The organism is Actinomadura scrupuli, assembly GCF_050971785.1.
Lineage (GTDB): Bacteria > Actinomycetota > Actinomycetes > Streptosporangiales > Streptosporangiaceae > Actinomadura_E > Actinomadura_E scrupuli.
Map to the genome: position 1 here is coordinate 57,672 of NZ_JBPCCU010000015.1, position 56,093 is coordinate 113,764.

Consider the following 56,093-nt stretch of genomic DNA (forward strand, 5'->3'; position numbering starts at 1 on the left):
GAGATCACCGGGCATTGACTCTAACAAGCGCTTGGTACATTCTGAACCCCCAGCCCGGGGGCGGGCGAACAGCTGTGTTCCAGGAGGACTGCGTTGAGAGTGTTCGGGATGTCGATGGTCGTGTCCGCCGCCCTTTTGGTGGCGGCGTGCGGTAACGGCGGCGGAGATGGAGGGGGCGAGTCGAAGGGGCTCGACGGCCCGATCAAGCTGGTCGGCCTGTGGGAGATCAAGGGCGAGAGCGCGGCGGCCATCAACGACTACCAGAACGGTGCCCAGCTCGCGATCGAGCAGATCACGGCGGCGGGCGGCATCGGCGGGCAGAAGGTCACGCTGGACCGGGTGCCGCTGTCGGTGGCCGATCCCCAGAAGGCGACCTCGCAGTTCCTCCAGGGCGTGGACAAGAAGCCGGCGATGATGCTCGGCATCCCCTCCGCGAGCGCGGTGCTGGCGGCCAAGTCCCAGATCGACCGGGCCGGCATCCCGATGCTGGCCACCTCCAGCTCGACCTCCTCGATCCGCTTCGGCTCGCCCGGCGGCAGCAAGTGGCTCTGGCTGCTGCAGCCCTTCGACGGCTACAAGGACCAGGCGGCCGTCAAGTACGCGACCGAGACGCTCAAGGCCTCCAAGGTCGCGTTGACCGGCACCAGCGAGTCGTACGGCACGACGAACATCGCCGACCTGACCACCGCGCTGCAGGCCAAGTCGCTCCAGCCGTTCGCGGTCAGCAAGTACGACCCGACCGCCACCGACGTCACGCCGACGGTGCTGAAGATGAAGGGCGCGGACGCGGTCATCACCTTCGCGTTCCCGAACCCGCTGGCCGTTCAGATCAAGCAGATGGCGCAGAACGGCCTGACCGTGCCGCTGATCGGCTCCTCCTCGACCAACATCGCGGTGCAGTACAAGCTGGTCCCCGGAAACCTGCTGAAGAACGTCTACTCGGTCGTGTCCTGCGACCCGACCAGCGGATCCAAACGCCAGGTCGCCAAGGACTTCGGCGCGCTCTACCAGCAGAAGTACGGGACCGTTCCCACGGACCTGGCGGCGGACTCCTACGACGCGGTCTGGGTGGCCAAGGCGGCCATCGAGAAGGCGGGCAGCACCGACCCGGCGGCCGTCAACGCGGCGATGGCCCAGGTGTCGGTCACCGAGAAGGTCGTCTGCTCCGACACCTACAAGGCCGACGGCGCCCACATCATGAGCCACGAGGTGTCCATCGACAAGTTCTCCACGGCCGGGACCACCCAGGAGATCGAGACCTACACCTTCCCGGCCCAGAACGCCGCCACGAGCTGACCGGACGGGGTCTCGCCGAGGGGGTGACACGACCATCGACAAGTTCATCGCGCTGACGGCCAGCGGCATCGCCTACGGCGCCGTGCTGGCGGTCGTCGCGCTCGGGTTCCTGGTCCTCTACAAGGCCACCGGAGTGGTCAACTTCGCACACGGAGACCTGATCACGCTGAGCGCCTACCTGGGCGTCTGGGCGATCTCCACGCTCGGGCTGCCCACGGTGGCGGGCTACCTGGTGGCGATCGCGGTGATGGGCCTGGTGGGAGTGCTGATCGAACGGGTCGCCTACGCACCGCTGCGGGACCGGCCGCCGATGGTGGTCGTCATCGCGACGCTCGCCGCGGCCATCGTGATCCGCGGGGTCATCGCGGTGTGGCAGGGCTCGGAGCCCAAGACGCTGGCGACCCCGGTGGGCAGCCGGGTGCTGCACGTCGGGGGAGCCGCGATCGCCTACCAGCGAGTCCTCATCGTGGTCGTCTGCGCGCTGGCCGTCGTGCTGCTGCTGTACGTCTTCCAGCGCACGCCCTTCGGCCGCCAGGTCCGGGCGCTGGCGGCCGACCCGGAGATGGCACGGCTCACCGGCATCCGCACGAGGACCGTCGCGATGGGAGCGTTCGCGCTGTCGTCGATGCTCGCCGCGCTCGCCGGGATCCTGGTCGCCCCGCTGGGCGCCGTCGATCTCAACTTCGGCTTCGGCCTGATGGTCACCGCGTTCGCCGCGGCCGTGCTCGGTGGGTTCGGCAGCCTGGGCGGCGTGGTCATCGGGGCACTGGTGATCGGGCTCATCCAGCAGCTCGTGGGCGGATACCTGCTGCCCGACTACGCGGCCACCTTCCCCGCCGTCGTGCTGTTCGTGGTCATCGCGATCCGCCCCGAAGGCCTGGTCAACCTCACCCGGAGCCGCCTGTGAACGCCACCGGATGGACCAGCGTGATCGGCCGCCCGGCGGGCGGGCCGGGCGGCGGCACGGCGGCCGTGCGGCCGCCGGACTACCGGAGCAGGCACTTCCCCGCCATCGTGGTCTTCGTGGCCGTCGTCGCGCTGGCGGGTCCGGCGGTCGCCACCTCACGGTCCAACCAGTTCCTGCTCAACCTGTGGCTGGTCTACGCGATCGCCGGGCTCGGCTTCTACCTGGTGTTCGGGCTGGCCGGGCGGTTCGCCTTCTGCCAGACCTTCATGATGGCGCTCGGCGGCTACACCTCGGCCTGGGTGACCCGTACCGGCGGGGGTCATTCGTTCCTGCTGGGCGTGACGACCGCGGTCGTGGTCACGGCGCTCACCGCGGCGGTCGTGGGAATGCTCGTGCGCAAGGCACAGCACTTCTACTTCGCCATCGCGACGTTCGCGGTCACCCAGGTCGGCACGATCGTGTTCCAGCAGGCCACCGGGTTCACCGGGGCCAACGGCCAGGCGGTGGGCATCCCGCCGGCCTCGCTGTTCGGCATCGAGTTCGTCCGGGACGACGAGGTCTTCTGGCTGTTCCTCGGCGTCCTGACCGCCTGCCTGGTGCTCACCGCGTTCATCGAGCGGTCCCCGCTCCGCAGGGAGGCCATCGCCGCCCGGGAGAACGGGCTGGTGGCCTCGCTCGCGGGAGTGGGCGTGCAGCGCGTCCAGCTGGTGCTGTTCGTGCTGGGCTCGGCGCTGGGCGGGCTGTCCGGCTCGCTCATCGGGCACTGGCAGGGTGTCATCGGCACCGACTCCTTCGGCATCGACCTGTCCATCGGCATCTTCCTGATGCTGCTGCTCGGCGGGATCGACTCGATCTGGGGCGCGCTGATCGGCGCGGCGGTGTACGTGGCGCTGCCCCGGCTGCTGTCCGGGATCGAGCAGTACAGCGCGATCGCCTACGGCGTGCTGCTGCTGATCGTCGTGCTGGCCGTGCCCGGCGGCATCGCGGCGGCCGTCCGGCGGCCGATCCGGGCCCTGTCGGCCCGTTCGGCGCAGCGGTTCGGGCAGCGGTTCAGGCGTCCCCCCGACCCGGCCGTGCCCGACCCGGCCGTGCCCGACCCGGCCGTGCCCGACGCGACCGCACCGGAGCCGGGCGCGCCTGAGGCGGCCGCACCCGGGCCGGCGGCACCGGAGGTGACCGATGATCGGAGGTGACCGATGCTGAAAGCCGACGACATCACCGTCGCCTTCGGCGGTGTGCGCGCCGTCGACGGGGTGAGCCTCGAGGTGGCCGAGGGGGAACTGCTCGGCCTGGTCGGTCCCAACGGCAGCGGGAAGACGACGTTCCTCAACGCCGTCTGCGGGATCGTGCCCGCCCGCGGCTCGCTGACCGTGGCGGGCTCGGCGGTCCGGCTGGGCCGTCCCACGGCGGCCCGCCGGGCCGGCGTCGCCCGGGTCTTCCAGGCTCCGCAGGTCTACGGCGAGCTGTCCTGCCTGGACAACGTGCTGCTGTCCACCTCCGACCGGCGGTGGCGCGGGCTCGCCGGGGCCTGGCCGGTCCGCCCGCTGATGTGGCGGCACGAACGGCTGCGCTGGGCGAAGGCGATGGCGGCGCTCGAGACCGTCGGCATCGCCGGCCAGGCGACCGAGCCCGCCGCGCGGCTCAGCTACGGCGGGCAGCGGCTGCTGGAGCTGGCCAGAGCACTCGCCGGCGACCCCGTGGTCCTGCTGCTCGACGAGCCGAGCGCGGGCTTGAACGACGGCGAGACCGCGGAGCTGGCGGCGCTCCTGAGCGAGGTACGCGCCGCGGGCAACACGCTCGTGATCGTGGACCACAAGATCGATTTCCTGGACGCGCTGTGCGATCGCCTCGTGGTGCTCGAACTCGGCCAGGTGATCGCGCGGGGCAGGCCGGACGAGGTATGGCGGGACGAACGGGTCATCAGCGCCTATCTGGGCAAATCTTTGGAGGAGCCTGCAGATGCTGCGGATTGAGGGCCTGGACGTCCGTTACGGCACCACGCACGCCGTACGCGGGATCGACCTGACGGTCGGCGAGGGCGAGGCCGTCGCGCTGCTCGGCCCCAACGGCGCCGGCAAGACCTCCACGCTGCGGGCGGTCAGCCGGCTGGCCGCCTGCACCGGTTCGGTGCTCTTCGAGGGACGGGACCTCGCCAAGGTGGCGCCGGAGGACGTCGCCCGGCTGGGGCTCATCCACGTGCCGGAGGGGCGGCACGTGTTCCCCGACCTGACCGTCCACGAGAACCTCCAGATCGGGACCACCCCCCGGCGCGGGCGCGCGGAGGGGTTCGGCTTCGACGACGTCTACGACCTGTTCCCCGCGCTGGTCCCGCTGCGCGACCGGCTCGGCTTCGCGTTGTCGGGCGGTGAGCAGCAGATGGTCGCCATCGGCCGGGCCCTGGTGGCCGCCCCGAAGCTGCTGCTCATCGACGAGCCCTCGCTCGGGCTCGCCCCGGTCGTAGCCGAGGCCGTCGCCGGGGCGCTCGTGGCCGTACGGGCGCGTACCGCCCTGCTGGTCATCGAGCAGAACGTCCACCTGGCGATCCGGGTCTGCCAGCGCGCCGCGGTGATGAGCGGCGGGCGGATCGTCCTGGAGGCGCCCGCCGACAGGCTGCACGACCGGGACGAGCTGCTCGCCTCCTACCTCGGCCAGACCAAGACCGGGTCGGGCGCCTGACCGGCCGGCCGGGACCGGCTCGCCGTCATTTGATCGCCATGGGGTTGAGGGGGGAGCCGGCTCCGCCGACGATGGGCAGCGGCTGGGCGACGAACATGAACTCGTGGACGCCGTCGAGGGCGCAGTCCTCGGCGAGGTCGTCCAGCCACAGCAGCTCGGCGAGCAGCAGGCCGAGATCGCGCAGCGCGGAGATGTGGAAGGGGATCCGCCAGGACCCCGCCGAGGCGTCCAGGGCCTCGACCGCGGAGTTGTCGGCGCCGACCAGCATGAGGTCGCGCTCGGCGACCCAGCCGGCGGCCTCGGCGGACAGTCCCGCCTGCGGGGCGAGACCGAGGCTGCCGCGCACGCCGTCCCAGCCGCCGAGCACGCCCGTCCGCACCAGCAGGACGTCACCGGGCGCGGTCGTCAGGCCCGTCGCGGACAGCACCGCCTCCAGCAGATCCGGGCCGATCTCGGTGTCCGCGGGGACCCGGTCGAGCCCGAGGTGGCGGGCGACGTCCAGCAGCACCCCCCGGCCGATCACGCCCTGCCTGAGGTGGTGGATGCCCAGCCGCCTGGCCCCGCGTCCTGCCGTGACCAGCCCCGCCCAGTAGCCGTTGTACATGGTGTCGTCCTGGGCGACGTGCGCCAGCCCGTCGAGCTGGGTGTAGGTCTGGGTCCCCATCACCAGGACCTCGTCGGAGTAGGGCGGATGGGCCTGGGGCGGATCCAGCACGGCGTCGCCGGTGGCCGAGGAGCGCAGTACCAGGGGAGTGGGCACGGCGCCTGTCGTGGGGCCCCCGATCGGCAGCCCGAGCGAGAACGACCTGCCCGTCCGCACCATCGCGGCGCCCGCCCGTACGGTCCGCGGCGTCATCAGGTTGGCGCAGCCGATCTGGTCGTCCGGGCCCCAGCGTCCCCAGTTGTGCGGGGTGCCCGGCGCGGCTCCGACGACCTTGCCGTGCTCGTCGACCCGGTAGGCGGGTGGCTCCCAGGCGTGCACCGGCTCCTCCGGCACGTCCTGGACCCGCGCCTTCGGGCGGGTCACGGCAGGGGCTCCCACCGGCGGCGGCCGTCCCGCTCGTCGACCAGGCCGAAGCGCAGGCCGGGGAAGTGCGCGCCGACCACGGGGGTCCCGCCGCGGACGAGCTCGGCGACGACGGCCCGCTGGGTACGGCGGGCGGCGGCCTCGTCCACGTCGACGACCCGCTCCCAGGCGTCGTCCAGGAGCTGGACCGGATGATGGACGACGTCGCCGAGCAGCACGGCACGCTGCCCCTCCGAGGTCAGCACGACCGTGGCGGAGCCCGGTGTGTGACCGGCCGCAGGGACGACGTCCAGGCCCGGCGCCAGGGTGCTCTCCCCGTCCCAGGTCTCGAAACGGTCCTCGATCGGGCCCAGGGTCGAGGCGGCGAACCGGTGGAAGGCCGTGTCGCCGGTGCCGGCCGCGAAGTACGCCCAGTCGGCCGCGGCGCACCGGTAGGTGGCGTTGCGGAAGGTCGGCACGCCGTCGACCGCGCACCAGCCGATGTGGTCGGTGTGCAGGTGGGTCAGGATCACGTCGGTGACGTCCTCCCGGCCCACGCCGGCGGCCGCGAGGTTCTCCGGCAGCCGCGGCCCGGAGACGGTCGCGGGGGCCTGCGGGCCGTATCCCGCGTCGACCAGCACGACCCGCTCGCCGGTACGGATCAGGAACGTCCCGACCGGCATCTCCAGTTGCCCGGCGCCGGACAGGAACCCGGGGTGCTCGGCCCAGTCCTCGTCGTGCGCGCCCTTGCCGGGCCGCTCCTTGCCGCCGGCCGCGTACAGCTGGGCCGGGGTGACGTGCCCGACGCCGTCGTCGACGGGAGTGACGTCCAGGGCCCCGACCTTCATTCGAGCGCTCCTTTCGCGGGGAACACCTGCCGGTAGACCTGGACGTGCGCCCGTACGGCGTCGCCCAGCCGTTCCCGGCGCGGAGTGGCACTGCCGGCGGCGCGGAAGGCGGCCGTGTCGACGACGCCGGTGTCCGCGAGCTCGTACACCGCGAGGAAGTCCAGGCCGGCCTCCGACTCGTGCCGGCCGAAGCCGGCGCCGTCGTCGGCCGTCTGGAAGCGGCGGGCGCCCAGCACCCCGGGGACGCCCAGCAGCGCGGGCAGGTGCTCCTCGTCGTACCAGCCGTGGAAGTCCTCCAGCACCGAGGGTTCCGCGGACATCATCACGTGCAGCAGCGCGGAGCCGGTCTCCCGCCTCTCCCCGGCCACGTCCTGCTCTCCAGGTCCGGGTACCTCTCCGTGGCCGGGTAGGGGACCGAGCCGCCGGTAGACCGTCCGGGCCAGTTCCAGGTCGAAGGCGACCCTGCGGGTCCACGGGCTGGGCGCCTCCACCAGGCGCTGGAACTCCGGCCGCCGCATCGGCTCCAGATCGGCCAGCTCGTAGAGCGTCACGAACCCGAACTCGGTGGGGCTGGAGAAGCCGGTGGCCACCCTCGCGAAGCGCCGTCCGCCGAGGATGCCGGGGACCGCGACCATGTCGGCCAGGTGTTCCTCGTCGTACCACGCCTCGAAGTCCGCCACCTTCGGCTGCGGCACGTTCCAGCGGAGTTGCAGCAGGTTGGACCCGACGTGCTGGGCCGGCACCGGTGCCCCTCAGCCCTGGTCGAAGACGATGACGGAGCGGGCGACGGCACCCGAGCGGACGTGCTCGACCGCCTCGTTGACCTTCTCCAGCGGTACCCGCTCGCTGACCAGTCCCTCCAGGTTGATCCGGCCGCGCCGGTAGAGGTCGACGAGCAACGGCAGGTCCCGGGCGGGCATCGCGTCGCCGCCCTGGGTGCCCATGAGCCTGCGCGAACCGAACAGGGTGGCCGCCGGGATCTCCAGGTCCTTGCCCGGAGGCGGGCTGCCCACCATCACCGTGGTGCCGCCCGGCTGGGTGGCGCCGAACGCCGCGGCGAGCACGGCGGGGCTGCCGGTGACGTCGAAGGCGTAGTCGGTCCCGCCGCGGACGATCTCACCGACCTGCTTGGGCAGGTCGTCGGAGAGGAGCGTGTGCGTCGCGCCGAACTCCTCGGCCAGCCTCAGCTTGGAGTCGAGCACGTCCGCCGCGATGATCGTGGTGGCTCCGGCCAGCACCGCGCCCTGGACGACGTTGAGGCCCACGCCGCCGCACCCCACGACCAGCACGCTGGCGCCCGGCTCCACCCGGGCGACGTTGAGCACGGCGCCGATCCCGGTGACCACACCGCAGGCGGTGAGGGAGAGCAGGTCGAGCGGGGTGTCCTGGGCCACCTTGACGCACATGGCCTCGGCCACCACGGTGTACTCCGCGAACGACCCGATGCCGATGTACGGGCGTACGGTCTCGCCCCCGATGCTCAGCCGGGTGCCGCCGTCGGCCATCAGGCCCATGATGGCCGCCATCCGCGACTTGGCGCTGCACAGGTGGGCCCGGCCGCGCGCGCAGTTGCGGCACCGGCCGCACGGGCCGTTCATGGCGACGATGACGTGGTCGCCCGGCTTGACGGAGGTGACCCCGGGGCCCGTCGCGGTGACCACCCCGGCGCTCTCGTGGCCGGGGATGACCGGAAGCTGCCGGGCCACCGGGCTCTTGCCGTCGAGGGTCTTGAGGTCGGATCCGCAGATGCCGGAGGCGGCGATCTTCACCAGTACCTCGCCCGCGCGGGGGTCCTCGACCTCCACGTCCATGATCTCCAGGGGGGAGCCGAACTCCCGCAGCACCGCGGCCCGCATCGTGGTCATCCCGAGCTCCTCCAGCGTAGATCGTGCGCCCACGCTAGCACCAAGCACTTGCTTGGTCGAGATGCGAGCCCGGCCGAAGGCATGGTCACGCGGCGGGCGCCCGGCGGCCGTCTCCCGCCCGGCCGGAATGCCGTACGGCCTGCGCACGCGCCGCCCGGGCCGCCCGGGCCACGGCTGATCAGCCGGGCTGTCCGGGATCCGGTCTCCGGGGCACGTCTCGCCCGGCCTCGTCCTCGGGTTCGGCTTCGGCTCGGGGCTCGGCCTCCCCCTGGGGCTCGGCCCCGGGCCCTGCCTGCGGCTGGGGTTCGGGCTGGGCCGGGGCGGGCCGCGGCTCGTGCTCGAGGCCCTGCCCGGCCTCCGATCCCTGCCCCTCTCCGGGGGCCTGGCCGGGAAGTGGTCCCTGCTCCGGAGCTTGCCCCGGGTGCGGGGGCTGTCCTGGGTACGGCGGCTGCCCTGGATAGGGAGCCTGCCCTGGATAAGGGGCCTGTCCCGGGTACGGGGGTTGACCTGGGTACGGGGCCTGGCCCGGGTACGTGGCCTGTCCTGGATAAGGGGGCTGTCCTGGGTACGGGGCTTGCCCTGGGTACGGGGCCTGGCCCGGGTAGGGGGCTGGACCTGGGTGAGGGGGCTGGCCGGGCGGTGGAGCGTAGCCGGGGTGAGGAGACCGGCCCGGAGCGGGCGGCTTGCCCTTCCCGGCCTGCACGACCAGCAGGACGACCACGGCGACCGCCGCCACGACCAGGACGAGGAGGACCAGCAGGACGAGGACCAAGGCGGGGGTAGCGGACATGGGAGCTCCGTCGAGGAGAGGAGGAATCGTTCGTAGGGTAACGCCGTGCTGGGATGAGAACGGTCTGTGAGAGGTGTCCCAGACCGCCCCCGCAGGTCGCCGGGTCCGGTCCCCGCGTCCGGTGTTCACGGCTTCAGCCCGGCCCCCACTTCAGCCCGGCCAGACCCGACCGGCCGTGGTCTGTGGTGCTGCTCGGGGCCGGGTCTGCCCGGGACCGCGTCCTACTCGCGGCCGGGTTGCCCCTCGGGCTGGGGCTGTCCGGGGTGGTGGGGTCCCTGTCCGGTGAAGGGCGGCTGTCCCGGCTGGAGGGGGTGCCCGGGGTGAGGGGGATATCCGGGCGGTGGTCCATAGCCCTGACCGTGGCCCGGGTGTCGCCTGGGCTTGGCGGCCTTGACGATCAACACGACGACGCCGATCAGCGCCACCGCGACCACGGTGATGGGGAGGAGCATGATGATGAGTTCGGCGAAGGTCACGGCAGGGGCTCCGTTGTGGAGAGGCGGCGATCAGGGATGGAGGGCGGTCGGCAGCGTAACGCGTCCTGAGGTGACGAGACGGCTCTGACGCGCCTGTCACCTTTCGCCTGTGACCCTTCGCCTGTCACTCTTCGCCTGTCACCTTTCGTCTCTCACTTGTCGTCTCTCACCTGCAGGCGCCAGGGCCCGGGTGTGACCTGGCACTCGTTCGGCGCCGGGACGACCTCCCACGATCTAGAATCATGTTCGGTTCATCGAGGTGTGGAGGGTGAATGACGGGTGCCGGAGCGGCGATGCGGCGGGTCTTCGCGACGAGGGAGCGGCACACTCTCGAGCCGGCGCAGGAGGACGCGCTCGCCGGGCTGGCCGCCCGGGTCCGTGAGCTCACCGAGGCCGTCGTGCTCACCGACGTGGAGTCCGCCGAGGTGGCCGAGGTCGCCGAGGAGGTCGCCAAGCTCACCGCCCGCCTCTCCGCCGTGCGCCACGCGGCACCCCCGATCGCTCGGCTCGACGGGCACGGGCTGGTCCACCAGCTCGCCAGCCCGGTCAGTGGCCGGCTCAACCCGATCGCGCCGCCGGTCGAGATGAAGGCCCAGCCGGACGGGTCCGTACGCTGCGAGTTCACCCTGAGCGTCGTCTACGAGGGGCCGCCCGGCTTCGTGCACGGCGGTGTCTCCGCGCTCATCCTCGACCAGTTGCTGGGCTCCGCCGCGGCGGCCAACGGCACTCCCGGCATGACCGCGACCCTCGACCTGCGCTACCGGCGGCCCACTCCGCACGGCGTGCCGTTGACCGCCGAGGCCCGGACGGTCCGGGTGGACGGCCGCAAGACCTACGTCGACGCCGTGATCTTCGGCCCGGACGGCAAGCCGACCGTCGAGGCCACCGCGATGTTCATCCTGCCGCAGCGCTGAGCCGTACGCCGGGCGCACCCGCCGCAGCCCGGTGGCGGCCCGGCCCGGTCCGGGCCCGCCGGTCCCGGGAGTGATCGTCCCCCTCGTACCTGGGTATCCCCGCAGGTGGAGGAGTGATGAATGCGACGACGAGACTGATGGCGACCTTCTACGAGGCGTTCGGGCGCGGGGATCCGGACACCATGGCGAAGTGCTACCACCCGGATGCCGTCTTCTCCGATCCGATCTTTCCCGAGCTGCGGGGCGTGCAGGTCACGGAGATGTGGCGGATGCTGCTGGAGCGCTCGACCGGCATCGAGGTCGCGGCCGGCGGCCTGCACGGCGACGACCGGCGCGGGCGGGCGCACTGCGCGGTGCGCTACACGTTCCGGCGGACCGGCCGTACGGTCCGCAACGAGATCGACGCCCGCTTCAGCTTCGCCGACGGCATGATCATCGAGCACAAGGATCACTTCGACTTCTGGCACTGGTCCCGTCAGGCGCTGGGGATACCGGGCCTGCTGCTCGGCTGGACCCCGTCGCTCCAGCGGAAGGTGCAGGCCTCCGCCGTCGCCGGCCTGGTCGCCTTCATGGACCGCTGGCCGTCGTAGCCGAGCCGCCGCTCCCGCCAGACGTGACGCCGCGCACCGAACCCTGTCTCTGCGGCGGAATGATTGTCTGGGGTAGCTGCTGGTGGTCGGGGTGTCCGGTTGTTGGCATCAGCTGAGGGTGGGTTGTGGCTTGCTCGTTGCTGTCAGCCGTCCGTCTTTGGCAAGTAGGTGGATGGCGCCGCCGCAGGCCGCTCCGAGGGTGGTCAGGGTGATCCAGGGCAGTGGCCCGGTTCCGGCGGTGTCCAGGAGTGCTCCGGTGAGGAGGTTTCCTGTGGCGATGGCGATTCCGGCGATGGTGTTATAGAGGCCGTAGTGGGTGGCGACCAGTCGGCCGGTGGACAGGCCGACGACGGTGTCCATCTCGAATGGGTAGATCAGTGCACTGCCCAGGGTGAGCAGGATGGTGCAGGCGATGACGGCCGTCAGCAGCGCGGGTGGCCCGGTGCCGGTGGGTGCGGCCAGGGTGCAGGCGACCAGGGGCAGGAACGAGGCGGCCATGAGCAGCAGGCCCCGGGTGACGGTGGCGGGGGCGCTCCAACGGCGCCGCGCCCAGTCGGTGATGCGTAGTTGCCCGGCGATGGCGGTGAGGGCGGAGACGGCGAAGATCAGGCCGACACCGCCGAGTGCCCCGGTGAAGTGACCGCCTAGGTGGTGGCCGAGGGTCAGGGGCAGCAACAGGTAGATCTGGAAGGACAGGACGTAGGATCCGGCCATCGCGCAGGCGAACAGCAGGAACGGCCGGTTGGACAGCACGCTGCGCCAGTCGGCCCACACCCCGGTAGGCCTGCCGGTGGTGGGTGTGGTGGCGTGGTGTGCGGGCAGCCAGCGTAGTTGGACGATGGTCAGTGCGGCGAACACCGTTGCTGCGGTCAGGCACACCAGCTGGAAGTCGACCGTGACCAGGGCGAGTCCGATCAGCGGGCCGCCGAGGATGCCTGCCTGGTAGAAGACGTTGAAGATCGCGAACGCTTCGATACGGCGGTCGCCTGAGTCGGCGGCGAGGTAGGCGCGTACGGCGGGGTTGAACAGGGCTCCGGCGAATCCCGTGGCGGCCGAGGCCACCAGCAGCGCTGGCAGGGTGTCGACCAGGCCCAGGAGCGCGAATCCGGCGGTGCGCAGTACGCAGCCGGCCACGATGACCTTCTTGTAGCCGTACCGGTCGGCGAGGGTTCCGCCGATCAGGAACAGGCCTTGCTGGCTGAGGTTGCGCATGCCCAGGACCAGGCCGACGGTCCAGGCCGCCATGCCCAGGTCATGGGAGAGATGCCCGGCGAGATAGGGCATGAGCATGTAGAAGCCGATGTTGATGGTGAACTGGTTGACCAGCAGCAGTTGGACGCTGCGGTCGAAGGAGCCGATTCGAGTGAGCATCGGCCTCACGCCTCCGCCGGGTTGATCACGGTGGTGCAGCGACTCCACCGCGAAACTTCCTGGGCGGGGTGGGTGATCTCCTTTGGGTCCGGGGCGGGTGGCCGGTCGAGTAGGTGGTGTTGGGCGCAGTAGGCGTCGTTGAAGACGGTGCCGTGGTAGCGGGCCGGCCCGTCAGGGAAGATCGCCGCGATCCGGGTGTCGGCGGGCAGTGTGCGGGCCAGCCATCCGGCGACGACGGTGACCGCGCCGACGCTCCACCCGCCGGTGGCGTAATGGGTGGCGGCCAGCGTCCGGCACGCCCAGACGGCTTCGCCGGGTGCCACCCAGTGGATTTCGTTGAACTGCTGGTAGGCGACGTTGCGCGGGTAGATGCTGCTGCCCAGGCCGCGCATCAGCCGGGGCCGCGCGGGCTGCCCGAAGATCGTGGATCCGGTCGCGTCCACCCCGACCAGCCGTAGGCGGGGCAAGAACCGGCGCAGTACCCGCACGATCCCGGCGGAGTGGCCACCGGTACCGACACTGCACACCAGCACATCGATCTCTGTGAGCTGGCTGATCAGCTCGTGCGCGAGAGCGCCGTAGGCGTCGGCGTTGTCGGGGTTGTCGTACTGCTGCGGGGTGTAGGCCCCCGGATGGGTCTTCAGCACCTCACTCACCAGGTCCAGGCGGGCGCGTTGCCATCCTCCGTCCGGGTGCGGGGCGGTCACGGTCTCCACGTGGGTGCCGTAGGCGGTCAGCAGCCCGTGCACCATCGGCTCCATGCCCGGATCGGAGACCAGCGTCACGGGATGCCCGTAGACGATGCCCGCCAAGGCCAGGCCGAGACCGAACGTGCCGGAAGTGGACTCGACGACCATGGCGCCCGGTTCCAGCTCCCCCCGTCTGCGGGCCTGATCGATGATGTGCAGGGCGGGCCGGTCTTTGAGCCCGCCGGGGTTGGCGCCCTCCAGTTTCGCCCAGAACCCCCTTCCCGCCGGTGCGAACGGTTCACCGATCCACAGCACCGGCGTGTTCCCGACCAGATGAGCCGGGGAGGGATCCCCCACGGTGAGCGGATAACGCGGCGAACGAACCAAAGACGACATAGACGACATCGCAAGAACTCCCCCGTAGTACATCGGCTGACAAGACCTGACACACGACCGCCAACCACCCGGCCCTGAGAGGGCTCGGCGGTTCACGGCCGGCAGGCCGATCAGGGCCGACAGACTTCGAGAGTGCGAGTCATCCACGCCCGCGGGCGATGACCATACGGCGGAGAGCGACACGAGGTACCCGGCACCGGGTGATACGACAACACCGGCGCCTCAAAAGCGGGCAAGACCGGATACCACCCGGGCCCGGCCACCACACCATGTGCAACCGGGGCGACAATGAAGCCGTCCGGGTGCGCCTGCCCATCATGATGATCGTGATCATCATGATCATCGTGCTCGGGGTGAGGGTGAACCGTGGAGTATTCGGGGGAGGCGGCTCCGGTGTGCGCGCTGACCACATGCGCCCACAGGTGCAGCACCGTCGCAACCGCCATGACGAGCGCGGCCACCGCCCGAACGCACCTTGCGGACATGCCGCCACACCACCTCCCGAAACAGCGACAGCTACTCACTGTAGTCACTGGATACGTTGAGTGACCGGGTGGGGGTGACTGGTGCGAGTCACTCGCGACAGCATGACCAGCGCTTTTATCGAGTCGCTGCGACCTGATCCAGCGGTGAGGCTCGGTTCTATGAACGATCGGCCGTCGGTCCGCACGACGGCGACCGACCCGACCCTGACGTGCCCGGCCACGGGCATGGGCGCGAGGAGACGTCTGGGTTCTATGACAGGTCACTCACCTATTTCGGCCACATTCACACGAGGCCGCCGACAAGGTCGAGGGTGGTCGGAGGCCCGTGCTCAGGTGAACTGCTGGCCGGCGTTGACGTCGAGGGTGGCGCCGGTGATGGCCTGGGCCCGCCGGCTTGCCAGGAAGAGGACCGCGCGGGCGACGTCCTGCTCGGTGGCGATCCTGCGCAGTGCCATCGCGCCGACGTCACCGGCCAGGACCTCCTCGTACGTCACCCCCTGCCGGGCCGCGCGCCCGCGCATCCACTCGACCAGCACGTCGCTCTGGATCCAGCCGGGCGCCACGCAGTTCACCCGTACGCCGGAGGGGCCGAGCTCGTCGGCGAGGCAGTGCGACAGCAGGTGCACGCCCGCCTTACCGGCGGCGTAGTCGCTGCGCCCCGCGTAACCCGTACGGCTGGACATCGAGGTCAGGTTGACGATCGAGCCCCGGCCGGCCGCGACCATGTGCGGGGCGAGGTGGCGGCAGCACAGCAGGGTGCCGTAGGTGGCGATCTCCACGGCCGACCGCCACTGCTCCAGGTAGGCGTCGTCCATGTCGAGCACGTTCTTGCGATGGGTCCCGGGGAAGGCGGCGTTGACCAGCACGTCGATCCGGCCGAACCGGTCCATGACGGTGCGGGCCAGCCGCTTGACCTGGTCGGGGCGGGAGACGTCGGTGGGTACGGCGAGGGCGGTGCCTCCGGCGGCGGTGATCTCGGCCGCGATCTGCTCCAGGACGTCCTCGCTGCGGGCGGCGACCACCACGCCCGCACCCTCCTGGGCCATCAGCAGGGCCAGAGTGCGCCCGAGACCGGGCCCGGCCCCGGTGATGACCGCGATCTCGTCCTTCAGCAGCACCGGCGGCCTCCCGCGCAGATCGACCCCGTCGGCTCGGCGATCGCCAGGCCGGGAGCCGTGATCGTACCAAGCGGTCGCTAGGTTGGCGGGCCGGGTCGTCCGGGTGCCCGGCGCGTTGACAGCGCGCTGAGCCGCACCCTAGTGTCCCAAGCGAGCGCTAGGTTAGTCCGGAGGGGTGTGTGGATCTCAGCTTCAGCGACCGTCAGCAGGCGTTCCGCGCCGAGGTGCGTGACTGGCTGGCGGCTCACACGCCTGAGGCCCCCCTCCCGTCGATGGACACCGCCGAAGGCTTCGAACGGCACCGCGCCTGGGAGCGGGAGCTCGCCGCGGCCCGGCTGTCGGTGGTGTCCTGGCCGGCGGAGTTCGGCGGCCGTGACGCGGACCTCATCGACTGGCTGATCTTCGAAGAGGAGTACTGGGCGGCCGGTGCCCCCGGCCGGGTGAGCCAGAACGGCATCTTCCTGCTGGCCCCCACCCTGCTGGCGTACGGCACCGGCGAGCAGAAACGCAGGTTCCTGCCCGCGATGGCGACGGCCGAGCAGGTGTGGGCCCAGGCCTGGTCGGAGCCCGAGGCCGGCAGCGACCTCGCCTCCCTGCGCGCCACCGCCACCGCCGACGGGGCCGGATGGCGTCTCAACGGGCAGAAGACCTGGAGCTCCCGCGCCGTCTACGCCGACTGGGGGTTCGGGCTCTTCCGCAGCGACCCGGAGTCGCAGCGGCACCACGGTCTCACCTACTACCTGTTCCCGCTCGACGCGGAGGGCGTGACCGTACGGCCGATCGCCCAGCTCGACGGCGAGCCCGGCTTCGCGGAGATCTTCTTCGACGACGTCTTCGTCCCCGGTGACCAGGTGCTCGGCGGCATCGGCCAGGGCTGGAAGGTCGCGATGGTCACCACCAGCTCCGAGCGCGGCCTCACCCTGCGCAGCCCCGGGCGCTTCATGGCCACCGCCGACCGGCTCCTCGCGCTCGCCAGGTCGAGCACCGACCAGACCCTCCGCGACGCGGCCGTGCAGGCCTGGCTGGACGCCGACGCCTACCGGTTGCACACCTTCCAGGCCGTGGCCCGGCTGGAGGAGGGCATCGAGCTCGGCGCCGATTCCAGCCTGATGAAGGTGTTCTGGTCCGAGCTGGACCTGCGGCTGCACGAGCTGGCGCTGGAACTGCTCGGCCCGCGCGCGACCCTGTCGGCCGGGGCCCCGGACGCGGAGGGCCGCTGGCTGGACGGCTTCCTGTTCTCCCTTGCCGGCCCGATCTACGCGGGGACCAACGAGATCCAGCGCAACATCATCGCCGAGCGGGTCCTGGGGCTGCCGAGATGAAGTTCTCCTTCACCGAAGACCAGCGGCTGCTGGCCCGGGCCGTCCGTGAGGCGCTGGCCAAGAGCTGCCCGCCCGAGACCGTACGGGCCGCCAAGACCGATCCGGCAGTACGCCGGGGCGACGCCTGGCGGGCCCTCGCCGAGCTGGGGCTGCTGGGCGCGCACGTGCCCGAGGAGCACGGCGGCCTGGGGCTCACACCGCTGGACACCGTGCTGGCGTACGAGGAGATCGGCCGGGCCGCCGTCCCCGGGCCCATCGTGGAGACGGCGGTCGCCGCCCCCCTGCTCGCCGGGCCCGAGTGGCTGGAGCGCATCGCCACCGGTGCGGCGGCGGTCTCGGTGTCCACCGACCACTCGCCGTATCTCCTCGACGCCGACCTGGCGGACCTGCTGGTCGTCCAGCGTGGAGACGGCGTCATCCGCGCCGCGCCGGGCACGGTCCGGCTCACCGGGCAGCCCTCGGCGGACCCCACCCGGAGACTGTTCAGCGTGGACGGCTCGTTCGGGTCGAATGCCGGCTCGGACGCGCGCCATGCGGGACCGGAGCGAGCGGATCCGGAGCAGGCGGATCCGGCGCGGGCGATCGACCACGCCGCACTGGCGACGGCCGCCCAGCTGCTCGGCCTGGGCCGTCATCTGCTCGACGCCGCGGTCGCCTACGCCGGGCAGCGCAGGCAGTTCGGCAGGCAGATCGGGTCGTTCCAGGCGGTCAAGCACCAGCTGGCCGACGTCGCGATCGCGCTGGGCTTCGCGGCCCCGGCCGTGCACCGGGCCGCCTACACCCTCACCCAGGCCGCCACCACCTCGCACTCCGCCTCCGCTCCCAGCCTCCCCCCCGGCTCCACCGCGCACTCCGCGGCCGTCGCCACCGCCTCCAGGGACGCGTCCGCCGCCAAGGTCGCCGCGGCCGGCGCCGCCCGGCGCGCGGTCCGGACCGCGCTGCAGGTGCACGGCGGGATCGGCTACACCGACGAACTCGACCTGCACCTGTGGTTCGCCCGGGTGTGGTCGCTGCGCACCACGTGGGGTGACGACCGGTGGCACCGGGCCCGGCTGAGCGCCGCCCTGCTCGGCGAACCCGCGGTGCCGCGGGTCCCCTAGACGACATCCGGCAGACGACGATCCAGCAGGCGGCGATCCGGCAGGACATCCCACAGACGACATGCCAGGCGATATCCCAGGCGACATCCCACGGGCCACATCCAACGAGCGACTTTCACAGGCGGGTCTCAGAGTCGGGAGCGAGTCATGACCATCACGCTGGCCAGCGATGTCGGCGGCACCTTCACCGACGTCGTCCTCACCCGGGCGGACGGCCGGGTGCACGTGGTCAAGACCCTCACCACCCCGGACGACCCGACCGTCGGGCTGCTGCGCGGGTGCGCGGCCGTACTCGAACTGGCCGAGGTCGCACCGGCGGAGGTCGACCGGTTCGTGCACGCCACCACCCTGGCCACCAACGTGATCCTGGAGCGGCGGGGCGTGTCCGTCGCGTTCGTCACGACCGAGGGCTTCCGGTCGATGCTCGCGCTCGGCCGCCAGGCCAGGGTGGAGGAGGAGCGCTTCGACCTCGCCTTCGAGCCGGCCGACCCGCCCGTGCCGCTGACGCACACCTTCACCGTCCCCGAACGGCTGTCGGCCTCCGGTGAGGTCCTCCGGCCGCTCGACGAGGAGGCGGCCGCACAGGTGGCGGACCAGATCGCCGGGCTGGGCGTGCAGGCCGTCGCGATCTGCCTGCTGCACTCCTACGCCAACCCGGTGCACGAACGGCGGCTGGCCGCCCTGCTCGGCGAACGGCTGCCCGCCGGGGTGCCGGTCGTGCTCTCCGCCGACGTCTGGCCGGAGCTTGGCGAGTACGAGCGGTCCACCACCACCCTCATGTCCGCCTACGTCGGGCCGGTGATGGCCTCCTATCTGCGGCGCCTCGCCGCACAGCTGCGTGAACTGGGCGTCACCGCACCCGTCCACGTGATGGAGTCGGCCGGCGGGGTGCTGCCCGCCGCGCTGGCGGCCTCGCGGGCCGTCTACACCATCGAGTCCGGCCCCGCCGCGGGCGTGATCGCGGCCGCCCGGCAGGGCGCCGCCCGGGGCCTGGCCGACCTGATCTCCTTCGACATGGGCGGCACCACGGCCAAGGCGGGGCTGGTACGGGGCGGCCGGCCGGGCATCACCCACGAGTTCCAGGTCGGCGGCAAGGGCAGCTTCGGCGGCCGGCGGGCCGGCACCGGCATACCGATCAAGGTGCCGGCCATCGACCTCGCCGAGGTCGGCTCCGGCGGCGGCTCGATCGCCTGGGTGGACGCGGGCACATTGCGGGTGGGCCCGATGTCGGCCGGCGCCGACCCCGGCCCGGCCTGCTACGCCCGGGGCGGCACCCGGCCCACCGTCACCGACGCCAACCTGGTGCTCGGCTATCTCGACCCCGACGGCTTCGCCGAGTTCACGCTCTCGGCGGAGGCGGCTCTGGAGGCCATCACCGAGCACGTGGCCGGGCCGCTGGGGGTGCCGGTGCTCGAAGCCGCCGCGGCCATCCACGACATCGCCAACGCGCAGATGAGCGCCGCCGTCCACGTGGTGACGGTGCGGCGGGGCATCGACCCGCGCGGGTTCACGCTGGTCGCGCTGGGCGGTGCGGCGCCGACGCACATCGCCCGCCTGGCCGAACGGTTCGGCATCGGCCGGGTGCTGGTCCCGCCGTACTGCGGGGTCGGCTCGGCGGTCGGGCTGCTGTACGCCGACCTCGCCGTGGAGCGGGCCCGTACCTTCCTGGCCTCGGCGGACACGCTCACGTCCGCCTCCTGCGCCGTGGCCCCCAGCTCCGAGGCCGCGCTGGCGAGGCTGGCGGAGACCTTCACCGACCTGGAGCGGTCGGCCCGCGCCGACCTGGCCGGGGGAGCGGACGGGGCGGTGGTGCGGTCGGTGGGCATCCGGTTCATCGGGCAGGCCCACGCGTTCACCGTCGAGCTGGCCGGTGGACAGGTCACCCGGGACTCGGTCCGGCACGCGGTGGAGGAGTTCTACAAGCGCTACCGCGAGTCGTACGGCATCGAACTGCGCGACCCCGTCGAGATCACCACCGCCCGGGTCCGGGTCACCCTGCCCTCACAGCCCGGCCCCGGTGCGAGCGCCGCGGCCCCGGCGCCCGGGCCGGTGCCGGGGACCGCGCCAGGATCCGTGCCTGGACCCGTGCCAGGGCGAGCTCCAGGAGCGTTTCCAGGACCGGCGGTGCGACGGCCGGCCGAGGGCGGGCCGGTGGTCCCGGGCCCGGCGGAGGTCGCCGCCATCTCGGTCAACGGCTCGGCGGGAGCCTTCCGCCGAGGCTCCCGCCGGGTGGTGTTCGACGGCGAGATCCGGGAGGTGCCCGTCATCGTCCGGGACGCCTGTCCCGCGGGTACGGAGCTGACCGGCCCGTGCGTGGTCACCGAGCCCCAGTCCTCGCTGCTCGTGCCCCCGGGATGGCACGGCACGGTCGACGACCACGGCGCCGTCCTCCTCGAGCACTCACCACCGTGATCATGCAATCCATCGTCCAACGATTGCGTGATCACGGCCGAGTGGGCGGCGGCATGGCGAGTGGGCGGCGGGTGGGACGAGTGAGCGGGCAGAGCGGGAGTGCGCGGGTGAGCGGGCAGATCGGGAGCGCGGGGGAGAGGGAGGAGTCCGATGGCGGATGATCTGACGGCGGAGATTCTGCGCAACGCGCTGTGCGTGGCGGCGGAGGAGGCGAGCATCGTCGTCGTACGGTCGGCGTACTCGACCTTCATCGTCGAGGGCGCGGACGCGGCGGCGGCGGTCCTGGACGCCCGCGGGCGGCTGGTCGCGCACTCGCTGTCCACCGCGATCGTGCAGTGCGCGAGCCTGCGCAGCGCGCTGCCGTACGTGCTGCGCACCTTCCCGCCGGCCACCATGGCGGCGGGGGACGTCTTCATGCTCAACGACGTCTACCAGGGCGGCATCCACGCCAACGACCTGCTGGTCTTCCGGCCGGTGTTCGTGGACGGCGCGCCCGCCTACTTCACCGGCACGCTCATCCATGTCGCCGACCTGTCCGGGATCTCGGCGGGCGGCATGGCCAGTGACGCCACCGACGTGTTCCTGGAGGGGCTGCAGCTGCCGCCGGTCCGGATCGCGACGGCCGAGGGGCTGGTGGACGACATGGCCCGGGTGCTGGCCGCCAACAGCCGTACCCCGGACCGGCTGCTGGGCGACGTGCGGGCCCTCATCGCCGGCGCGAACGTGGCGGCCAAGCGGCTCGGGGACATCATCGAGCAGTACACCCCGGCGGGGCTGGCCCAGGGCATCGAGGACTACCTCGCGCACACCGAGGCCAGGATGCGGGCCGAGCTGGCCGTGCTGCCGGACGGCGTCTACCAGGGTGAATACCGGCTGGACGACGACCGGTTCGGGGAACACCACATCCGGGTCACCGTCACCCTCGACCAGAGCGCCGACCCGGGCGGGGTCACCGTGGACTTCGAGGGCACCGGCCCGCAGGTGGCCTGGCCGATCAACTCCGGGTTCTCACAGACCACCGGCGGGGTGATGTACGCGCTGCGCTGCTACGTCGATCCCGCGCTGCCGCTCAACGAGGGCTGCTTCGCGCCCATCGACCTGCGGCTGCCGGAGGGCAGCCTGGTCAACTGCACGCCCCCGTACCCGGGTGGCGGGCGCTGGGCGACGGTCGCCGCGGCCGAAGAGGCGATCTTCGCCGCGCTCACCCAGGCGCTGCCGGAACGCGGCGTCGCGGCCTCCGGCATCCTCCAGGGGTTCAGCATCAGCGGAGCGAACCGGCCCTGGCTGCACATGGCCTTCGACCTCGGCGGCATGGGGGCCAGCGCGCGCCGCGACGGCCCGGACGCGACCGGCGCGCTGTTCGGCGGCGGCCGCAACATCATCCCCCAGGCCGAGCCGATCGAGGCCCGGCTGCCGGTCCGGGTCGAGGAGGTCTCCCTGATCCCGGACTCGGGCGGCGCCGGGACGCACCGCGGCGGGCTGGGCACCCGTACGGTCATCCGGATGCTCGAGGACGCCCGGGTCGACACCCGGGGCGACCGGCTCACGTCCCCGCCGCCGGGCGCCTCCGGCGGCGGACCGGGCCGGGGCGGCGGCTACCACCGGGAGCGCGCGGACGGCACCCGTGAGCCGCTGAGCGCCAAGGGCACCCGGCAGCCGCTGGCCGCCGGAGAGGCCCTGGTGCTGGAGACCTCCGGCGGTGGAGGCTACGGCGACCCCGCCGGCCGCGCCCCGGACGCCGTACGCAAGGACCTCGCCGACGGCCGCACCACCACCACCACTCCGTGATCATGCAATCAATCGACGAACGATTGCATGATCACGGCCTTGAGAGGGGAACGGGATGAAGTTCGGAGTGCCGCTGGGGCTGGTGCATCCCGCAGTCTGGACGGACCTGGCGCGGGAGGCGGACCGGCTCGGCTTCGAATCGGTGTGGATGCCCGAGCACCTGGTCTTCACCACCGACCTGTCGACGGCGAACTACCCGGGGACCTCCTCGCCCGGCATCGTGCCGGCCACCCCGCTCCACGACGCGCCCGCGTACCTGTGCGCGCTGGCGGCCGTCACCGAGCGGATCAGGCTGGGCACCGCCGTCTACCTGTTCGGGCTGCGGCACCCGTTCGTCACCGCACGGGCCTTCGCCACCCTCGACCACATCTCGGGCGGCCGGGCGATCGTGGGCGTCGGCTCCGGCTGGTACGAGGGGGAATGGCTCGCGGCGGGCGTGGACTTCGCCACCCGCGGCAAGCGGCTCGACGAGGCCATCGAGGTGGCCCGCCGCCTGTGGACCGAGGAGGCGGTCGAGCACCACGGCACGTTCTTCGACTTTCCCGAGGTGGCCTTCGAGCCCAAGCCGGTGCAGTCGCCCCTGCCCGTCGTGGTCGGCGGCGAGTCCGCGGCGGCGCTGCGCAGGGCCGCCCGCTGCGACGGCTGGATCAGCATGCCGCAGACCCTGGAGGGCGTGCGCTCTCAGCTGGAGCGGCTGCGGGCCTTCCGGGAGGAGGCCGGGCGCTCGGCCGAGCCGTTCGAGGTCACCGTGCACGCGTACGAGCTGAGCGGGCCGGACGAGGTCGCCGAGTGGGAGAAGCTCGGCGTGGACCGGCTGATCGTACGGCCCTGGAGCCGTACCCGTGAGGCCATCGGCAAGCTCACCGACTTCGCCGCGGAGTTCAGCCTCGGCCAATAGGGGCGATCTCGGTCATTAGGGCGATCTCGGAGGTTCTTGTCTCAAGATGGGCACTTTGGGATAAAAGGCCTTGTCAAGAGGGTCTTCGAGGCGTGATCATCTCGTGGTGACGTGGGGACGGCTGATGACGCGGCGTGCGCTCAGCGAACGACCGCTCCTCCTCGCGGCGAGCACGACCGTGCTGTTCGCCACGATCGTGCTGGCGGCGCTCACCGGCTACACCGGCTCGGTCACGCGGGAGGGTCTCCAGCGGACCCTCGCGCATCCCACGTTCGAGACGGCCGGCGGACGGTTCACCGCCCAGATCCCCGGCGGCGGCTTCCCGGCGGTGGACCGGTCCCTGCGCGCGGCCCTGCACGGGGTGTTCGGGGACGTGCCCGTCACGGTCTCCGCGAGCGCGCAGGGCGGCTCGTACGCCCTGGCCGGGCAGGAGAGGCGGCCCCATCCGGAGCTGACCGTCTTCGCGATGTACTCCGGGATCGAGGACCACGCGACCCTGACGTCCGGATCGTGGCCGCGAACGGCGCCGCCGGGCCCGGGCGCGGTGGAGGCGGTGCTTCCGGTTCCGGCGGCGAAGGCCATGAAGGTCGCCGCCGGCGACACCTTCGTCCTGCACAGCCGGCTGGGCCCGGGCACCGCGGAGGTCCGGGTGACCGGGCTGTTCCAGGTGAACCGGGCCGGCGACCCGTTCTGGTCCGGCGACCCGCTCGTGACCCAGGGCGTCGAGCGCGGGGGCTACACGACGTACGGCCCGCTGGTCGTCCCGCCCGGCACCTTCGCCGGCCGGTTCGACGCGGGGGGTGTGTCCACCCGCTGGCAGGTGCTCCCCGACACCCGCGTCATCGGCCCGGATCAGCTGGGGCCGCTGGCCGGGCGGATGGACGCGCTCAGCGAGCGGCTCCGGCAGCACGGGCAGTTCACGGTCGTCACCGCGTTCCCCGACCTCATGCGCCGGCTCGACGGCGCGCTCACGGTGGCACGTTCCACGATGCTGATCCCGGTGCTGCAGCTGATCGTGCTGGCCGGCTACGCCCTGCTGCTCGTCGGACGGCTGATGGCCGATCACCGGCGGATGGAGGTCGCGCTGCTGCGTGCCCGCGGCGCGGCCGTACCCCAGCTGGCGGCGCTCGCCCTCGGCGAGGGGCTGCTGCTCGCCGCGCCCGCCGCGGTGGCGGCTCCGCTGCTGTGCCCGCCGCTGCTCCGGCTGCTGGCGGCCGCGCCGACGCTGAAGGCGTCGGGACTGCGGCTGGACGCGGCGCCGTCCGCCGCGGTCTGGCTCACCGCCCTCGGCTCGGCGCTGGCCTGCTCCCTGGCGCTCACCCTCCCGTCCCTGCGCGGCGTCGCGGTCACCTACGTCGAGAGCCAGACGGCGCGGGGCCGGGGCGAACGGCGAGGCGGGCTGCAGCGCGCCGGCGCCGACGCGGCCCTCGTGGCGGTCGCCGCGCTCGGACTCTGGCAGCTGTCCCACTACGGGCGGCCCGTCACCGCGGGCGGCGTCGACCCCTTCATCGTGGCCGGGCCCACCCTCGCCCTGCTGGCCGGCGGCACTCTGGTGCTGCGCCTCGTCCCCGTGGTCTCCCGGGCCGCCGAGTGGCTGACGTCCCGTGGCCGTGGCCTGGCACCGGCGCTCGGCGCCCGGCAGGTCAGCCGCCGCCCCCTGCGGTACGCCGGGCCCGCCCTGCTGCTGGTGATGGCGGTCGCGGTCGGCGTGCTGTCGGTCTCGACCGCGGCGACCTGGCGGACCTCCCAGCTCGCCCAGGCCGATTTCCAGGCCGCCGCCGATCTGCGCCTCTCGGTGCGGGACGACCCGTCGAGCCCCACCCCCCTGGGCCAGGGCGGCCGGTACGCGGCGCTGCCGGCGGTGACCGCGCTGAGCCCCGTCCTGCGGACCACCGCCACGGCCGGGAACCACGAGGTCACCGTGCTCGCCGGGGACGCGCGCGCGATGAGCCGGGTGCTGCGCGCCGGAGCGGTCCCGGGGGTGGGCGCTCTCGCCGCGGCGCGGGAAGCCGGCAGGACGGCGGTGCTGCCCGGGGAGCCGGACCGGATCGCCTTCGACCTGAGGCTCTCCGGCCGCGGTATCGGCGACCGCGCGGCCCTCGCGGGGTCGCAGGTCTCGGTCACCCTCGTCGACGGGCTCGGCGTCGCCCGGGAGGCGGGTCTCGGCGCGGTCCGGCCGGACGGCGCGGTCCACACCGTCGTGCTGACGGCGGCGGCGCTGGCGGGGCCGGGCGGCCGGATCAGCTACCCCCTCGCGGTGCGGTCCCTCCAGTACGACTTCACCGGAAGCCCGCGCAACGGCCTGCTCACCCTGAGCCTGCTGCGGATCCGCGGCGGCACGGCCACCGGCTACGGGCCGCCCGCGGGGAGTCCGCCGGGCACCCGGTGGCGGGTCTTCGCCGACGCGGCTCAGGGCGGCGGGCCGTCCCTCGAACCCCGGGCGGGCCGCTCCCCGGGCGCGCTCATCACCATGGACATCCCGCCGCCGCCCGCCCAGCCGAACGGCTTCGAACTGCCGTACGTCGGCACCGTGCACGCGGTCCTGGCCGCACCGGACACGGCCGGCGCGACCGTCCAGCCGGGAGGTTCCACGCCGCCCGCACCACTGCCCGGCATCATCACCGCCGACCTCGCCGCCCAGGCCAAGGTCGGCATCGGCGGCCAGGTCACCCTGACCCTCCTGGGCGCGCAGCAACCGGTCACCGTCGCCGGCGTCGTCGGTGGCCTGCCGTCCGCGGCTCCGGGCCGGCCGGCGGTCCTGGTCGACCTCAACACGGTGAACGAACGGTCCCTGGCGGCCGGGATCACCCCCCTGCCGGCGAACGAATGGTGGCTCGGGGCGCGGAGCGGTGGCGCCCGGGCCGCCGCCATGCTCGCCGCGCACCCCGCCTGGCAGGCCGGCGTCGTCGACCGGACGGCGCTGCGCCGGCAGCTGCGGGACGCGCCCCTGGGCGCGGCCCTCCAGGGGGCGCTGGTGCTGGGCTTCGCCGCCGCCCTCGCCTTCGCCCTGATCGGCTTCGTGGTCAACCTCTCGGTGTCGGTACGCGAGCGCCGCGGCGAGTTCGCCATCCTGCGGGCGCTCGGTTCGAGACCCGGTCAGCTGTTCGGCCTGCTCGGCATGGAGCAGGCCGTCCTGGCCGGTCTCGGCCTGGCCGGGGGCACCGCCCTCGGCCTCGCCGCGGTCATGCTGGTGGTCCCGCACGTCGTGCTGACGGTGCAGGCCGCCGCTCCCTTCCCCGCCGTCGAGGTGATCGTGCCCTGGCCGCTCGTGCTCGGCATCCTCGGCGGCATCGCGGTACTGCTCTGCGCGGCCCTCGGCCTGGTCGTACGGGCCCAGCGCCGGGGCGGCCTGGGCACGGTCACCTCGCTGGAGCAGGATCGATGAGGCCGGCGATCGCGATCCTGCGCAGCGAGCGGGTGATGTTCACCGTGCTCGCCCTGATGGTGCTGGCGACCTCCCTCCTCGCCGCCTCGGTGCCCCCCGCCCTGACGGCCCGGTACGACGGCGCCCTGCACGACCAGCTGAAGGGGGCGTCCCCGGACCTGCGGGTCACCACCTCGGTGTCCGGCCCGCGCGTGGCGGCACTCGGCACCGAGGAGTCACTCCAGGCGCTCGGCGGGGAATGGCGCGACCTGGTCAAGGGCCGGCTGGCCGGGCTGACCGGGCCGCCCGCACACGAGGTGACGACCCGCCGGCTGGGGGTCCGGTACACCGGTCCCGACGCGGCCATCGTCCTGTCGTGGAATCCGGATCTCCAGAGCCGGGTCCGTTATGTCAGTGGCGCGGCCCCGCACAACCGGCCCTCGCGGGAGCCCCTGTTCGAGATCGGCATGGCCGAGCGGGCAGCGCGGAAGCTGGGCCTGCGTGCGGGCGACACGGTGACCCTGGGCGCGGACGGGCAGGTCGCCCCGCGCGTACGGATCAGCGGCCTGTACACCCCGGTCTCGCCGGCCGATCAGTTCTGGACCGACCACGTCACGTGGCTGGAGGCCCCTCCGGTGCCATCCGGGCGGGACCGCGACATCAGCCTCACCACCGTGGTGCTGGACGCCGCGGGGTTCACGGCGTTGTACCAGCAGACCGATGTCGACCTGGACTATCTGTGGCGGCTCCCGGTCGCGGCCGACCGGCTCTCCGCCGCCGACGCCGGCCCGATCCTGTCGGATCTCGACGAGTTCGGCCACGGCGTCGGGAACCGCCAGATCGCCGGTTCGGTCTTCCAGTGGTCCTCGCAGCTCGGTTCCGTGCTGCCCGAGTTCTCCCGGCAGCTGGGGGTGACCAAAGCCGTCCTCCTCCTGGCCCTCGGCGGGCTCGGAGCGGCCGCGCTGGGGCTGCTCCTGCTGACCTGTCTCGTCCTCATCGAGCGGCTCCGGGTCGGCTTGGCCACGATGCGCGCCCGGGGCGCGTCCCTGTTCCAGCTGGGCCTGCTGACCGGCGAGGCCATCGCCTGGGCGGCGCTGCCCGCGACGGCCGCCGGGTACGCGGCGGCGCTGCCGCTGACGGGCGGGGGCTCGCTCGCCGGCGCGGCGGCGGTCGCCTGCCTGGTGACGTTGGTCCCCGGCGCGATGGCGGCCTGGATCCACCGGCGGCCGGGGAGGGCCGAACGCCGGGATCTCGCGGCCGTCCGGCTCAGCCCACGCCGGGTGGTGCTCGAATGCCTCGTCCTGGTGCTCGCGGTCGTCGGCGTGGTCGTCCTGCGGCGGCGCGGACTGGCCGGCGACGTGCCCGAGCACGGCACCGATCCCTTCCTGACCGCCGTGCCCGTGCTCATCGCCGTCGCGGCGGGCCTGCTGACGCTGCGTCTGGTCCCGTACCCCCTGCGAGTCCTGGGCCGGGTCGCGCGCCGCGCCCGCTCCGCCGTGCCGTTCGTCGGGATCGCGCGAGCCTCCCGGCAGCGCCCGGCCACCGCGGTCCCCGTGATCGTCCTGGTGCTCGCCACCGCCGTCGCCGGTTTCGCCGCCACGGTAGACGCGGGCCTGCGGCACGCCCAGGAGGACTCCGCCCGGCACACGGTCGGCGCCGACGCCCGCGTCTACGCGACCGTGATCAACGAGGCCGCCGCCCAGCGGATCCGGCGGGTCGCGGGGGTGACGGGCACCGTCCCCGCCCGCTTCATCGGGGGCGCGACCCTGACCGGTGAGGGCATGGACGGCCAGGCAGTGACGGTCATCGCCATCGACCTGGAGGCCTACCGGCGGCTGGTCGCGGGAGCCGTGCCGAGCGTGTCCCGCTCGCCGCGAGGGGCGGCCGGCCCGGCGGCACTGCTCTCACCGTCGCTGGCCCGGGCGGCACGGGCCGCCCGGTCTCGGCCGCTGACGGTCGGCTGGAACGGCGAACCCGGGCTCCGGTACGAGCAGGGCGGCACGATCGAGGACTTCGCCACCATGCCACCGGGTGCGGAGTTCGCGGTCGTGCCGTACACCTCCCTGGGCTCGGCGGCGAACACCTTCGCCACCACGGTGTTCGTCCGGGGCCGTCACCTCGATCGCGGCGCCCTGCTGCGGGCCGTCATGGACGAGACGGGAACGGGCTCGAGGCTGCCCGCCGGCGCGTACTCGGGAGTGTCCGTCGACACCTACGCCGACGTCCACACCGGCCTGGCCGGGAAACCCCTGATAAGCCTGGTCCAGGCCGGATTCGGCTACGGCCGGTGGGCCTCGGCCTGCTGCGGCGGCCTGGCGATCCTGCTCATGCTCACGATGGAGGCGGAGTCCCGCGGCCGTACGGTGTCCTACCTGCGGACCCTGGGGCTCAGCCGGGGCCAGCTGCGGCGCCTCACCCTGGTCGAGCTGGGCCCGATGATGCTCAGCGCCGTCGCCGCCGGATGGCTGCTGGGAGTCGTGCTCCCGGCGATCGTGGGACCGGCCGTCGACCTGCGACCCTATACAGGCGGCTGGGCGGTGTCCTACCGGCTCCTCGACCCGGCCGCCACGATGATCCTGGCCGGCGGGACGATCCTGGCCGGCGGCTGCGCCCTCGCGATCGACGCGGCCGTCAACGCACGCAGGCGGCTGGGCGGCCTGCTCCGGATGGGGGAAGAGACATGACCGGACCCGTGCCCGACCTCGCGGAGCTGGAACGGCGGGCCGCCGAGCGCGTCGCGGTCTTCGGCGCGGACACGCACGTCGTGTGCGACAACCTCGTGCGCATCTACCGGGCCGACGGGGTGGAGGTGGTGGCGCTGCGCGGCCTGGACCTGCTCATCGGCAAGGGCGAGATGGTCGCCATCGTGGGGGCCTCCGGGTCGGGCAAGTCGACGCTGCTCAACATCCTGTCCGGCCTCGACACGCCCACGGCCGGGCTGGTCCGGGTGGCGGGCACCGATCTGGCGGCGATGTCGGCGCGCGACCGGCTGCGGTTCCGCCGGGAGCTCGTGGGGTTCGTCTGGCAGCAGACCGGCCGTAACCTGCTTCCCTACCTGACGGCGGCCGAGAACGTCGAGCTGCCGATGCGGCTGCGCGGCGGGCGGTCACGGGCGCGGCGCGCGCGGGCGGCGGAGCTCCTGGAGCTGATGGGCGTGGCGCACTGCGCCCGCCGGCGGCCCCGGGAGATGTCCGGCGGCGAGCAGCAGCGCACGGCCGTCGCCGTCGCCGTCGCCAACGCGCCGGGGGTGCTGCTGGCCGACGAACCGACCGGTGAGCTGGACAGCGCGACCTCGGCCGAGGTGTTCGACACGCTCCGCCTGGCGACCCGGGAGCTGGGCGTGACGGCCGTGGTGGTCACCCATGATCCGCAGGTCGCCGACCAGGTGGATCGTACGATCGCGATCCGCGACGGCAGGACGGCCAGCGAGGTCATCCGGCGCACCGAGCGCGACGCGGACGGCGGGGAGCGGGTCGTCGCCGAGGAGTACGCCGTGCTCGACCGCACGGGACGGCTTCAGCTTCCCCGCGACTTCACCGGGGCGCTCAGCATGAAGGACCGGGTCAGGCTGGCCCTGGAACCGGATCACATCGGGGTGTGGGCGGCCGAGGAGGACTCCGAATGAGCATGGTCGTCGTCGAGGGGCTCACCAAGGTCTACCGGACCGGGCGGTCCCCGGTACGAGCGCTCACCGACGTCTCCTTCACCGTGCCGGCCGGGCGGCTGACGGCGGTCAGCGGCCGCTCCGGATCGGGCAAGACGACCCTGCTCAACCTCATCGGCGGCCTCGAGACCGCCGACGCGGGCTCGGTCGTGGTCGACGGCGAGCGGGTGACCGGGCTCGGCGAGAGCGAGCTGCTGCGGATGCGCCGCGAGAGCATGGGCTTCGTCTTCCAGTCGTTCGGGCTCATCCCGGTGCTGTCGGCGGCCGAGAACGTGGAGGTGCCCCTGCGGCTCATCCGCACGCCCCCGCGCGAACGCGACGAGCGGGTCCGGCTGCTGCTCTCGCTGGTCGGCCTCGCCGACCAGGCCGCCCAGCGGCCGTACGAGCTGAGCGGCGGCCAGCAGCAGCGGGTCGCGATCGCGCGGGCGCTGGCCAACCGCCCCCGCTTGCTCATCGCCGACGAGCCGACCGGCCAGCTCGACTCCGAGACCGGCCAGGCCATCATGATGCTGATCCGGGCGCTGGTCCGCAGCGAGGGGGTGACCGCGCTGGTGGCGACGCACGACCCGCTGCTGCTGGCGCACGCCGACGAGGTCCTCGAACTGCACGACGGCGAGCTCCTGCCCGCCACGACCTCCGCGGACCGGGCCTGAACGGACCCGCCCGTACGGACCCGGGCCCGTGCGGACCCGGCCTTGGACGGACCCGGCCTGACCGGACCCGAGCCGACCGGACCCGAGCCGGCCGGAGGCGACCGGGCGCTCGGCCGTCGGCGGCGACGGCCGCAGTGACATCGGCGCGGGCCGCGGCGCTTGTAAGGGGAAGTGCGGTCATGGGCGGGCGCCGGGTGAGGATGTGACGGCGGCCGCATTCCCCGTGTCCGCGTTTCCCGCGTCCGCGTTCCCGCGTCCGCAGTGCTCGGAGAGGAGATCTCGTGGTTGTTTTCCTGGGACTCGTCGTGGTCGTGGTGGCCATGGTGATCGGCGTCGACGTGGCCGTCGAGAACACGGCTCCCGCGACGCTGACCGTCTTCGGCCGGACCGTTCCCCAGGTCACGACCCAGGGACAGGTCCTCCTCTTCGGGGCCGGCGTGACCGTCGTCCTCGTCGCCGGCCTGGTGATCGTCTACTTCGCCATGGCACGCGCGCTGCGGCTCCGCCGGGAGCTCCGCTACCTGCGCGAGGAGGCCGAGGAGTCCATCACCACGCTGGAGCGGCAGAAGCGCCAGCTGCAGCGCGAGCTCGCCCAGGCCCGCCGCGACACCGGCCAGGCACCGGTGCCCGCGAAGACGGCCGGTCCGCCGCAGGCGACGGTCGTGTCGTCGTTCTTCGACCCCGCCAGATGACGTCATGACCTTTGCCCCTACACGCGGCCACCACCTGCGATGAGCATGGAGAGCAGTTGGTACGCCGTAGGTGGGAGGACAGAGCCGTGGACATCATCGAACTGGTCGGGCACGCGCAGGACAACGCGACGGTGACACGGGTCTTCGGTGAGCCGGTCACTCAGGACGGCGTCACCGTCATCCCGGTCGCCAAGATCTCCGGAGGCGGCGGGGCGGGTACCGGCAAGAAGGACGGTGACCAGCCCGGCCAGGGGTCCGGGGGCGGCTTCGGGATCGGCGCGGTGCCCATAGGAGCGTTGGTCGTCAAGGACGGCAAGGTGCGCTGGCAACCGACGGTGGACGTCAACCGCGTCATCCTCGGAGGCCAGGTCGTCGTCATCGTGGCGTTGCTGACCGTACGTACCCTGATCCGTGCCCGCGCCGGGAAGAAGGGCCGCCAGGCGCCCTGAGCACCCCGTGCGCCGGATCCTGACAGGTCGAGGCGAGCGGGCTGGGCGCGGTCAGGTGGTGGTACTCCCCGGGGGCCGCATCCGTGCGCGATCAGTACTCGTAGACCTGCACGGTCGGGGCGTGCTGGTACCAGGACGCGATGATCGACGACGTCCGGTCGCCCGCGGTGAAGTCCACCCGCAGCCATCCGGTGCCGGGGGTGACCTTCGTGCCGTACCCCTGGGCCGGGGTGGCCGAGACCAGGTGCGCCGCCGCCGGGGTCAGGGTGAACGCGGCCCGGCCGCCCCGGGACGCGAAGCTGCGCACATCGGCGGCCCGGCTCGACGCGGACGGGCTCGCGTGCGTGGCGGAGGGCCGGCCGGGGACGGGAGCCGGCCGGCGTGCCGGACGGGACGGCCGGGCGGTGGCCGCCGGAGTGCCGCCGGTCGCGGGCGGTGCCGGGCTGGCGTGGATGACCGGCCCACCCGCGGGGATCGCGCCCGGCCGGTCGAACACCGCGCCGCGCAGCACGTCACGGACGCCGAGCCAGGACAGTGTGACGGCCAGAGCGGTGGCCCCCGCCCACAGGGCGAGATACAGCACGGCTCGGCGCATCAGCACATACTGCACCATCGCCGGACAGATGCCGTACGGTTCCGCCATGGCGAGTGTGCTCGTGGTCGAGGACGACCCGATGGTGCGGGCGGCGCTCATCCGGGAGCTGACGGCCCGTGGCCACGTCGTGCGGAGCGTCGGCACGGCGCTGGACACGCTGCGCGAGGTGGCGCGGACACCCCCGGACCTGGTCATCCTGGATCTGGGGCTGCCGGACCTGGACGGGGCCGAGGCGCTCAAGATGCTGCGCGGCGTCTCCGCCGTCCCCGTGATCGTCGCCACCGCCCGGGACGACGAGACCGAGATCGTACGGCTGCTGAACGCCGGTGCCGACGACTATCTGGTCAAGCCGTTCTCCGGGGAGCATCTGAGCGCCCGGCTGGCGGCGGTGCTGCGCCGTACCGCCCCTCTGGGCGACGCCCGGCCCGCGATGCTGCTGCTGGTCGGCGGGCTGAGCGTGGACCTGGACCGGCGGGAGGCCACCCTGGACGGGGCCGCGCTGGAGCTCACCCGCAGGGAGTTCGATCTGCTCGGCTATCTCGCGGCCCGGCCGGGCCGGGTGGTGCCCCGGCGCGAGCTGCTGACCGAGGTCTGGCGCCAGTCCTACGGCGACGACCAGACCATCGACGTGCACCTGTCGTGGCTGCGCCGCAAGCTCGGCGAGACCGCGTCCGCACCGCGTTACCTGCACACGGTGCGCGGCGTCGGGGTGAGGCTCTCGCCGCCGTGAGACGCGTCCTGGTGCTGGTCTCGCTGGCGGTCACCTCGATGGTGGCGCTGGCGTTCCTCATCCCGCTCGGGCTGACCGTCCGGGAGATCGCCCGGGACAGGGCGCTGTCCGACGCGGAGCGGCAGGCCGGTGCGCTCGGCCCGGCGCTGGCCGTCACCACCGACCGCGCCGCGCTGGAGCGGGCGGTGGCCAGCACGCAGGCCGGCGCCGCCGGGCGGATGGCGGTGCATCTCCCCGAGGGGCCGGCGATCGGCCGGGGCCGGGCCGGCCGGGCGGATCTGGACGCCGCGGCCCGGACGGGCCGGTCCTTCGCGGCGCACGTCCCCGGTGGGTTCGCGCTGCTGCAGCCGTTCGCGCTGGACCGCGGCCGCATCGCGGTGGTCGAGGTCTTCCTGCCCCGGGCGGACCTCTCCCAGGGGGTGTGGGCGGCCTGGGCGGTGATGACCTGTGTGGCGGTCGCCCTGGTGGCCGGCTCCGTGGCGGTGGCCGACCGGCTGGCGGGCGGTGCCGTCCGCTCGGCCCGCCGGCTGGCCGGTGCCGCAGGTGCCCTCGGCGAGGGCGACCTGAGCGTACGGGTGGACCCGCAGGGTCCGGCCGAACTCCAGGAGGCCGGCCGGGCGTTCAACGCCATGGCGGACCGGGTCGCCCAGTTGCTCGCGGCCGAGCGGGAGATGGCCGCCGATCTGTCGCACCGGCTGCGGACCCCGCTGGCGGCGCTGCGGCTCAACACCGGGGCACTGGGCCCGGGGGAGCTGGCCGACCAGACCCGGCAGGCGGTCGACCAGCTCGAACGCGAGGTCGACTTCATCATCCGCACGGTGCGCAGCCCCGGCGGGCACGGCAGCTGCGACGCGGCCGAGGTGCTGCGCGGCCGGCTGGCCTTCTGGTCCGTGCTCGCCGAGGACGAGGGGCGGTCCTGGGAACTGATCGGAGCCGGCCGCCCGGTGCCGGTCCCGCTGCCCGCCGCGGAGCTGGCCGCCTGTGTCGACGCGCTCCTCGGCAACGTGTTCCGGCACACCCCCGAGGGCACGGAGTTCGCCGTGACGCTGCACCCCGGTGAGGGGGTGACCGGGATCCTCGTCGCCGACGCGGGGCCGGGCATCACCGACTCACCGGCCGCGCTGGCCCGCGGCAGCAGTGGCCGGGACTCCACCGGGCTGGGCCTCGACATCGCCCGCCGGGCGGCCGAGTCCACCGGCGGCAACCTGCGGATCGACCGGTCCGCCGCGCTGGGCGGCGCCCAGATCCAGCTCTGGCTGCACACCGGTGGCGGGCGGCGCCGCCGGCGCCGCGGGCACCGGCGGAACGGCCCGGCCTGACGCCGTCCTCCCGGAGTCCTCCGTGCAGGCCGGGTCGTGCAGGTCAGGACCCGGGATCAGGACACGTTGCTCAGGACCGCGGGGTCAGGTCTTGGCCGCACCGATGGTGGACATGATGGCCGGCCAGTTGGCGTGCAGCTCGCGCTTCCAGTACGGCCACGAATGGGAGCCGTTGCCGTAGAAGTCGGCGGTCACCGGGATGCCGAGCTCCTGGGCCTTGGCCACGAAGTCCTGGGTGGTCCGGTAGACCTGCGTCTCGCTGAGGTAGCCGATGTCCCAGGCGGCCTTGTCCGGAGCGTCGAACGGGCCGGGCTGCCCGTTGCCGGAGGAGACGTAGACCTTGACCCCCCGCAGCTTGGGCAGCAGGCTGGCCGGGTCGTGGGCCTTCCAGTTGGCCTCGTCGACGACGGGGTCGCCCCAGATCGCGTACGGGTCGCTCCCGTTGCTGGAGTTGGTGTACATCAGCAGCGAGGGGATGCCGGCCTGGAGCATCGACAGCACTCCGCTGTAGGAGGCCGCGTAGGCGAACATCCCGGGGTGGCGGGCCGCGTAGGTGATGGCGCCCTGGGCGCCGGAGGACAGCCCGATGGCGGCCCGGGAGCCACCGGCGTGGAAGTTGCGCTCCACCAGTTGCCGGACCTCGAGGGTGTGGAAGGTCTCCCACTTGGGAGTCCCGCCCCTGCCGTAGTTGTACCAGTCGGTGTAGGAGCCGTTGGAGCCCTCGGGCATGACGACCATCGTGTCGTACCCGGCCGCGACCGCGGCGATGTCCGAACTGCGGGTCCACGAGGCGTAACCGTCCCGGCCGCCGTGGAAGGCGTACACCACCGGCCAGGTCCTGGTGGAGGCGGTGCGCCAGGACGCGGGGACCAGGACACGGACCCGCTGTGACGAGCCCAGCGCCGGCGAGCGGACGGTCAGGTCGAACGCGCGGGCCCCGGCCTTCTTCACCGCGGTGATGACCGCGCCGTCGTCGGCGGCCCGGTAACTCGTGGCCGGCGAGGCGGCCTTCCCGGTCGGCTGGTTCCGCGGGGTCGCGCCACCGAGGACGGAGGGCCGCGCGCCCGTACCCCGCGATGCGGAGGGCGAGACGGTGGGGGACGCGCCGGCGCCCGGGGTCCGCTCGGCGGCGACGGCGGCCGCCGGGCCCGGCCCGCTGGTGAACGGGATGTGCGGCCCGCCGGTCTTGACCATCACCAGCAGGACCGTGGGGATGACGGTGACCGCCGCGACAGCGCAGATCGCGATGGTCCGGTCTGTGCGTTTCTCCACGGTTCCTCCCAGCGGTGAAGGCGTCCCGCATCGCGATGCGCCCGGACGAGCGGCGCGTCGTGCCGGTGTTCTGGTGGTGCGCGATGCGGGGGAGTACGAATGAGGCTGCTTGTCAGGATGTAGCGGAATGAACTGTAAGCACCTTAGTGGGTATTCACGGGCGACTTAAGGGCACCTTAACCACCTTCTTCGGCCGTCTCGGCAGATCTAGCGTGAACGCGGCCGGTCGAAGAGATCACGGAGGTGGACCATGGGCACGAGCCCGCAGCGTTCCCGCAGACGGCGTGTCCCTGGCCGCGGCTACTTCCTCGCCGCGGGCCTGGTCGCCTCGTTCGGCCTGACCGTCGCCGCCTGGGCGGTGGTCCCCGGGCAGGCGAGCGCTGAGTCGATCAGAGTGACGTACGCGAAGGTCAGCGACTGGGGGAGTGGCCACACCGCCCAGTACACGCTGACCAACACCGGCACGCGGACGGTGCACGGCTGGCACCTCGCCTTCGACCTCCCGGCCGGCGCCCGGATCACCAGCATGTGGGACGGGGTCTTCACCGCGTCCGGCGCCCATGTGACGGTCCGGAACGCCGGCTGGAACGGCGACCTCGACGGCGGCGGATCGGCCGTGGTCGGGTTCGTGGTGGAGAAGTCACGGGGCTCCGGTGACCCCGCCGGATGCACGATCAACGGCTCGTCCTGTGCCGCCGGTCCGGCACCGGCCCCGACCGCAAGTGGCCGCCCGACCGGCACGCCCGGGACCGCCGCCCCCACGCCCACGCGTACGCCCACCCGCGCACCCGCGCCCAGGCCGGTCCCCACGCGGAGCCCGGCCCCGGCGGTCACTCCGGCGGCCGGCACCGCCCGGTTCGCGCCCTACGTGGACACCGGCCTCTTCCCGGCCTTCGACCTGACGGGCACCGCCGCGGCGACGGGGGTCGAGCAGTTCAACCTGGCCTTCGTCGTGTCCGGTGGCGGTTGCACGCCCACGTGGGGCGGTGTCGAGGAACTCGGCGCCAACGCCGTCGCCCGGCAGATCGGGGCGCTGCGCAGGGCGGGCGGGGACGTCCGGGTGTCGTTCGGCGGGGCCAACGGCACCGAGCTGGCCGGGGCCTGCTCGACGGTGGGCGCGCTGACCGCGGCGTACCAGAAGGTCGTCGGTGCTTTCGGGCTCACCATGGTGGACTTCGACGTCGAGGGCGCGGCGCTGCCCGACACCGCGGCCAACGACCGGCGGGCCAGGGCCGTCGCGGCGCTGCAGAAGGCGAACCCCGGCCTGAAGGTCTCCTTCACCCTGCCGGTGCTGCCGCAGGGGCTCACCCAGGACGGCGTCGACCTGCTCGCCGACGCCAGGGACAACGGTGTCGACGTCGACGCGGTCAACATCATGGCGATGGACTACGGAGACTGGGCCGCGCCGGACCCGGCGGGCCGGATGGGCGACTTCGCCATCGACGCGGCGACCGCCACGCACAGCCAGATCAAGGGCGTGTTCAAGCTGGGCGACGCCCAGGCCTGGCACCGGGTCGCCGTCACCCCGATGATCGGTGTCAACGACACCAGCAACGAGATCTTCACCGTGGCCGACGCCCGCAAGGTGGCCGCGTTCGCGGCGGCCAAGGGCCTGGCCTGGACCTCGATGTGGTCCGCGACCCGCGACAAGGCCTGCCCGGGAGGTGCCAAGGCGTTCGCGGACGCCACCTGCAGCAGCGTGGTCCAGCAGCCGCTCGCCTTCTCCCGGGCCCTGGCCGGCTGATCGGCCGGCACCGATGCCCGTACCCCGGGAGCGGGCCGGAGGCTAGGGTGACCGGGCCACGTGTCGGCGTAGGCCGCGCGGGTCGCCTTGGAGGCACACCATGAGCACACCCCTTCCCGGCCGCGCCACCGTTCTGGCGGCCACGGTCGCCAGCGGTAAGTGGTATCAGTCGGGAAAATTCCGCTACGACTTCGTGCTCGACGTCAGGCCCGGCGACGGCGGCGCCCCGTTTCGCGTGCAGTTGCTCAACGTGCGCATCTACCAGGCCGCGCCACAGCCCGGCATCGAGGTGGCCGTGGAGATCGTCCCGGGTACGCAGGAGGTCACGCTCCTGTGGAAGGACGACCCGAACCTCGACCTGAACGCGTGGCGCAGGCAGCGTGAGCTCCGCGACGAGCAGATCCGTCTCGCGGCGCTCAACGGCACCGACCCCGCCGACCCCCGAGGCCCCCGGCCCGGACCACCCCGGGTCTGAGCCACCTGGGGTCTGGGCCGGAAGGCGCGGGCGGACGGGGGCGCGACGACCGGTGGTACGGGCGTGTCCCGGGTCAGCGGGGAAGGGCGCCATGCAGGAACAGGCGCAGGGCGTCGGCGGTGCCGGTGGCGGTGGTGTCGCCCGTGGACAGGCGCCGGATCGCCAGGCCGTAGAACAGGGCCACCACGGTGGGTGCGTGCCGCTGGGCGTCGGGGATGCCCAGGGCCGTGAGGATCGCCGTGGCCAGCCGGTCGTAGGCCTCGATCGAGCGCATCGCGGCCGCCCGCAGTTCGGGATCGCGGGCGGCCTGCAGGTGCAGGTCGAGATTGGCGATCTCCTCCGGGCCGTAGGAGAAGGCGACGATCGCCTTCTCCACCTCCTCCGCCGCCTGCTCGGCGTCGATCCCGGCCGCCCGCATGAGCTCCAGCCGCGCCGTGATCCGCTCGATCTCCAGATCCACGAAGCGGTTCAGGCTCTCCCGCAGCAGGTCGGCCTGGCTGGGAAAGTGGTAGGTCAGCGAGCCCAGTGACACCCCGGCCGCCTTGGCGACGGCCCGGTTGGTCACCGCGCACACGCCGCTCTCACCGATGAGGCGCATGGTGGCCCGCAGGATCCGCTCACGGGCCGCCTCCGGGATCGCGGCATCGCGCACTGTGGCATTCATCGCGTTCAGTCTCTCGCAGTCGGCGGGCTCTTCCCTTCACCGGTCTCCGAAGTTATCGTTCGTTCGAACGAACGACCAGCCCTTCCGTGATCGTACGGGCGGTACCGGGCGCACGATCACGGCGGCGACGAACGGGAGCGCGGATGAGCGATCTGGTGTACACGGGGCTGGCGGCCCAGGCCAGGCTGGTGGCCGAGGGGGAGGTCTCCTCGCGGGAGCTCGTCGAGGCCTCGCTCCGGCGGATCGACGAGGTCGACGGCAAGGTCGGCGCGTTCCGGGTCGTACGGCACGAGGCGGCGCTGGCCGAGGCCGCGGTGGCCGACGAGCGGGTCGCCGAGGGCGCACAGGGGGACGGCGACCGGCCCCGGTGGCCGCTGCTGGGCGTCCCGGTCGCCATCAAGGACGACACGAACCTCCAGGGGGAGACCACTCCCTTCGCCGTGCGCGGGGACCACGTGCCGGTGACCGAGGACGCCGAGCAGGTCCGCAAGCTCAGGGCCGCCGGGGCGATCGTCATCGGGAAGACCACCACCTGCGAGATCGGGCTCTGGCCGTTCAGCGAGTCGCCCGGCTTCGGCAAGGCGCGTAACCCGTGGAGCCTCGGTCACACGCCGGGCGGCTCGTCCGGCGGATCGGCGGCGGCCGTCGCCGCGGGGATGGTGGCCGCCGCCGTCGGTTCCGACGGTGCCGGTTCCATCCGCATCCCGGCGGCCTGGACCGGGCTGGTCGGGATCAAGCCGCAGCGCGGCCGGGTCTCCGGCTTCCCCAACCGCGACCCCTTCAATGGCATCACCGTATGGGGACCGCTGGCGCGCAGCGTCGGTGACGCGGCGCTGCTGCTGGACGTGCTGTCGGGAAGTCACCCACAGGACGCCTACCAGCTCGATCCGCCGCGTACGCCGTTCGCGGACGCGGCCGGCCGCGACCCCGGGAGGCTGCGCGTCGCGGTCTCCTTCCGCACCGCCCTGGGGGTGTCGGCCCGGATCGACCCGGAGATCCGGCTGGCCGTGGAGCGGCTCGCCCGGACACTGACCGGGCTGGGGCACAAGGTGTTCCCCGCCGACCCCGACTACGGGCTGGTCGCGCTCGGCCTGGTGCCGCGCGGCACGGCCGGGGTGGCGGACTGGCTCGACTCCATCCCCGGCGCCGACCCCGAGATCCGTACGCTGACCGAAGCGAAGATCGGACGGCTCGTCGGCAGGCGGCTGCTGCCGCTGGCCAGGCGGATGGATCCCGGGCTGCGCCGGAGGGCCGGCCGCATCTTCCAGGTCGCCGACGTCGTGCTGACACCGACGACCGCCCGGCTGCCGATGCGGATCGGGGCCTTCGACGGGCTGAACTACAGCAGGACCCAGTCGGCGTCCGCCGCCGCCTGCCCCTTCGCCTGGCCGTGGAACGTACTGGGCTGGCCGGCGCTCAGCGTGCCCGCCGGGCTCAGCGCCGCCGGCCTCCCCATCGGCGCCCAGCTGCTGGGGCACGACAGCGACGAGGCGACCCTCATCTCGCTGGCCGCCCAGCTCGAACAGGCCGAAGGGTGGACCGAACGCCGCCCGACGGCGGTGTAGCCCGCGCCGGCCCGGTCGGCGGCGGGGCGCGAGCGGAGGACGGCCTGGCGGAAGGGGCGGGCGCGGGCCGGGTCAGTAACCGGCGCCGGTCAGCATGCCTCCGTCCACCAGCAGCTCGGTGCCGGTGCAGTAGCTCGAGTCGTCGGAGGCCAGGAACACCACGGCTCCGGTGACCTCCCGGGCCTTGCCCATGCGGTTGAGCGGCAGCTGTTTCATGAAGGCGTCGGCGCTGTCGGCGGTCGCCGCGACGACGTCCGGGTCCAGCGACATCGCGGTCAGGATCGCGCCGGGGTGGATGGTGTTCACCCGGATGTTGTACGCGCCGAGCTCGCGGGCCGCGGACTTGGTCATGCCGCGCACCCCGAACTTGCTGGCCGCGTAGGCCGTCATGCCGGCGGCCCCGACGAACCCCTCGGTGGACGACACGTTGATGATCGAGCCACCGCCCGCGGCCTTCATCGGCTCGATCACCGACTTCAGGCCCAGCCACTGGCCGACCAGGTTGACCTCCAGGATCCGGCGGAACTCCTCCAGGCCCATGTCCTCGATGTTCTTGTGCTTGATGATGCCGGCATTGTTGACCAGCGCGTTCAGCGCGCCGAACGCGCTCACCGCCAGCTCCACCGCGGCCGTCCAGTCCTCCGGCCGGGTCACGTCCATCCGCAGGAACCGGACGTCGTCCCCCAGCTCGGCGGCCAGCTTGACGCCGTCCTCCTCCAGCACGTCACCGAACACCACCTTCGCGCCCTCGGCGGCGAAACGCTTCACGTGGGCCTTGCCCATGCCGCGTGCCCCACCGGTGATCAGTGCCACCTTGCCGTCAAGCTGTCCCATGTCCGACCCTTCTGCTGAACGTCTTGCCTGCGGCGACGGCGACGGCCGCGGCCTCCATACTGCGGTACACCGGAATCCCGCCGTCACGCGCGACGGCCCGTACCGCGTCCTCCACCCCGGGCGGGGCGCATTCGGCGTTACGGGTCACCAGCGTGACCCGGGTGTCGGGCAGCGCGGCCTGCATCCCGGCGACCGCGTGGGTGTAGGCGATCAGCGGGTCCGCGCTGGTACCGAACGTGAAGAAGCTCTGCACGTTGACGTGCGCGACCACGTCCGGGAACGTCACCCGCCCCGGCTCACCGGACGCCAGGATCGCGGTGACGGCGTCCCGCACGAGATCGGGTCTGCCGCGCGGCCCGACCGGGATCTCCAGCGGGTTGGCGAGCGAGGTGCCCGCGCCGAGACCGAGCCCGCGCAGCGCCTCGCCGGCGTCGCCCGGCAACGCGGCCAGGTCCAGGCCGGCGGCGTCGAAGACGTCTGCGGCCAGCACGCTGGCACCACCGCTCGGCCCGATGACGAGCACCTCGGGGGAGCCGGGCGCCTTCCGGCGGGCGTGCAGATCGAAGAAGTCCAGCACACCGAGGAGGTCGTCCTGGCTGGTGACGAGAGTGATCCCGGTCTGCCGGGCCAGCGCCGCCCAGACCCGGGTGTCGCTGACCATCCCGCCGGTGTGCGAGGCGGCGGCCCGCTGCCCCTGGCCGCTCCGCCCGCCGACCAGCGCCGCGACCGGCAGGTCCACGTCCTTGAGAGCGTGGAAGAGCCCCCGGCCGTCCCGCGGATCCTCCAGGTAGAGGCCGATGGCGGTGGTGCCGGGATCGGCGGCCAGGTAGGTCAGCAGCTCGGTGGGGGTGACGTCGGCGCTGTTGCCGACCGTGGCGACCTTGGAGAACCGCAGGCCCCGGCGTTCCCCGACCTTGATGACCTCGCCGGCCATGCCACCGCTCTGCGAGACGACCGCCACGTGGCCGGGACGCCCCGGCTCGCCGCCGATGAACGTCTGCCCGCCCGCGGGTGAGTAGACGCCCATGCAGTTGGGCCCGAGCAGCCGGGTGCCGGCCTGCCGGGCGGCCTCCAGCAGCCGCTCCTCCAGATCGGGCTCGCCCATCTCGCGGAAGCCGCCGCTCATCACCTGGACGAACGGGATGGGCCGGCCGTTCGCACCCGCGAGCCGTACGACGTCGGGGCACTGCGCGGCGGGCACCGCGACCAGCGCGTAGTCGATGTCCTCCGGCGCGTCGGCCAGCGAGGCGATGCACGGTACGCCGTCGATCTCGGCCGCGGACGGGTGGACCGCGAGCAGCCGGCCGGTGAAGCCCGCCGCCCGGTAGAAGCCGAGGAACATGTTCCCGAAGTTCGGCTTCCTGGCCGACGCCCCCACCACGACGATCCCGCGCGGTGCGAACAGCCGGTCGAAGTCACCGCCTCTCCCGGTGCCGTCCCGGGTGCCGTCCCGCTTGTCGTCCTGATGGCGGTCCTGGGGGTCGTCCCGCCGGCCGTCGCGGCCGGGGGGCTCGGTGGTGGCGCCTTCCGGGAGGCCGGAGCCGAGGAGGCGGGCGTCGACGGCGACCGCGCCGGCGGACCCGCAGATGACCGGGTTCAGCTCGAACTCGGCGCCGGTGCCGCTCAGCGCCTCCGCGATACCGCCCGGGCCGCCGACGGCGAGCAGCACCTTGACCAGGGCGTCGCGGTCGACGGCGGGGCGCCCGCGGAACGGGCCGAGCAGCGCCGCCCCGCGCAGCTCGCCGAGCATGTCCCGGGCGTCGGCCTCGGTGACGGGGCACAGCCGCAGCGCCGTGTCGTGCAGCACCTCGGTCCACACCCCGCCCAGGCCGGCCAGCAGGACCGGGCCGAACGCCGGGTCCTGCACCGCCCCCACGATGACCTCCACCCCGGCGTCGCACTGCTCCTCGACCAGGAAGCCGTCCGGCACGATGCCCTGGGCCGTCAGCGCGGCCAGCATCTCCGCCGCCGCCTGCCCGGCCTCGGCCGCCGAGGGCAGTCCCAGCCGTACGGCTCCGGAATCGCTCTTGTGCACCAGTGCGGGCCCGTACGCCTTCAGCACCAGCGGCGGGCCCAGCCCCGCGCCGGCGGCCTCGACGGACTCCGGATCCGGCGCCGTCACACCCCTCGGCACCGCCACCCCGAACCCGGCCACCCATCCCTTGACGTCATGTTCTCCGACGGCATGTCCCTCGACGACAGGCTCAGGGAGTTCCCTCATCTGCTTCCTAGCTCCCAAACTCCCAAGCTCCCGGCTCTCAAGCTCCCGGCTTCCAAACTCCCGGCTCTCACGGCCCCCAGAGGCTGCTGACACCCATGCGCACCCCGAACCTCCCGCCGTGATCATGCAATCGTCGGACGATCGATTGCATGATCACGGAGGGAGCGGGGGGCTACTGGATCTGGTCGGCGTACAGGTCGCGGATGCCGCGCCGCAGCAGCTTTCCGGGGCCGCCGGAGCCGTCCGAGGTGTGCGGCAGCTCGGCGGCGACGACCACGTGGTCGGGTGCCTGGTGGGCGGGCAGCCGGGAGGCGATCGCCGCCTTGACCGCCGCCGCGTCCAGGGTGGCGCCGGCCCGTGCCACCACCGCGACGAGGATCTTCTGCTCGACGGCGTCCTGGCCCTCCGGATGGGCCGGGACCCCGACCACCCCCACCTCGGCCACGCCGTCGACCTCGATGGCGGCCTCCTCGACCTGCGCGGGCTGCGACCACTGGCCGCCCTTGAGGATGGCGTCCTCACGGCGGCCGATGACGTGCAGGAAGCCGTCGGCGTCCACCGTCCCGAGGTCACCGCCGACGTACCAGCCGCCGCGCAGCACCTCGGCGGTCTTGCCGGGCAGCTTGTCGTAACCGGCCATCACGTTGGGGCCGCTGAGGTTGATCTCGCCCACCTCGTCCACGACCCGGTTGCCGGCCGGGTCGGTGATCCGCACCGCGCAGGACATCCGGGCCCGCCCGGACGCGGAGATGTCCTGGCTGCCGTCGTCCTGGCGGCCGAAGCAGGTGTACGGCGCCTCGGTCTGCCCGTAGTAGCTGTAGATCGCCGCGCCGGGGATCCTGGTCACGATGCGCTCCCGTACGGCGGGCAGCAGTGGCTCGCCGCCGAGCATGATGGCCTTCAGAGAGCTGAGATCGACGCCCTCGTGCTCGTCCGAGCCGAGCAGCGCGGAGAAGAAGCTCGGGATCAGGCTGACGTGCGTGACCTTCTCACGCGGCACGACCTTCAGGAAGTTCGACGGGCCCCAGTCCTGTTCCAGCACCAGCTTCATCCCCGCGTAGAACGCCGGGCCGACCAGCGCCGGGAAGCCGATGCCCCAGATGATCGCGCCGGTGCCCATCACCGAGTCCTGGTCGCGGTCCACGTCCAGCCAGATCTGGGCGGAGGCCAGGCTGGAGAAGTGGGTGTGCATGACCGCCTTGGGGAGCCCGGTCGTGCCACTGGTGTAGAACAGCGCCAGCAGGTCGTTGCCGAACCCGCCCAGCGGCGGCTCCTCCTCGGAGGCCTCCGCGGTCAGCCCGTCCAGGTCGGTGGCGTCGTCGGCCGCGCCGCCCACCCGCAGCCACAGCTTCACGTTGGACAGCCGCGGCCGGATCTTGCGGACGAGCTCCTCGACGGTCGCGTCGTAGACGAACACGGTGCACTCGGAGTGCTCCACCACCTGGGCGAGGGTGTCCTCGGGCCAGTACGGGTTGAGCGCCGAGACGACCGAGCCGATCTTCATCTGGGCGAGATAGACCTCGGCGACGTGCAGGGTCTCGTTCATCAGCGACGCGACCCTGGTCCCCGGCGTCACGCCCGCGGCCAGCAGGGCGTGCGCGACCCGGTTGACCTTGCGGTTGAGCTCGTCGAACGTGAAGCTCTGCTCGCCGCAGTAGGTGAGCGCCACCTTGTCCGGGGTGCGCAGCGCGTTCGCCGTGAGAATGGCATAGGCGTAGTTGCTGAATGGGTTGCTGGATGCGGAGGTCTCTCGCGCCACGGCTCGGCTCCTTGGACGTGTCAGGGGTGGGCTAGGTGCGGCTTGCGTACAGGACGAAGGGGTTGCCGGCCGGGTCGCGCAGCACGGCACGGATCTCGTGCGGTCCCTCCTCGGGCCCGCGGACCAGCTGGGCGCCCGCCGCGGTGAGCTCGGCGGTCTTGGCCTCGACGTCGTCGACCTTGAACGACACCGCGGGCTCGCCCGCCGTGACGTCCTCCTGCTCGCCGGCGATGGCGAAGGTGGTGCCGCCGCCGTCGAGGGCCGCGAACCGCGAGCCGTCCTGGAACTTCACGGCCAGGCCGAGGGCGTCGCGATAGAACACGACGGCGGCCTCGACGTCCTTGACGGGATACAGCACGTTCCCGATCCGGGTCATGATGGGGTCCTCCAACGGGGACTGTCGGGTGTGGCCGTCACATCCGGCCGCGGGGTGAAAGACGGGATCGGCCCGAAGCCGGGCAGGTCGGCGAAGCACACCTCCACCGGCATGCCGATCCGCACCTCCTCCGGCGGGCAGCCGACGAGGTCGCCGAAGGCCCGCGCGCCCTCGGCCAGATCGATCCAGGCGATGACGTACGGAGTGCGGAACCCCGGCAGGAACGTGCGCTCCACCACGCTGAAGGTGTGCACGGTGCCGTTCCCGGAGACCTTCGTGTAGGGCAGCTCGGTACCACCGCAGAACGGGCAGACGGGCTCGGGGAAATGGACGAACCGGCCGCACTTCTCACATCGCTGGAGCGCGAGCTCACCCCGCCTGCAGGCCTCCCAGTAGGGCTCTGTCAGCGGGGTCGGAGTGGGGGCAGGCGGTCGGTCCATCTCGCGTAAACCTAGCGCTCGCTTGGTTAGTAGACAAGAGCCTGGTCGCAACAGTGCCCGGCCGGCGTGACGCGGCCGGACGGCCGGGCCGGCGCCCCGCCGGACCGGCGGTGGCGACCCCGCCCGCGCGCCCCCGCCGTGGCCCCCCGGGCCCCCGCGGTCACGGCGGGGGGAGCCGGGGCTCCTCGGTGCCTTTCCGCAGGGCCTCGCGGGACGACCGGTCGGCGCGTCTGGTGGTCTCCGGCAGCCGGTAGGACGGGCTCAGGTCCAGGACGTGCCGGCGGGCGGTCTCCAGGTCGATTCGATGACCCACCGACACGTGGACCGGGCGGACCCCGGTCTGCGTCCGCAGCACCAGCCCGACCGTCTCGCCGTCGGCGCGCAGCGGGCTCGCGCAGCCCCGGTCATCGCCCGGCGGCTCATAGCCGCCCAGGAACGGCGTCTTGGCGACCCCGATCGACGGCACCCCGGTGAGCACCCCCAGATGGCACGCCAGCCCGAACCGCCGCGGGTGGGCCAGGCCGTGCCCGTCGCAGACCAGCAGGTCGGGAGTGATGGTCAGCCGGCTCAGTGCCTCGACCAGCGTGGGCAGCTCGCGGAAGGCGAAAAGCCCAGGGATGTACGGGAACGTCGCGGTGCCGAGGACGGCGACCTCCTCCACGACGTCGAGCGTGGCCGCGTCCAGCACGACGACGGCCGCGGCCAGCCGGTCGGAGCCCGGCGCGTAGGCGACGTCCAGCCCCGCCACCGTGGACAGCACCTGCGGGCCGGCGACGCCGAGCTCGAGGAGTGGCCTGAGCTCGTCCTGGATCCGGGCCGCCTCCTCCGGCGTCTGTGGCCATCCGTGCAGCCGCCGCACCTCCATGGGCGAACCCTATTGTCCGTGCCCTGGCCGGTGCGCTGAGTCCGGGCCCTGTGCCCGCGGCGGCACCGGCGTCCGCTCGGGCTCCGGCCCGCAGTCGCACCCGGGCATCTACCCAAGCAAGCGCTCGGCCGATAGTGTGAACGCCGTGGCGATAGATCTTGCTGAGCTGGCCGACCCCAGGCACACCGCGATGCTGGTGATGGAGATGCAGCGCGGGGTAATGGGGGATCTTGCCAAATTTCCGGACCTGGGAAAGGCCTGCGCCGAGCGGGAGGTGGTGGCCAACGCCGCCCGCGCCGTTCGTGCGGCCAGGGCCGCGGGCGTGCGGGTCGTGCAGTGCACGGCCGCCTTCCGGGCCGACCGCGCCGGCAGCCATACCGACAACACCCCGTTCATCAAGAGGCTGCTCCGTGACCCGGCGCACATGCTCGAGGGCACCGGGGCCGCCGAGGTCGTCCCGGAGTTGTACGACCCGGCGGATCTGGAGTCGCGGCGCTACCACGGCTTCTCACCGTTCACCGGCACCTCGCTCGACCAGACGCTGCGCGCGCTCGGCGTCCGTACGGTCGTCGCCGTCGGGGTATCGCTCAACATGGCGATTCCGGGACTCTGCCTGGAGGCGGTGGGCCTCGGATACCGGGTCGTGGTCCTCGCCGACGCCGTGGCCGGGACCCCCGCCGAGTACGGCGACGCCGTCATGGCCAACACCATCGCCATGCTGGCCGCCCGGGTCCGGGCCGACGACCTCGTCACGGCCTGGCGGAGTCCGCCGGCCCCTGGAACGAGCGCATGAGCCGGGCCCGTGAGCGGGCGACGGGCATGATCGGCGATCCGGAGGGACGGCAGGCGTGGACGGGCTGACACTGGAGGGGCGTACCGCCGTGGTGACCGGCGGCGCCGGAGGCATCGGGCGGGCCATCTGCGCGGACCTGGCGTCGCTCGGCGCGCGGGTCGTCATCGCGGACCTGGACCAGCAGGCCGCGGAGGATCTCGCCAAGTCCCTCGACGGTTTCGCGTCGCGGGTCGACCTGACCGATCCCTCGGACATCGACCGGTTCGTGGCCGACGTCGGGCCGGTGGACGTGCTCGTTCACAACGCCGGCGTGAGCATCGTGGAGTCCTTCACCGAGAGCGACCCGGCGGACTGGGACCTCATGTGGAAGGTCAACCTGCGGGCGCCGATGCAGCTCACCAAGGGCCTGCTGCCGGGCATGGTGGAGCGCGGCTGGGGCAGGCTGATCTTCATCTCGTCGGACGGGGCCCGGGCCGGATCGGGCGGCGAGGGAGCCTACGCGGCGACCAAGTCCGGGCTGTTCGGGCTGGCCAAGACCCTGGCCAGGGAGGCGGCCCGCGGCGGTGTCACCAGCAACGTCGTCTGCCCGGGGCCGACCGACACCCCGATGGTGCGCGCCGTGGGGGACAAGCACCCCGGGCTGCTCGACAAACTGGCCCGGCAGATCCCGCTGCGCCGTATCGGCCGTCCGGACGACGTCGCGGGCATCGTCGCCTTCCTGTGCACCGAGCGCGCCGGTTACATCACCGGCCAGACGCTCTCGGTCAGCGGCGGGATAACGATGCAGTGAATGCGGTGCCCCCCTTTTCCCCGCCTCCCTTCCCTTCGCCGCCCTCCTCGTTCGTGATCAGGCAATCGTTCGACGAACGATTGCGTGATCACGGAGCGTGGGCGTCAGGTCAGGGAGGTGTAGACGGCCTCGGCGATCCGGTAGGCGCGGGGGTCGCCGGACAGCTCGTTGCCCATCCGGTTCATCACGTAGGCCAGCGCGATGCCGCTCTCCACGTCGCCCAGCCCGAGCGAGCCGCCCGCCCCGCTGTGCCCGAACGCGCCCGCGTGGCCCGCGGCCGGCACGCGGTAGGTCATGGACGGGCGCATGAAGCCGAGCCCGAACGAGCTGTCGCTCAGCAGCACCCGGTCCGGCCCGCTGACCCGTGGGGCGATCGCCTCGCGCAGGGTGTCCGGCCGGACGATCCGCCCGGCGAGCAGGTCACGGTAGAACCCGGCCAGCGCGGGGGCGGTGGTCACCATGCCGGCGGCGGGCCAGCCACCGCGCAGCACCACGGGGTTGTTGTAGCCGCCCTTGCCCGGCGACGGGTTGTACAGCGCCCGGTTGAGCAGGCTCTCCGGGTCGAGGTAGGCCTTGGACATCCGGGCGAGCAGGTCCTCGGCGTCGCCCAGGGAGACCGGGTCGGTGCCGCCCGGCCGGCCGGCGGTGAGCTTGGCCGCCCGTTCGATGACGGAGTCCGGAGCACCGATCCACAGGTCGAGGTCGCGGGCGAACTCGTCCTTGACGAACTGCCCGACGGTGCGGCCGGAGTGCCGGCGTACGATCTCGCCGGCCAGCCAGCCGTAGGTCAGCGCGTGGTAGCCGTGCGCCTCGCCGGGCACCCACTCCGGGGTCTGCGACGCCAGCTGGTCGGCCACCGTCTTGGGCTCGGCGGCCTCCTCGGCCGACATCGGGCGGGCGAGCGCCGCCAGCCCGGCCTGGTGGGAGAGCAGGTGGGCCGCGGTCGTGTCCTGCTTGCCGCCCGCGGCGAACTCCGGCCACCACGCCGTGACCGGGCCGTCCACCTCGTACGCCCCCCGCTCGGCCAGCAGCGCGGCCGCGGCGGCGGTGACGGCCTTGGTACAGGAGAACGCCACGCACGGGGTGTCGTGCGCCCACTCGCGCCCGGTCCGGCGGTCGGCCGTCCCGCCCCACAGGTCGACCACCAGCCGGTCGCCCGCGTACACGGAGACGGCGGCGCCCAGCTCGCGTCCCGCGGCGAAGTTGTCCTCGAAAGCGTCGCGTACGGCGCTGAATGCCGGGTCGCAGTGGCCCTGGACAGTGGTCATGCGCGGGTCCTCTTCCTTCGATCTGTTTCGGTGCCGCTGTTCCGGCGCTCGCTGTTCCGGCGCCGGCCGGTCTCTCTGTGGAAGGTCTCAACCGAATGATGCTCGAATCCAATAACTGGGGTCGATGGGGGGCCGCCGACGAGCGCGGAGCCCTCAACCTGCTCACCCCGGAGGCCGTGGTCGCCGCCGCCTCGTGCGTACGCGAGGGCCGCGCGCTGAGCCTGTCGCTGCCCATCCGGGGCGCGACCTCCTCGCCGGCCCCGACGACGGTGCCCCATCTGCGCGGGCGCCCGCTGCCGCAGCACTTCATGTCGGTGGACGGGGGTGACTACGCCGCCGGCGCCCGGGCCATCGGCGCGGGCCTGAAGATGGCCGACGACGCGCTCGTCGTGACGCCGCACGGCACCACCACCCATATGGACGCGCTGAGCCACATGTGGTCGGGGGAGGAGCTCTACAACGGGCATCCGGCCAACCGCGTACGGTCCTACGGCGCCACCCGGTGCGGCATCGACAAGGCGGGCCCGGTGGTGGGGCGGGGAGTGCTCTTCGACGTCGCGGCGCTGCGCGGCGTCCCGCATCTCGAGGTCGGGGACCGGATCTCCGGGGCCGACCTGGCGGCCTGCCTGGCCCGCGGCGAGGTGGAGCTGCGGCCCGGTGACATCGCGGTCGTACGGACCGGATGGCCGCTGACCTGGTCCTCCGGCCCGGAGGCGTACTGGGCGGGGCAGCCGGGCCTGTCCGCGGACGGCGGCCGCTGGCTGGCCGAGCGCGACGTGAGCATGGTCGCCTCCGACAACGCCGCCATCGGCGGGCTCAACGAGCATCAGCTGGCCGACGAGGGGCTGGCGGACGACCTGCACATGATCTTCCTGTGGCGGCACGGAATCCATCTGGCGGAGATGCTCTGGCTCGAGGAGCTCGCCGAGGCGGGCCGCGCCGACTTCCTGTTCGTCGCGGCCCCCCTCGCCATCGAAGGCGGCACCGGCAGCCCCATCAACCCGGTGGCCGTCCTCTGACCGTCCGTGGGGTCGGGCCGGTCGGTCAGGCCTGTTGGGCAGGCCCGTGGGGTCGGGCCCGTGGGTCAGGCCTGTTGGGTCAGGAGCCGGGGTAGGCGCCGCCGCCGTAGGTCGCGTCGAGGGCGTCGTAGTCGGGCGTGTAGCCCTTCTTGGGGATGGCCTCGGCGAACTCGACGTGCTTCGGCTTCTTGTACGAGGCGATCTCGCCCCGTACGTGCTCGATGATGCCGGCCTCGGAGGCCTCCGTGCCCTCCTTGAGCACCACGACGGCCTTGACCGCCTGGCCGAACTGCTCGTCCGGCACCCCGATCACGGCGGCGTCCGCCACCGACGGATGGGCCTTCAGGGCCCGCTCCACCTCCGCCGGGTAGATGTTCTCGTTCGCCGACTTGATCATGCGCAGCCTGGGCCCGATGAAGGTGATCGTGCCGTCGGCCTCCCGGCGGCCCAGGTCGCCGGTGTGGTGCCAGCCGCCGGCCGTCTTCGCGGCGTTGAGCTCGGGGCGGTTGAAGTACCCGCTGAAGATGCTGTGACCCCGCGCGCAGATCTCCCCGACCTCGCCGGGCGCGACCTCGTCGCCGGAGGGGTCCAGGATCCGTACGTGCACCAGCGGCGAGGGACGGCCGGCGTAACCCGCCCCGCCGATGCCCAGCCCCAGGAAGGTGAGCATGCCGCCCACCTCCGTCTGGCCGTAGCCGCCCATCTTGGAGACGCACCAGGGGCTGTCGTCCACAGTGATCATCGCGTCCCACTCGGGGCTGTGCGAGACGAAGTGCAGGCTGGACAGGTCGTAGGCGCCCTCGGAGTTGGCGGCCACCAGCCCGTCGATCATCGGGCCGAACAGGAACGCCTGGGTGCACTTCTCGGCCTCGATGAGCCGGCAGACCTCCTTGGGCTCGTACGCCGGGGTGAAGACGTTCGTGCCGCCGATCTGGAAGGTGGCCAGGCAGAACATCATGGTCCCCACGTGGAACAGCGGCCCGCAGTCCAGGAAGGTGAAGCCGTTCTCCATCTGGCGCATGTGCAGCAGCGAGACGCTGTGCGCGATCAGCGCGTCATGGGAGAGCAGCGCCGCGTTGGGGCGCCCGTCGAACGCCGCGGTGTACATGGCCAGCACCGGCGCGTCGCCGGTGACCTCGCCGCCGGTCCCGCCCGTGGGCCCGTCGGGAGAGCCGTCGGCGAGGTAGGTCTCGTACTCCTCGGGGGACCTCACCCAGCGGGCGTCGAGGGTGACCTGGCCGCGCGCCTTCTCCGTGGCCTCCGACTCCTCCCAGACGACCACCTTCGGGGTCAGGTCGGTGAGGATGTAGGCAAGCTCGTCGGCGCTCTGCCGCCAGTTGGCCGGGCAGAAGATCGCACCCAGCCGGGCGCTGGCCAGCAGCAGTTCCAGCACGCGGAAGGAGTTCTGGCCGAGCCAGAGCACCCGCTCGCCCCGGCCCACCCCGTCGGCTGCCAGCGCCGCCGCCAGCCGGTTCACCCGCTCGTCGAGCTCCGGATAGGTCAGCCGTACGTCGCCGTCGACGGCGGCGGTGTCGAGCGGCCGGCCTCGCCGGTGCTCGCTGAGGACGTCCCCGAGGGTGAGCGTGTGAACTGAGCCCATATGATCGCGCCTCTCTGCGTGTACGGGGTGCTGCGGGTCACCGGAAGGCCGGGATGACCTCGGCGGCGAAGAACGTGAGGGTCTTGCGCATTTCGTCGATCGGGACCGGCCGGGTGGAGCCGAAGTCGCACATGAGGTTGCTGTAGCCCATCTCCTGGACCATCTTGATCTGGCCGATGACCCGCTCGGGGTCGCCGATGATCTCCAGCTGCTCCCAGCGGAAGTCGTTGTCGACGGTCCCGCCCTTCAGGTACTTGTCCTGCCAGAACTCGAAGCCCTTGGCGACCTCGCCGGTCTTCGAGTCGATGGGGGCGCTCTGCTTGTTGAAGATCCGGCTCCGGTCGAACATCGCCTCGAACCTGGCCTGGTCCGCGCGGGCCTGCTCGGTGGTGGCCGCGACGTAGACCGACCGGCTGGCCACCAGCTCGACCGCGTCGGAGTCGACCCCGTGGGCGGCCGCGGTGGCGTGCCAGGTCTCGGCCGCCTTCGCGATCTTGCGGAAGGTCGCGGCCGGGTCGGCCAGGATCGGCAGGCCGCGGGCCGCGTACAGCTCGACCGTCTCCGGGCTGACGGCGGCGATGTGCACCGGCGGGTGCGGGGCCTGGACCGGCTTGGGCATCAGCGTCAGCGGGTGGCGGGTCTCGTAGAACTTGCCCTTGTACTCGAAGTTCTCCTGCGTCCACAGGCCGAGGATCATGTCCAGGCATTCGTTGAACCGGTCGCGGGCCTCGGACAGGTCCAGCCCGAAGCTCTCGAACTCGATGCTCTGGTAGCCGCGCCCGATGCCCATCTCCAGGCGCCCGTCCGACAACAGGTCGACCATGGCGGCCTCCTCGGCCACATGGATCGGGTTGTGCAGTGGGAGCACGACGATTCCGGTGCCGAGCCGCAGTTTCTCGGTACGCGCGGCGAGGTTCGACAGCAGATTGAAGATATTGGGCACCACTCCGTAGTCACGGAAATGGTGCTCGGCGACCCAGACCCCGTCGAAACCGAGCTCTTCCAGCAGTTCGGCGACCTCGATCTGGTAATCGTAGATCTCTTTGGCGGTCTGGCCGGAATGCTGATGAAAGAGGTGGAAGGTGCTGAACTTCATTGGACGGTCAGCCATGACTGGGGCTCCTTCTCGCCTCGGTGTCGCTAAATCCGGCGCGCGGCGGGCTGCACCCACTCTTGTACCAAGCGCTCGCTTGGTAGCGTAGCAGCTTCATATCAGCTGAGGAAGCAGCCGGGGAAGCAGGCGAGGAAGCAGCCGGGGAACCGGCGGAGGCGACGGGAGGGGAGCGGGGCGGGGGTTACGGAGCGGGGTTACCGGCGCTCGGAGGACAGCTCGGGCAGCGGCTCGGGCTGGGCGACCGGGGCGGCGGGGCGCGAGCGGCCGAACTCCAGCGTGAGCAGGGCGGCGGCGACCCAGCCGATGTCCGCCCAGGAGCGGAAGATCACGCTGCGCGGCCGGTAGGAGGGCCGGAACTTACGGTCGAACAGGTACAGCGACTCGACCGCGATGAGCGGGTCCAGCAGGTGCAGGGCGCGGTAGCCGATCTGCTCCAGCGGGCCCCGGTCCGCGGCGTCGAGCAGCTCCCTGAACGCGGCGAAGTTCAGCGACAGCTCGGGGACCTCCTGCTCCCGGGCGTACTCCAGCATCTCCACGATGAGCCGCTCGTTGATCCCGTTGGGGGCGTCGGGGATCCGGCGCATGGCGTCCAGGGAGAGCGCCCTCCCGGCCGACGCGTAGCGCTGGAAGGCGATGGGCCGGGCCTCCTCGTCGTAGGCCACGGCGACCACGCAGCCGGGATGCCTGCCGGTGAGCATCGAGTCGAGGTTCATGGAGAACCCTCGCTCGGCGGCCCCGTCGAGCGAGGCGGAGGCGACCTCGAGCAGGGCGTCCCGGAGCTCCGGTGACAGCGCGCCCTCGGCCATGACCTCGGTCTTCACCCCGGCCCGGTGAGTACGCTGCACGGCCTGGCGGACGTTGCGCATCTGCCGTCCGGACAGGCTGAAGTCGGCGAGCTGGATGATCACCTCGTCGCCGAAGCCGATCGAGCGCAGCCCCGCCCAGGCCGGGAGGTGCCCGGCGCTCGCGCCCAGCACCGCGGGCCGCCACCCCATCCGCCCGCAGAGGGTCAGGAACTCCTTGATGGCCGCGCCGTACGACCGCGGATCCCCGACCGGGTCGCCGCCGGCCGCCGCGACTCCGAAGAGCACGCGGTACCCGATCGCGGCCCGCCGGTCCGGGCTGAAGACGTAGGACTTGTCGTGGCGCAGCGCGAAGGGAGCCAGCGTGTCGGACTCCGGATGGCAGACCAGCGCGGAGATCTGACGGCGTTCGAAGTCGTCACCCGGCGGCGGCGGGGGAGCGGGCGCCATGAGGATCTCCAGGATGGCGATCAGCCCGATGCCGCCCAGCAGGGCCAGCGCCGCGGGGAGCCAGGGCGGCCCGCCGAGGGACAGCGCGCCGTCCTCCAGCCCGGCTCCGCCGAGCCCGGTGAACACGTCACGCCCGACCGACCGGACGGAGGCGTCCCCGATGATCACACAGCCGAGCAGGGAGACGAACACGATGGCCGCACCGGTGCGCACGGCCGTGCGCACCCGCGCGGGATGCGGCGAGACCAGCAGCCCCCCGCGGAACTGCCACAGTGCTCCCGCCGCGGCGCCCAGCAGCGGCAGCCGCCAGAGCGGATCGGCGCCGGACGCCGCCGCGAGCATGCCCAGGGCGATGACGGCCAGCAGTCCGTACCACGCGATCCTGCGGCGCAGCAGCAGACCGCGGGCCGCGAGGAGCAGCGCGATGCTCAGCACGACCGCGTGCTGCGGTTCCAGCGGCCGCCCGGTGATGCCGAGCGCCAGCCGGTCCAGCCAGGACGGGCTGCCGCTCAGCGCGGGCAGCGCGACAAGGCCCGCCACTACCGTGGTCGACAGCGCGAGCGGCCAGGTGGGCCTCTCATCCGGCACGGCTTCACCCCTTCTTGCGCTCTGCGCGCAACTGTTCATCGCTTGGCGGGCTCCCGGCGCAACCGACTCTTGGCCCAACCGCGAGCACCACTGATGGATTCCCACCTCGGGCGAACGGCATGAGTGTGTATCAGGCCGAATCAGGCCGAATGTGGATATTTCTTTGGACGTCGCCACATGGCGTCAGGTTCGCCGGCTCCTGAGTGACGGGCGATCCCGGGGGCCGACGTGCCGGGGAGACCCGCTGGAGCGACATGCCGGGAAGGCGGGTCTACGCTCGTAGCCGATGAACTCCCTGCCGATGAACTCGTTGCCGGTGAAGAGGCTGTTGATCGTCCACCACACGGTGTCGCCCGTCCTGCAGGAGATGTACGAGGCCGTACGGGCCGGTGCGATGACCGACGAGATCGAGGGCGTCGAGGTCGTCGCCCGGCCCGCGCTGACCGCCGCGGCCGTGGACGTGCTGGAGGCCGACGGCATCGTGCTCGGCACCCCGGCCAACCTCGGCTACATCAGCGGTGCGCTCAAGCACTTCTTCGACCAGATCTACTACCCGTGCCTGGAGGCCACCGCCGGCCGCCCGTACGCCGCGTACCTGCACTCCGGGAGTGACGCGACCGGGGCCGTACGGGCGATCGACTCGATCACCACGGGCCTGCGGTGGCGGCGGATCCGGCCGCCGCTGATCGTGACCGGCGCACCGGGCAGGGCCGAGCTCGAACAGTGCTGGGAGCTGGGCGCGGTCAGCGCCGCCGAACTCGCCGGGTGACCTCCGGCGCGGGATACCGCCAGGTGTCCCACGCCCTCCGGTTGTGGGCGACCTGTACCGAATTGGCTAGCCTCGGAAGATCAGGACTGATCGGCAAGAGGAGAAGGTCATGAGCGGTTTCCGGCACGTGGTGCTGTTCGTCTGGACCAGCGAGGCGACAGAGGAACAGAAGGCCGCCGTGACCGAGCGGCTGAGCGAGCTGCCCGGGGTCATCCCGGAGCTGGAGAGGTACGAGATCGGTGCCGACGCCGGTATCAACGAGGGCAACTTC

At 72.7% G+C, this 56,093-nt stretch carries 50 protein-coding genes (1 of these 50 only partly in view); 29 read left to right on the forward strand and 21 right to left on the reverse strand.

Features of this window, described 5'->3' with window-relative positions; genetic code table 11:
* Positions 1-99 precede the first annotated feature (99 nt).
* The 5 genes from ACRYCC_RS41705 to ACRYCC_RS41725 all read left to right on the forward strand — a co-directional run bounded on the left by ACRYCC_RS41705 (position 100) and on the right by ACRYCC_RS41725 (position 4,879).
* On the forward strand, positions 100-1,296 hold the full coding sequence (locus ACRYCC_RS41705; RefSeq protein WP_433819758.1) for an ABC transporter substrate-binding protein: 1,197 nt from the start codon (positions 100-102) through the stop codon (positions 1,294-1,296).
* A gap of 67 nt (positions 1,297-1,363) precedes the next feature.
* Positions 1,364-2,203: a branched-chain amino acid ABC transporter permease gene (locus ACRYCC_RS41710; RefSeq protein ID WP_433819759.1), complete on the forward strand. Its 840-nt coding sequence runs from the start codon at positions 1,364-1,366 to the stop codon at positions 2,201-2,203.
* Positions 2,200-3,396, forward strand: coding sequence for a branched-chain amino acid ABC transporter permease (locus ACRYCC_RS41715; RefSeq protein WP_433819663.1), 1,197 nt, complete (start codon positions 2,200-2,202; stop codon positions 3,394-3,396). The genes ACRYCC_RS41710 and ACRYCC_RS41715 overlap by 4 nt, the downstream gene beginning before the upstream one ends.
* 3 nt (positions 3,397-3,399) lie before the next feature.
* A complete protein-coding gene (locus ACRYCC_RS41720; RefSeq protein WP_433819664.1) occupies positions 3,400-4,176 on the forward strand; it encodes an ABC transporter ATP-binding protein in 777 nt (258 codons plus the stop codon).
* Positions 4,163-4,879 (forward strand): ABC transporter ATP-binding protein, encoded by a 717-nt coding sequence (locus tag ACRYCC_RS41725; RefSeq protein WP_433819665.1) that lies wholly within the window; start codon positions 4,163-4,165, stop codon positions 4,877-4,879. The genes ACRYCC_RS41720 and ACRYCC_RS41725 overlap by 14 nt, the downstream gene beginning before the upstream one ends.
* A 25-nt stretch (positions 4,880-4,904) precedes the next feature.
* On the opposite strand, the gene ACRYCC_RS41730 is transcribed toward ACRYCC_RS41725, so the two are convergent.
* Genes ACRYCC_RS41730 through ACRYCC_RS41745 form a run of 4 tightly spaced genes read right to left on the reverse strand, consistent with a single transcriptional unit; the run spans position 4,905 to position 8,598 of the window.
* Positions 4,905-5,906, reverse strand: coding sequence for a cyclase family protein (locus ACRYCC_RS41730; RefSeq protein WP_433819666.1), 1,002 nt, complete (start codon positions 5,904-5,906; stop codon positions 4,905-4,907).
* Positions 5,903-6,733 carry an MBL fold metallo-hydrolase gene (locus ACRYCC_RS41735; RefSeq protein ID WP_433819667.1) on the reverse strand — a complete coding sequence of 277 codons (831 nt, stop codon included), beginning with the start codon at positions 6,731-6,733 and terminating at the stop codon, positions 5,903-5,905. Before ACRYCC_RS41735 ends, ACRYCC_RS41730 begins: the two co-directional genes overlap by 4 nt.
* Positions 6,730-7,476, reverse strand: coding sequence for a hypothetical protein (locus ACRYCC_RS41740; RefSeq protein ID WP_433819669.1), 747 nt, complete (start codon positions 7,474-7,476; stop codon positions 6,730-6,732). The genes ACRYCC_RS41735 and ACRYCC_RS41740 overlap by 4 nt, the downstream gene beginning before the upstream one ends.
* 9 nt (positions 7,477-7,485) lie before the next feature.
* Positions 7,486-8,598: an alcohol dehydrogenase catalytic domain-containing protein gene (locus tag ACRYCC_RS41745; protein WP_433819670.1), complete on the reverse strand. Its 1,113-nt coding sequence runs from the start codon at positions 8,596-8,598 to the stop codon at positions 7,486-7,488.
* 412 nt (positions 8,599-9,010) lie between these two features.
* Between ACRYCC_RS41745 and ACRYCC_RS41750 the strand changes: the two genes are divergently transcribed.
* Positions 9,011-9,424 (forward strand): hypothetical protein, encoded by a 414-nt coding sequence (locus ACRYCC_RS41750; RefSeq protein WP_433819671.1) that lies wholly within the window; start codon positions 9,011-9,013, stop codon positions 9,422-9,424.
* Between the two features lie 185 nt (positions 9,425-9,609).
* Here the strand turns inward: ACRYCC_RS41750 and ACRYCC_RS41755 are convergent, their stop codons facing one another.
* On the reverse strand, positions 9,610-9,864 hold the full coding sequence (locus ACRYCC_RS41755; RefSeq protein WP_433819673.1) for a hypothetical protein: 255 nt from the start codon (positions 9,862-9,864) through the stop codon (positions 9,610-9,612).
* A 272-nt stretch (positions 9,865-10,136) separates the two neighbouring features.
* Between ACRYCC_RS41755 and ACRYCC_RS41760 the strand changes: the two genes are divergently transcribed.
* The gene (locus ACRYCC_RS41760; protein ID WP_433819674.1) at positions 10,137-10,778 is read left to right on the forward strand and encodes a PaaI family thioesterase; all 642 of its coding nucleotides are present in this window, start codon (positions 10,137-10,139) and stop codon (positions 10,776-10,778) included.
* Positions 10,779-10,894: 116 nt separating this feature from the next.
* Positions 10,895-11,368 (forward strand): nuclear transport factor 2 family protein, encoded by a 474-nt coding sequence (locus ACRYCC_RS41765; RefSeq protein WP_433819675.1) that lies wholly within the window; start codon positions 10,895-10,897, stop codon positions 11,366-11,368.
* Positions 11,369-11,476: 108 nt separating this feature from the next.
* On the opposite strand, the gene ACRYCC_RS41770 is transcribed toward ACRYCC_RS41765, so the two are convergent.
* From ACRYCC_RS41770 to ACRYCC_RS41780, 3 genes are all read right to left on the reverse strand, one after another.
* Positions 11,477-12,739: an MFS transporter gene (locus tag ACRYCC_RS41770; RefSeq protein WP_433819676.1), complete on the reverse strand. Its 1,263-nt coding sequence runs from the start codon at positions 12,737-12,739 to the stop codon at positions 11,477-11,479.
* 5 nt (positions 12,740-12,744) lie between these two features.
* The gene (locus ACRYCC_RS41775) at positions 12,745-13,824 is read right to left on the reverse strand and encodes a PLP-dependent cysteine synthase family protein (RefSeq protein WP_433819677.1); all 1,080 of its coding nucleotides are present in this window, start codon (positions 13,822-13,824) and stop codon (positions 12,745-12,747) included.
* An 814-nt stretch (positions 13,825-14,638) separates the two neighbouring features.
* Positions 14,639-15,427 (reverse strand): SDR family oxidoreductase, encoded by a 789-nt coding sequence (locus ACRYCC_RS41780; protein ID WP_433819679.1) that lies wholly within the window; start codon positions 15,425-15,427, stop codon positions 14,639-14,641.
* Between the two features lie 179 nt (positions 15,428-15,606).
* Here ACRYCC_RS41780 and ACRYCC_RS41785 point away from each other — a divergent pair, with 179 nt between their 5' ends.
* The 11 genes from ACRYCC_RS41785 (at position 15,607) to ACRYCC_RS41835 (ending at position 31,769) form a co-directional block, all read left to right on the forward strand.
* Positions 15,607-16,749 (forward strand): acyl-CoA dehydrogenase family protein, encoded by a 1,143-nt coding sequence (locus tag ACRYCC_RS41785; protein ID WP_433819680.1) that lies wholly within the window; start codon positions 15,607-15,609, stop codon positions 16,747-16,749.
* On the forward strand, positions 16,746-17,849 hold the full coding sequence (locus ACRYCC_RS41790) for an acyl-CoA dehydrogenase family protein (RefSeq protein ID WP_433819682.1): 1,104 nt from the start codon (positions 16,746-16,748) through the stop codon (positions 17,847-17,849). Before ACRYCC_RS41785 ends, ACRYCC_RS41790 begins: the two co-directional genes overlap by 4 nt.
* A gap of 147 nt (positions 17,850-17,996) precedes the next feature.
* Positions 17,997-20,261, forward strand: coding sequence for a hydantoinase/oxoprolinase family protein (locus ACRYCC_RS41795; RefSeq protein ID WP_433819683.1), 2,265 nt, complete (start codon positions 17,997-17,999; stop codon positions 20,259-20,261).
* Positions 20,262-20,411: 150 nt separating this feature from the next.
* Positions 20,412-22,049, forward strand: a complete 1,638-nt coding sequence (locus tag ACRYCC_RS41800; RefSeq protein ID WP_433819685.1) for a hydantoinase B/oxoprolinase family protein — start codon at positions 20,412-20,414, stop codon at positions 22,047-22,049.
* 55 nt (positions 22,050-22,104) lie between these two features.
* Entirely contained in the window at positions 22,105-22,947 is an 843-nt protein-coding gene (locus tag ACRYCC_RS41805; RefSeq protein ID WP_433819686.1) for a TIGR03619 family F420-dependent LLM class oxidoreductase, read from the forward strand.
* Between the two features lie 124 nt (positions 22,948-23,071).
* Positions 23,072-26,332: an ABC transporter permease gene (locus tag ACRYCC_RS41810; RefSeq protein ID WP_433819687.1), complete on the forward strand. Its 3,261-nt coding sequence runs from the start codon at positions 23,072-23,074 to the stop codon at positions 26,330-26,332.
* The gene (locus ACRYCC_RS41815; protein WP_433819689.1) at positions 26,329-28,995 is read left to right on the forward strand and encodes an ABC transporter permease; all 2,667 of its coding nucleotides are present in this window, start codon (positions 26,329-26,331) and stop codon (positions 28,993-28,995) included. The genes ACRYCC_RS41810 and ACRYCC_RS41815 overlap by 4 nt, the downstream gene beginning before the upstream one ends.
* Positions 28,992-29,936: an ABC transporter ATP-binding protein gene (locus tag ACRYCC_RS41820; RefSeq protein WP_433819690.1), complete on the forward strand. Its 945-nt coding sequence runs from the start codon at positions 28,992-28,994 to the stop codon at positions 29,934-29,936. Before ACRYCC_RS41815 ends, ACRYCC_RS41820 begins: the two co-directional genes overlap by 4 nt.
* Positions 29,933-30,628, forward strand: a complete 696-nt coding sequence (locus ACRYCC_RS41825) for an ABC transporter ATP-binding protein (protein WP_433819691.1) — start codon at positions 29,933-29,935, stop codon at positions 30,626-30,628. Before ACRYCC_RS41820 ends, ACRYCC_RS41825 begins: the two co-directional genes overlap by 4 nt.
* Before the next feature lie 281 nt (positions 30,629-30,909).
* Positions 30,910-31,320: a hypothetical protein gene (locus ACRYCC_RS41830; RefSeq protein ID WP_433819692.1), complete on the forward strand. Its 411-nt coding sequence runs from the start codon at positions 30,910-30,912 to the stop codon at positions 31,318-31,320.
* A gap of 86 nt (positions 31,321-31,406) precedes the next feature.
* On the forward strand, positions 31,407-31,769 hold the full coding sequence (locus ACRYCC_RS41835; RefSeq protein ID WP_433819694.1) for a spore germination protein GerW family protein: 363 nt from the start codon (positions 31,407-31,409) through the stop codon (positions 31,767-31,769).
* Between the two features lie 91 nt (positions 31,770-31,860).
* On the opposite strand, the gene ACRYCC_RS41840 is transcribed toward ACRYCC_RS41835, so the two are convergent.
* Positions 31,861-32,412: a hypothetical protein gene (locus ACRYCC_RS41840; protein ID WP_433819695.1), complete on the reverse strand. Its 552-nt coding sequence runs from the start codon at positions 32,410-32,412 to the stop codon at positions 31,861-31,863.
* On the opposite strand from ACRYCC_RS41840, the gene ACRYCC_RS41845 reads away from it, so the two are divergent.
* Together ACRYCC_RS41845 and ACRYCC_RS41850 are read left to right on the forward strand one after the other, a co-directional pair.
* Positions 32,411-33,094 carry a response regulator transcription factor gene (locus tag ACRYCC_RS41845; protein ID WP_433819696.1) on the forward strand — a complete coding sequence of 228 codons (684 nt, stop codon included), beginning with the start codon at positions 32,411-32,413 and terminating at the stop codon, positions 33,092-33,094. The two genes, ACRYCC_RS41840 and ACRYCC_RS41845, sit on opposite strands and share 2 nt — an antisense overlap.
* A complete protein-coding gene (locus tag ACRYCC_RS41850) occupies positions 33,091-34,413 on the forward strand; it encodes a sensor histidine kinase (protein WP_433819697.1) in 1,323 nt (440 codons plus the stop codon). Before ACRYCC_RS41845 ends, ACRYCC_RS41850 begins: the two co-directional genes overlap by 4 nt.
* An 84-nt stretch (positions 34,414-34,497) precedes the next feature.
* Here ACRYCC_RS41850 and ACRYCC_RS41855 read toward each other — a convergent pair whose 3' ends face one another.
* Complete coding sequence (locus ACRYCC_RS41855) at positions 34,498-35,685, reverse strand: alpha/beta hydrolase (protein WP_433819699.1); 1,188 nt, start codon at positions 35,683-35,685, stop codon at positions 34,498-34,500.
* Positions 35,686-35,935: 250 nt separating this feature from the next.
* On the opposite strand from ACRYCC_RS41855, the gene ACRYCC_RS41860 reads away from it, so the two are divergent.
* Positions 35,936-37,429 (forward strand): cellulose binding domain-containing protein, encoded by a 1,494-nt coding sequence (locus ACRYCC_RS41860; protein ID WP_433819700.1) that lies wholly within the window; start codon positions 35,936-35,938, stop codon positions 37,427-37,429.
* A 100-nt stretch (positions 37,430-37,529) separates the two neighbouring features.
* On the forward strand, positions 37,530-37,904 hold the full coding sequence (locus ACRYCC_RS41865; RefSeq protein ID WP_433819701.1) for a hypothetical protein: 375 nt from the start codon (positions 37,530-37,532) through the stop codon (positions 37,902-37,904).
* A 73-nt stretch (positions 37,905-37,977) separates the two neighbouring features.
* On the opposite strand, the gene ACRYCC_RS41870 is transcribed toward ACRYCC_RS41865, so the two are convergent.
* Positions 37,978-38,568, reverse strand: coding sequence for a TetR/AcrR family transcriptional regulator (locus ACRYCC_RS41870; RefSeq protein WP_433819703.1), 591 nt, complete (start codon positions 38,566-38,568; stop codon positions 37,978-37,980).
* 143 nt (positions 38,569-38,711) lie between these two features.
* Between ACRYCC_RS41870 and ACRYCC_RS41875 the strand changes: the two genes are divergently transcribed.
* Positions 38,712-40,133 (forward strand): amidase, encoded by a 1,422-nt coding sequence (locus ACRYCC_RS41875; RefSeq protein ID WP_433819704.1) that lies wholly within the window; start codon positions 38,712-38,714, stop codon positions 40,131-40,133.
* Positions 40,134-40,205: 72 nt separating this feature from the next.
* Here the strand turns inward: ACRYCC_RS41875 and ACRYCC_RS41880 are convergent, their stop codons facing one another.
* The 6 genes from ACRYCC_RS41880 to ACRYCC_RS41905 all read right to left on the reverse strand — a co-directional run bounded on the left by ACRYCC_RS41880 (position 40,206) and on the right by ACRYCC_RS41905 (position 46,628).
* Positions 40,206-40,967: a glucose 1-dehydrogenase gene (locus ACRYCC_RS41880; protein ID WP_433819705.1), complete on the reverse strand. Its 762-nt coding sequence runs from the start codon at positions 40,965-40,967 to the stop codon at positions 40,206-40,208.
* Positions 40,954-43,188, reverse strand: a complete 2,235-nt coding sequence (locus ACRYCC_RS41885; protein ID WP_433819706.1) for an acetate--CoA ligase family protein — start codon at positions 43,186-43,188, stop codon at positions 40,954-40,956. The genes ACRYCC_RS41880 and ACRYCC_RS41885 overlap by 14 nt, the downstream gene beginning before the upstream one ends.
* 172 nt (positions 43,189-43,360) lie before the next feature.
* On the reverse strand, positions 43,361-44,947 hold the full coding sequence (locus ACRYCC_RS41890; RefSeq protein WP_433819708.1) for a class I adenylate-forming enzyme family protein: 1,587 nt from the start codon (positions 44,945-44,947) through the stop codon (positions 43,361-43,363).
* A 31-nt stretch (positions 44,948-44,978) separates the two neighbouring features.
* Entirely contained in the window at positions 44,979-45,323 is a 345-nt protein-coding gene (locus ACRYCC_RS41895; protein ID WP_433819709.1) for a VOC family protein, read from the reverse strand.
* Positions 45,320-45,763: a Zn-ribbon domain-containing OB-fold protein gene (locus ACRYCC_RS41900; RefSeq protein WP_433819711.1), complete on the reverse strand. Its 444-nt coding sequence runs from the start codon at positions 45,761-45,763 to the stop codon at positions 45,320-45,322. The genes ACRYCC_RS41895 and ACRYCC_RS41900 overlap by 4 nt, the downstream gene beginning before the upstream one ends.
* 160 nt (positions 45,764-45,923) lie before the next feature.
* The gene (locus tag ACRYCC_RS41905) at positions 45,924-46,628 is read right to left on the reverse strand and encodes an endonuclease V (protein WP_433819712.1); all 705 of its coding nucleotides are present in this window, start codon (positions 46,626-46,628) and stop codon (positions 45,924-45,926) included.
* A 145-nt stretch (positions 46,629-46,773) separates the two neighbouring features.
* On the opposite strand from ACRYCC_RS41905, the gene ACRYCC_RS41910 reads away from it, so the two are divergent.
* Both ACRYCC_RS41910 and ACRYCC_RS41915 read left to right on the forward strand, forming a co-directional pair.
* Positions 46,774-47,421, forward strand: coding sequence for an isochorismatase family protein (locus ACRYCC_RS41910; protein WP_433819713.1), 648 nt, complete (start codon positions 46,774-46,776; stop codon positions 47,419-47,421).
* A gap of 55 nt (positions 47,422-47,476) precedes the next feature.
* Positions 47,477-48,211, forward strand: a complete 735-nt coding sequence (locus ACRYCC_RS41915; protein WP_433819714.1) for an SDR family NAD(P)-dependent oxidoreductase — start codon at positions 47,477-47,479, stop codon at positions 48,209-48,211.
* Between the two features lie 104 nt (positions 48,212-48,315).
* On the opposite strand, the gene ACRYCC_RS41920 is transcribed toward ACRYCC_RS41915, so the two are convergent.
* Positions 48,316-49,479, reverse strand: a complete 1,164-nt coding sequence (locus ACRYCC_RS41920; RefSeq protein ID WP_433819715.1) for a serine hydrolase domain-containing protein — start codon at positions 49,477-49,479, stop codon at positions 48,316-48,318.
* A 95-nt stretch (positions 49,480-49,574) separates the two neighbouring features.
* Between ACRYCC_RS41920 and ACRYCC_RS41925 the strand changes: the two genes are divergently transcribed.
* On the forward strand, positions 49,575-50,498 hold the full coding sequence (locus ACRYCC_RS41925) for a cyclase family protein (protein WP_433819716.1): 924 nt from the start codon (positions 49,575-49,577) through the stop codon (positions 50,496-50,498).
* Positions 50,499-50,577: 79 nt separating this feature from the next.
* Here the strand turns inward: ACRYCC_RS41925 and ACRYCC_RS41930 are convergent, their stop codons facing one another.
* The 3 genes from ACRYCC_RS41930 to ACRYCC_RS41940 form a co-directional block, all read right to left on the reverse strand.
* Entirely contained in the window at positions 50,578-52,098 is a 1,521-nt protein-coding gene (locus ACRYCC_RS41930) for an AMP-binding protein (protein WP_433819717.1), read from the reverse strand.
* Between the two features lie 37 nt (positions 52,099-52,135).
* A complete protein-coding gene (locus ACRYCC_RS41935; protein WP_433819760.1) occupies positions 52,136-53,194 on the reverse strand; it encodes an LLM class flavin-dependent oxidoreductase in 1,059 nt (352 codons plus the stop codon).
* Positions 53,195-53,406: 212 nt separating this feature from the next.
* Positions 53,407-55,053, reverse strand: coding sequence for a bifunctional lysylphosphatidylglycerol flippase/synthetase MprF (locus ACRYCC_RS41940; RefSeq protein ID WP_433819718.1), 1,647 nt, complete (start codon positions 55,051-55,053; stop codon positions 53,407-53,409).
* A gap of 286 nt (positions 55,054-55,339) precedes the next feature.
* On the opposite strand from ACRYCC_RS41940, the gene ACRYCC_RS41945 reads away from it, so the two are divergent.
* Positions 55,340-55,822, forward strand: a complete 483-nt coding sequence (locus ACRYCC_RS41945; RefSeq protein ID WP_433819719.1) for a flavodoxin family protein — start codon at positions 55,340-55,342, stop codon at positions 55,820-55,822.
* Positions 55,823-55,931: 109 nt separating this feature from the next.
* On the forward strand, positions 55,932-56,093 hold the 5' portion of the coding sequence (locus ACRYCC_RS41950) for a Dabb family protein (RefSeq protein ID WP_433819720.1). 138 nt of this gene lie beyond the right edge of the window; the window shows 162 of its 300 coding nt (coding positions 1-162); it begins with the start codon at positions 55,932-55,934; its stop codon lies off the right edge, out of view.

Bases quoted from the DNA above. Each gene is read 5' to 3' on its own strand.
- ACRYCC_RS41720 (WP_433819664.1), top strand. From the start codon at position 3,400: ATGCTGAAAGCCGACGACATCACCGTCGCCTTCGGCGGTGTGCGCGCC.
- ACRYCC_RS41725 (WP_433819665.1), top strand. From the start codon at position 4,163: ATGCTGCGGATTGAGGGCCTGGACGTCCGTTACGGCACCACGCACGCC.
- ACRYCC_RS41735 (WP_433819667.1), bottom strand. From the start codon at position 6,733: ATGAAGGTCGGGGCCCTGGACGTCACTCCCGTCGACGACGGCGTCGGG.
- ACRYCC_RS41745 (WP_433819670.1), bottom strand. From the start codon at position 8,598: ATGACCACGATGCGGGCCGCGGTGCTGCGGGAGTTCGGCTCCCCCCTG.
- ACRYCC_RS41760 (WP_433819674.1), top strand. From the start codon at position 10,137: ATGACGGGTGCCGGAGCGGCGATGCGGCGGGTCTTCGCGACGAGGGAG.
- ACRYCC_RS41765 (WP_433819675.1), top strand. From the start codon at position 10,895: ATGAATGCGACGACGAGACTGATGGCGACCTTCTACGAGGCGTTCGGG.
- ACRYCC_RS41770 (WP_433819676.1), bottom strand. From the start codon at position 12,739: ATGCTCACTCGAATCGGCTCCTTCGACCGCAGCGTCCAACTGCTGCTG.
- ACRYCC_RS41775 (WP_433819677.1), bottom strand. From the start codon at position 13,824: ATGTCGTCTTTGGTTCGTTCGCCGCGTTATCCGCTCACCGTGGGGGAT.
- ACRYCC_RS41790 (WP_433819682.1), top strand. From the start codon at position 16,746: ATGAAGTTCTCCTTCACCGAAGACCAGCGGCTGCTGGCCCGGGCCGTC.
- ACRYCC_RS41795 (WP_433819683.1), top strand. From the start codon at position 17,997: ATGACCATCACGCTGGCCAGCGATGTCGGCGGCACCTTCACCGACGTC.
- ACRYCC_RS41800 (WP_433819685.1), top strand. From the start codon at position 20,412: ATGGCGGATGATCTGACGGCGGAGATTCTGCGCAACGCGCTGTGCGTG.
- ACRYCC_RS41805 (WP_433819686.1), top strand. From the start codon at position 22,105: ATGAAGTTCGGAGTGCCGCTGGGGCTGGTGCATCCCGCAGTCTGGACG.
- ACRYCC_RS41810 (WP_433819687.1), top strand. From the start codon at position 23,072: ATGACGCGGCGTGCGCTCAGCGAACGACCGCTCCTCCTCGCGGCGAGC.
- ACRYCC_RS41815 (WP_433819689.1), top strand. From the start codon at position 26,329: ATGAGGCCGGCGATCGCGATCCTGCGCAGCGAGCGGGTGATGTTCACC.
- ACRYCC_RS41820 (WP_433819690.1), top strand. From the start codon at position 28,992: ATGACCGGACCCGTGCCCGACCTCGCGGAGCTGGAACGGCGGGCCGCC.
- ACRYCC_RS41825 (WP_433819691.1), top strand. From the start codon at position 29,933: ATGAGCATGGTCGTCGTCGAGGGGCTCACCAAGGTCTACCGGACCGGG.
- ACRYCC_RS41845 (WP_433819696.1), top strand. From the start codon at position 32,411: ATGGCGAGTGTGCTCGTGGTCGAGGACGACCCGATGGTGCGGGCGGCG.
- ACRYCC_RS41840 (WP_433819695.1), bottom strand. From the start codon at position 32,412: ATGGCGGAACCGTACGGCATCTGTCCGGCGATGGTGCAGTATGTGCTG.
- ACRYCC_RS41860 (WP_433819700.1), top strand. From the start codon at position 35,936: ATGGGCACGAGCCCGCAGCGTTCCCGCAGACGGCGTGTCCCTGGCCGC.
- ACRYCC_RS41865 (WP_433819701.1), top strand. From the start codon at position 37,530: ATGAGCACACCCCTTCCCGGCCGCGCCACCGTTCTGGCGGCCACGGTC.
- ACRYCC_RS41870 (WP_433819703.1), bottom strand. From the start codon at position 38,568: ATGAATGCCACAGTGCGCGATGCCGCGATCCCGGAGGCGGCCCGTGAG.
- ACRYCC_RS41875 (WP_433819704.1), top strand. From the start codon at position 38,712: ATGAGCGATCTGGTGTACACGGGGCTGGCGGCCCAGGCCAGGCTGGTG.
- ACRYCC_RS41880 (WP_433819705.1), bottom strand. From the start codon at position 40,967: ATGGGACAGCTTGACGGCAAGGTGGCACTGATCACCGGTGGGGCACGC.
- ACRYCC_RS41885 (WP_433819706.1), bottom strand. From the start codon at position 43,188: ATGAGGGAACTCCCTGAGCCTGTCGTCGAGGGACATGCCGTCGGAGAA.
- ACRYCC_RS41895 (WP_433819709.1), bottom strand. From the start codon at position 45,323: ATGACCCGGATCGGGAACGTGCTGTATCCCGTCAAGGACGTCGAGGCC.
- ACRYCC_RS41900 (WP_433819711.1), bottom strand. From the start codon at position 45,763: ATGGACCGACCGCCTGCCCCCACTCCGACCCCGCTGACAGAGCCCTAC.
- ACRYCC_RS41905 (WP_433819712.1), bottom strand. From the start codon at position 46,628: ATGGAGGTGCGGCGGCTGCACGGATGGCCACAGACGCCGGAGGAGGCG.
- ACRYCC_RS41920 (WP_433819715.1), bottom strand. From the start codon at position 49,479: ATGACCACTGTCCAGGGCCACTGCGACCCGGCATTCAGCGCCGTACGC.
- ACRYCC_RS41925 (WP_433819716.1), top strand. From the start codon at position 49,575: ATGATGCTCGAATCCAATAACTGGGGTCGATGGGGGGCCGCCGACGAG.
- ACRYCC_RS41930 (WP_433819717.1), bottom strand. From the start codon at position 52,098: ATGGGCTCAGTTCACACGCTCACCCTCGGGGACGTCCTCAGCGAGCAC.
- ACRYCC_RS41935 (WP_433819760.1), bottom strand. From the start codon at position 53,194: ATGAAGTTCAGCACCTTCCACCTCTTTCATCAGCATTCCGGCCAGACC.
- ACRYCC_RS41945 (WP_433819719.1), top strand. From the start codon at position 55,340: ATGAACTCCCTGCCGATGAACTCGTTGCCGGTGAAGAGGCTGTTGATC.